This is a genomic window from Candidatus Poribacteria bacterium (assembly GCA_026702755.1).
GTDB lineage: Bacteria > Poribacteria > WGA-4E > WGA-4E > WGA-3G > WGA-3G.
This window is the reverse complement of record JAPPBX010000049.1, coordinates 1-57,671: the sequence shown is the minus strand read 5'-3', so window position 1 is coordinate 57,671 and position 57,671 is coordinate 1. Positions and strand designations below refer to the sequence as shown.

The 57,671-nt window shown below is 48.0% G+C and carries 50 protein-coding genes; 27 read left to right on the top strand and 23 right to left on the bottom strand.

The window, feature by feature from the left end; all coding sequences use genetic code 11:
• Nucleotides 1-15: 15 nt before the first annotated feature.
• Both OXH39_09350 and OXH39_09345 read right to left on the bottom strand, forming a co-directional pair.
• A complete protein-coding gene (locus OXH39_09350; protein ID MCY3550654.1) occupies nt 16-1,512 on the bottom strand; it encodes an Nramp family divalent metal transporter in 1,497 nt (498 codons plus the stop codon).
• A 65-nt stretch (nt 1,513-1,577) separates the two neighbouring features.
• Nucleotides 1,578-2,693, bottom strand: a complete 1,116-nt coding sequence (locus OXH39_09345; protein ID MCY3550653.1) for an Ldh family oxidoreductase — start codon at nt 2,691-2,693, stop codon at nt 1,578-1,580.
• A 69-nt stretch (nt 2,694-2,762) separates the two neighbouring features.
• On the opposite strand from OXH39_09345, the gene OXH39_09340 reads away from it, so the two are divergent.
• Nucleotides 2,763-3,302, top strand: a complete 540-nt coding sequence (locus OXH39_09340) for a hypothetical protein (GenBank protein MCY3550652.1) — start codon at nt 2,763-2,765, stop codon at nt 3,300-3,302.
• Between the two features lie 461 nt (nt 3,303-3,763).
• Here the strand turns inward: OXH39_09340 and OXH39_09335 are convergent, their stop codons facing one another.
• Both OXH39_09335 and OXH39_09330 read right to left on the bottom strand, forming a co-directional pair.
• Entirely contained in the window at nt 3,764-4,546 is a 783-nt protein-coding gene (locus OXH39_09335; GenBank protein ID MCY3550651.1) for a DUF1828 domain-containing protein, read from the bottom strand.
• 27 nt (nt 4,547-4,573) lie between these two features.
• Nucleotides 4,574-5,026 (bottom strand): hypothetical protein, encoded by a 453-nt coding sequence (locus OXH39_09330; GenBank protein MCY3550650.1) that lies wholly within the window; start codon nt 5,024-5,026, stop codon nt 4,574-4,576.
• 467 nt (nt 5,027-5,493) lie between these two features.
• On the opposite strand from OXH39_09330, the gene OXH39_09325 reads away from it, so the two are divergent.
• Entirely contained in the window at nt 5,494-5,880 is a 387-nt protein-coding gene (locus OXH39_09325) for a ComEA family DNA-binding protein (GenBank protein ID MCY3550649.1), read from the top strand.
• Here the strand turns inward: OXH39_09325 and OXH39_09320 are convergent, their stop codons facing one another.
• Entirely contained in the window at nt 5,881-6,456 is a 576-nt protein-coding gene (locus OXH39_09320) for a 5-formyltetrahydrofolate cyclo-ligase (GenBank protein MCY3550648.1), read from the bottom strand. It lies immediately after the preceding gene.
• Nucleotides 6,457-6,461: 5 nt separating this feature from the next.
• Nucleotides 6,462-6,749: a EutN/CcmL family microcompartment protein gene (locus OXH39_09315; GenBank protein MCY3550647.1), complete on the bottom strand. Its 288-nt coding sequence runs from the start codon at nt 6,747-6,749 to the stop codon at nt 6,462-6,464.
• A 270-nt stretch (nt 6,750-7,019) separates the two neighbouring features.
• Between OXH39_09315 and thiO the strand changes: the two genes are divergently transcribed.
• From thiO to OXH39_09235, 16 genes are all read left to right on the top strand, one after another.
• Nucleotides 7,020-8,135 (top strand): glycine oxidase ThiO, encoded by a 1,116-nt coding sequence (gene thiO / locus OXH39_09310; GenBank protein MCY3550646.1) that lies wholly within the window; start codon nt 7,020-7,022, stop codon nt 8,133-8,135.
• A 183-nt stretch (nt 8,136-8,318) separates the two neighbouring features.
• The gene (locus OXH39_09305; protein ID MCY3550645.1) at nt 8,319-8,543 is read left to right on the top strand and encodes a hypothetical protein; all 225 of its coding nucleotides are present in this window, start codon (nt 8,319-8,321) and stop codon (nt 8,541-8,543) included.
• 26 nt (nt 8,544-8,569) lie between these two features.
• Entirely contained in the window at nt 8,570-9,160 is a 591-nt protein-coding gene (locus tag OXH39_09300) for a sigma-70 family RNA polymerase sigma factor (GenBank protein MCY3550644.1), read from the top strand.
• 363 nt (nt 9,161-9,523) lie between these two features.
• Nucleotides 9,524-10,243 carry a haloacid dehalogenase type II gene (locus tag OXH39_09295; GenBank protein ID MCY3550643.1) on the top strand — a complete coding sequence of 240 codons (720 nt, stop codon included), beginning with the start codon at nt 9,524-9,526 and terminating at the stop codon, nt 10,241-10,243.
• A 20-nt stretch (nt 10,244-10,263) separates the two neighbouring features.
• Nucleotides 10,264-10,830: a Uma2 family endonuclease gene (locus OXH39_09290; GenBank protein ID MCY3550642.1), complete on the top strand. Its 567-nt coding sequence runs from the start codon at nt 10,264-10,266 to the stop codon at nt 10,828-10,830.
• A gap of 130 nt (nt 10,831-10,960) precedes the next feature.
• On the top strand, nt 10,961-11,980 hold the full coding sequence (locus OXH39_09285) for a Gfo/Idh/MocA family oxidoreductase (protein MCY3550641.1): 1,020 nt from the start codon (nt 10,961-10,963) through the stop codon (nt 11,978-11,980).
• A gap of 177 nt (nt 11,981-12,157) precedes the next feature.
• Nucleotides 12,158-12,364 carry a type II toxin-antitoxin system HicB family antitoxin gene (locus OXH39_09280; protein ID MCY3550640.1) on the top strand — a complete coding sequence of 69 codons (207 nt, stop codon included), beginning with the start codon at nt 12,158-12,160 and terminating at the stop codon, nt 12,362-12,364.
• Between the two features lie 11 nt (nt 12,365-12,375).
• A complete protein-coding gene (locus tag OXH39_09275) occupies nt 12,376-12,576 on the top strand; it encodes a DUF433 domain-containing protein (protein ID MCY3550639.1) in 201 nt (66 codons plus the stop codon).
• A 23-nt stretch (nt 12,577-12,599) separates the two neighbouring features.
• Complete coding sequence (locus tag OXH39_09270; protein ID MCY3550638.1) at nt 12,600-13,496, top strand: hypothetical protein; 897 nt, start codon at nt 12,600-12,602, stop codon at nt 13,494-13,496.
• Between the two features lie 14 nt (nt 13,497-13,510).
• Nucleotides 13,511-14,269: a LamG domain-containing protein gene (locus OXH39_09265; GenBank protein ID MCY3550637.1), complete on the top strand. Its 759-nt coding sequence runs from the start codon at nt 13,511-13,513 to the stop codon at nt 14,267-14,269.
• Nucleotides 14,270-14,327: 58 nt separating this feature from the next.
• Nucleotides 14,328-15,149, top strand: a complete 822-nt coding sequence (locus OXH39_09260) for a class I SAM-dependent methyltransferase (GenBank protein ID MCY3550636.1) — start codon at nt 14,328-14,330, stop codon at nt 15,147-15,149.
• A 207-nt stretch (nt 15,150-15,356) separates the two neighbouring features.
• Complete coding sequence (locus OXH39_09255; GenBank protein ID MCY3550635.1) at nt 15,357-15,566, top strand: hypothetical protein; 210 nt, start codon at nt 15,357-15,359, stop codon at nt 15,564-15,566.
• A 2-nt stretch (nt 15,567-15,568) separates the two neighbouring features.
• Nucleotides 15,569-16,393, top strand: coding sequence for an AAC(3) family N-acetyltransferase (locus OXH39_09250; GenBank protein MCY3550634.1), 825 nt, complete (start codon nt 15,569-15,571; stop codon nt 16,391-16,393).
• A 100-nt stretch (nt 16,394-16,493) separates the two neighbouring features.
• Nucleotides 16,494-16,925: a hypothetical protein gene (locus tag OXH39_09245; protein ID MCY3550633.1), complete on the top strand. Its 432-nt coding sequence runs from the start codon at nt 16,494-16,496 to the stop codon at nt 16,923-16,925.
• Nucleotides 16,926-16,942: 17 nt separating this feature from the next.
• Nucleotides 16,943-17,986 (top strand): phytanoyl-CoA dioxygenase family protein, encoded by a 1,044-nt coding sequence (locus tag OXH39_09240; GenBank protein MCY3550632.1) that lies wholly within the window; start codon nt 16,943-16,945, stop codon nt 17,984-17,986.
• A complete protein-coding gene (locus OXH39_09235) occupies nt 17,986-18,669 on the top strand; it encodes a methyltransferase domain-containing protein (GenBank protein ID MCY3550631.1) in 684 nt (227 codons plus the stop codon). Before OXH39_09240 ends, OXH39_09235 begins: the two co-directional genes overlap by 1 nt.
• On the opposite strand, the gene OXH39_09230 is transcribed toward OXH39_09235, so the two are convergent.
• The 6 genes from OXH39_09230 to OXH39_09205 all read right to left on the bottom strand — a co-directional run bounded on the left by OXH39_09230 (nt 18,666) and on the right by OXH39_09205 (nt 30,082).
• Nucleotides 18,666-19,580 (bottom strand): GNAT family N-acetyltransferase, encoded by a 915-nt coding sequence (locus OXH39_09230; protein MCY3550630.1) that lies wholly within the window; start codon nt 19,578-19,580, stop codon nt 18,666-18,668. The two genes, OXH39_09235 and OXH39_09230, sit on opposite strands and share 4 nt — an antisense overlap.
• Nucleotides 19,581-19,702: 122 nt before the next feature.
• The gene (locus tag OXH39_09225; GenBank protein ID MCY3550629.1) at nt 19,703-20,635 is read right to left on the bottom strand and encodes a GNAT family N-acetyltransferase; all 933 of its coding nucleotides are present in this window, start codon (nt 20,633-20,635) and stop codon (nt 19,703-19,705) included.
• Between the two features lie 416 nt (nt 20,636-21,051).
• The gene (locus tag OXH39_09220) at nt 21,052-23,667 is read right to left on the bottom strand and encodes a zinc-dependent metalloprotease (protein ID MCY3550628.1); all 2,616 of its coding nucleotides are present in this window, start codon (nt 23,665-23,667) and stop codon (nt 21,052-21,054) included.
• Between the two features lie 50 nt (nt 23,668-23,717).
• Nucleotides 23,718-26,336 (bottom strand): zinc-dependent metalloprotease, encoded by a 2,619-nt coding sequence (locus tag OXH39_09215; GenBank protein ID MCY3550627.1) that lies wholly within the window; start codon nt 26,334-26,336, stop codon nt 23,718-23,720.
• 226 nt (nt 26,337-26,562) lie between these two features.
• On the bottom strand, nt 26,563-29,178 hold the full coding sequence (locus tag OXH39_09210) for a zinc-dependent metalloprotease (protein ID MCY3550626.1): 2,616 nt from the start codon (nt 29,176-29,178) through the stop codon (nt 26,563-26,565).
• A gap of 148 nt (nt 29,179-29,326) precedes the next feature.
• A complete protein-coding gene (locus OXH39_09205) occupies nt 29,327-30,082 on the bottom strand; it encodes a phytanoyl-CoA dioxygenase family protein (GenBank protein ID MCY3550625.1) in 756 nt (251 codons plus the stop codon).
• A 380-nt stretch (nt 30,083-30,462) separates the two neighbouring features.
• On the opposite strand from OXH39_09205, the gene OXH39_09200 reads away from it, so the two are divergent.
• Together OXH39_09200 and OXH39_09195 are read left to right on the top strand one after the other, a co-directional pair.
• The gene (locus tag OXH39_09200; protein ID MCY3550624.1) at nt 30,463-31,212 is read left to right on the top strand and encodes a peptidase E; all 750 of its coding nucleotides are present in this window, start codon (nt 30,463-30,465) and stop codon (nt 31,210-31,212) included.
• 181 nt (nt 31,213-31,393) lie between these two features.
• Nucleotides 31,394-32,401: a zinc-binding dehydrogenase gene (locus tag OXH39_09195; protein MCY3550623.1), complete on the top strand. Its 1,008-nt coding sequence runs from the start codon at nt 31,394-31,396 to the stop codon at nt 32,399-32,401.
• 28 nt (nt 32,402-32,429) lie between these two features.
• On the opposite strand, the gene OXH39_09190 is transcribed toward OXH39_09195, so the two are convergent.
• From OXH39_09190 to OXH39_09175, 4 genes are all read right to left on the bottom strand, one after another.
• Nucleotides 32,430-33,779: an NAD(P)-dependent oxidoreductase gene (locus OXH39_09190; GenBank protein MCY3550622.1), complete on the bottom strand. Its 1,350-nt coding sequence runs from the start codon at nt 33,777-33,779 to the stop codon at nt 32,430-32,432.
• A gap of 40 nt (nt 33,780-33,819) precedes the next feature.
• Complete coding sequence (locus OXH39_09185) at nt 33,820-34,386, bottom strand: GNAT family N-acetyltransferase (GenBank protein ID MCY3550621.1); 567 nt, start codon at nt 34,384-34,386, stop codon at nt 33,820-33,822.
• A gap of 756 nt (nt 34,387-35,142) precedes the next feature.
• A complete protein-coding gene (locus OXH39_09180; GenBank protein MCY3550620.1) occupies nt 35,143-35,631 on the bottom strand; it encodes a hypothetical protein in 489 nt (162 codons plus the stop codon).
• 283 nt (nt 35,632-35,914) lie between these two features.
• A complete protein-coding gene (locus tag OXH39_09175; GenBank protein MCY3550619.1) occupies nt 35,915-38,068 on the bottom strand; it encodes a DUF5916 domain-containing protein in 2,154 nt (717 codons plus the stop codon).
• Between the two features lie 779 nt (nt 38,069-38,847).
• Here OXH39_09175 and OXH39_09170 point away from each other — a divergent pair.
• From OXH39_09170 to OXH39_09160, 3 genes are all read left to right on the top strand, one after another.
• The gene (locus tag OXH39_09170; GenBank protein ID MCY3550618.1) at nt 38,848-40,047 is read left to right on the top strand and encodes a lamin tail domain-containing protein; all 1,200 of its coding nucleotides are present in this window, start codon (nt 38,848-38,850) and stop codon (nt 40,045-40,047) included.
• 448 nt (nt 40,048-40,495) lie between these two features.
• A complete protein-coding gene (locus OXH39_09165) occupies nt 40,496-42,031 on the top strand; it encodes a tetratricopeptide repeat protein (GenBank protein MCY3550617.1) in 1,536 nt (511 codons plus the stop codon).
• Nucleotides 42,032-42,407: 376 nt separating this feature from the next.
• Nucleotides 42,408-43,772, top strand: coding sequence for a trypsin-like peptidase domain-containing protein (locus OXH39_09160; protein MCY3550616.1), 1,365 nt, complete (start codon nt 42,408-42,410; stop codon nt 43,770-43,772).
• Nucleotides 43,773-43,950: 178 nt separating this feature from the next.
• Here OXH39_09160 and OXH39_09155 read toward each other — a convergent pair whose 3' ends face one another.
• The 7 genes from OXH39_09155 to OXH39_09125 form a co-directional block, all read right to left on the bottom strand.
• A complete protein-coding gene (locus tag OXH39_09155; protein MCY3550615.1) occupies nt 43,951-45,090 on the bottom strand; it encodes a hypothetical protein in 1,140 nt (379 codons plus the stop codon).
• An 11-nt stretch (nt 45,091-45,101) separates the two neighbouring features.
• The gene (locus OXH39_09150; protein ID MCY3550614.1) at nt 45,102-45,515 is read right to left on the bottom strand and encodes an aspartyl protease family protein; all 414 of its coding nucleotides are present in this window, start codon (nt 45,513-45,515) and stop codon (nt 45,102-45,104) included.
• A gap of 14 nt (nt 45,516-45,529) precedes the next feature.
• The gene (locus OXH39_09145; GenBank protein MCY3550613.1) at nt 45,530-47,098 is read right to left on the bottom strand and encodes a hypothetical protein; all 1,569 of its coding nucleotides are present in this window, start codon (nt 47,096-47,098) and stop codon (nt 45,530-45,532) included.
• Nucleotides 47,099-47,310: 212 nt separating this feature from the next.
• Nucleotides 47,311-49,200: a hypothetical protein gene (locus OXH39_09140; GenBank protein ID MCY3550612.1), complete on the bottom strand. Its 1,890-nt coding sequence runs from the start codon at nt 49,198-49,200 to the stop codon at nt 47,311-47,313.
• A gap of 348 nt (nt 49,201-49,548) precedes the next feature.
• The gene (locus OXH39_09135; GenBank protein ID MCY3550611.1) at nt 49,549-51,300 is read right to left on the bottom strand and encodes an ABC transporter ATP-binding protein; all 1,752 of its coding nucleotides are present in this window, start codon (nt 51,298-51,300) and stop codon (nt 49,549-49,551) included.
• Nucleotides 51,297-53,042, bottom strand: coding sequence for an ABC transporter ATP-binding protein (locus OXH39_09130; GenBank protein MCY3550610.1), 1,746 nt, complete (start codon nt 53,040-53,042; stop codon nt 51,297-51,299). Before OXH39_09130 ends, OXH39_09135 begins: the two co-directional genes overlap by 4 nt.
• Before the next feature lie 338 nt (nt 53,043-53,380).
• A complete protein-coding gene (locus OXH39_09125) occupies nt 53,381-54,139 on the bottom strand; it encodes a LamG domain-containing protein (GenBank protein ID MCY3550609.1) in 759 nt (252 codons plus the stop codon).
• 272 nt (nt 54,140-54,411) lie between these two features.
• Here OXH39_09125 and OXH39_09120 point away from each other — a divergent pair, with 272 nt between their 5' ends.
• The 4 genes from OXH39_09120 to OXH39_09105 all read left to right on the top strand — a co-directional run bounded on the left by OXH39_09120 (nt 54,412) and on the right by OXH39_09105 (nt 57,562).
• On the top strand, nt 54,412-54,837 hold the full coding sequence (locus tag OXH39_09120; GenBank protein MCY3550608.1) for an NUDIX domain-containing protein: 426 nt from the start codon (nt 54,412-54,414) through the stop codon (nt 54,835-54,837).
• A 61-nt stretch (nt 54,838-54,898) separates the two neighbouring features.
• Nucleotides 54,899-55,822 carry a dihydrodipicolinate synthase family protein gene (locus OXH39_09115; protein ID MCY3550607.1) on the top strand — a complete coding sequence of 308 codons (924 nt, stop codon included), beginning with the start codon at nt 54,899-54,901 and terminating at the stop codon, nt 55,820-55,822.
• Between the two features lie 234 nt (nt 55,823-56,056).
• Complete coding sequence (locus OXH39_09110; protein ID MCY3550606.1) at nt 56,057-56,350, top strand: hypothetical protein; 294 nt, start codon at nt 56,057-56,059, stop codon at nt 56,348-56,350.
• 45 nt (nt 56,351-56,395) lie between these two features.
• Nucleotides 56,396-57,562: a hypothetical protein gene (locus tag OXH39_09105; protein MCY3550605.1), complete on the top strand. Its 1,167-nt coding sequence runs from the start codon at nt 56,396-56,398 to the stop codon at nt 57,560-57,562.
• Nucleotides 57,563-57,671 lie beyond the last annotated feature (109 nt).

The window sequence follows — 57,671 nt, the reverse complement described above, 5'->3', positions numbered from 1 at the left end:
GAACTGTGTAGCGTTTTACCCAAAAATCGGGAAAACATAAGGCACAAGTACTTTCTGATAGACGGTAATCGTTCCGAAGATCGAATAATATCCCGCGCACAATACCAACCCAATCTGTTTCCACAACGGTGCTTGTATCTCTGGGGGTAAGAATTTCCAGTTGACGTAAAGCGTATGTAACGCGGTAATTACAAGTAAGTAGCCACCAATCGTTGCCGATACCAGAATCATAAAGAACGGTTTGACGAGATATATCGCGATGATGCCCCAGATAATGTAGACACCGAGAATCGGGTAATAGATCCATTTTGCGTTGTGTTCACCGAGATTTCGCGCACGCTTCAATCCGGTCCATATAATATCCGTGTAAGTACGAGGCACGCCGTCCACACCACCAAGTTGCGTCGAGAACAGTACCCAGAACCCGCACAACAGTGTGAGATACCACATCACTCTACCGCCTTTTGCTGCGAGTCCTTCCGCTTGGAATCCTGCTGCAGACCACTGGTCCATCTCCTGCCCTGAAGGCACAAATTCCAGGGTCAGCATCGCGGGCAGGGCAATACCTATGAAACATCCGATCATCCAGATACCGTACTGCTCAAATCGGACATATTTCCACCACTCCTTGAACCGCTTGAGGTTTTCTGGTGAGATACGAAACACCTTGCCCCAGTGTGAAAGCGTTACATTTTGTCCACCGATCATTGATGGGATCGCACCGACGAGACTGCTCATGCCCCACCCTTTATCGCGGACATAATTGGTGATTGTGACATTGCCTAACCCACCACTTCCGGCGTAAGCAGCGAATGCCCCAAGCAACAGCCAATTGACTTGTCCATCTGGCCCTGGTGCGGGGAGTGCCCCGAAGCTAAAGAACCCTTTGATAGCAGTCCACCACACGCGTGGCGGCACCATAAACAGATCAATAACGACAAGGTAACTGATAATCCAGATGACCATGAATAGCTGCACCTTCTCAAGTGCGTTGTAAATCTTTCCACCAAACAACACGATCCCTAAACACGCGAAAAAGATGAGATATGCGAACAGACGTACCGTGCTACTATCCGCATCTTGCGGCATATAGCCGAGCCATGCCGCACCGAGTGCCGTCGCAGCGGTCATCGCCCAACCGGGCCAAATGCCAAAAAAGTTAACTCCCGAATAGAAAGATGCCCAGAAAGGCGCGCCCGGTTTGCAGCGCATATAACCACTCAACATCGGTTCGCCGGTATAAAGTGTGTAGCGGATTGCTTCCGTGTTAAGAATTGCTTGAAGCAAGATAGCGATTGTTGCAATCCACAGGAGACTGCCTCCATATTGGGCGGTTATCGCGGGACCGAGCAACCACTCACCACTACCGATTGAACCTCCTAAGGCGATGATGCCGGGACCTAAGATACTCCGAAACGCTTTTCCAAATTGGTACTTCGGTGGTGCAGGTAAATCTTCAACCTCCCAATCGGGGAGTGTGCCGCCTGATACAGTTTCTTTCGTTTCTGCCATAGTGTACCCCTTCCCCCTCTAATTTTGGTTATGGATTGAGGCGTTGACCTGTTATCGCCCCTTTCCTACCACTCCCAACAGATAGGAACATCTAACTTATCAGCGATGCCTGCGAGGCCTCGTAAATGGTCTACATGAATGGGAATGCCATTCTCAAGGTAATTGTCGTAGTTGTTCCACTCAATTTCGCCGGGGAGGTATGCCTGTTCCACGCCTTCTGCCGTTTTTGAAGCGTGAATCTTATCTATGCCCCGTTGGATTTCCGCAACATAGCCGTCGTAGTCTGTGAAACTCGCAACATCCATAGCGAAGAAGAAGTGCTCAGAGGGATCGCCTGATTTATTGCAAGCCATCAAACCACCACTGAGAGGACCCGCTAAAATGCCCATAATGAGTGCCAATCCATAACCCCTCGGTCCCGCTGCTGGTGCAAGGAAGCGTCCCTTATCTGGATCGCTGGTAGGTTGGCCTGTTTCATCTATAAGCCAACCGTCTGGAATCGGTTTACCGTACATCCGTAGTGTACCTATCTTTCCCCACGCCGATACCCCACACGCCATGTCTAATACGATCGGATGCCCGTCACCGATGGGCAAGGCGTAACTCATCGCGTTGTTGGCGACCACCGCTTCAGCACCACCCGGAGCGACAATAGATGCGCCACCTGTGTTTGTTGTCGAAAATCCGATCATCTGGTTCGATGCCGCCATAATTGCGTAGCATGCGGCTGCACCGAAATGTCCAGCGTTGCGAACCCCTACAGCAGCGATGCCTGTCGTTTTCGCCTTTGCTATCGCTGTCTCCATTGCCAGCGTGCTTGCCAGATGACCCATCCCATTATCTCCGTCAACGACAGCGAAGCTTGGACCCTCTGTCGCGATGCGAAGGGCGGGTTGTGCGTTCATCTTCCCATCAAGGATAAGGTTGAGGTAACCCGGCAAGGCACGTGTGCCGTGTGAATGCACACCGCGCAGATCGGTTAGCACCTGATGTATCGCGATCGTCTTCCCGTCTTCAGAGCGCAATCCTGCCTTGTCACAAAGCGTCCGGGCGAAATCGTGTAATCGCGCTGAATGTACAACAATCTCCTGCATAATATCCTCTCCAATCGTGAATTCACTGCCTATTTTAGCAGAGACGGGTTTCCATATCAAGTATAATCCAAATACTTCAATACGCACGATCCGTTTTCTTTGGATAAAACGATTCGATTAACGCTACAATGTACTTAAAAAATCGGAGGACAAAACATGCGTCACCATAAAACCTTCAATGCGAACACAAAAATACATCTTATGCCTTTCACGCTTGCGTTTATATGTCTAATGCTTTCTTCGTGTCTCAATCCGCTGCAGCCGGTAAGTATGCAAGAAGAAGAGGAAATAAAGGCAGCACTGAAAGGTCGTTCATTTCGGCAATTCGATCCATCTAAAGACGCAACGAAAAGAAAAGGCGTTATTCTTGATTTCTTTAGTGGTGTCAGTTTGTGGGCGCAGTATGCCGAAGGCAATACTGCCTTAAGCGAGTGGGAGATTTTAGCGGACGATTATCGCGTTGAAAAGGCGGGTTCGGAATACAGAATTTATTTTCAGGCACCGCGTTCGGTACAAATACTCCCGACCCAGTGTGACAACTGCATTGAAACTTCAGGAGTCTCCATTTCGGTCCGAAATCTTTTTGATAGCAAAAGGATTCGATTCAAGTTGAATATTGACAATGACAATTTTCCCCGACCTTTCCCCATATTTGAATCGTGGACAAAGTTTAGCGAAGACGAGTATTTTGATTAAGTTAATGTAGGAGTGATCTCCATATCGTGGTTTATCCTGTCCGTTTCACTCTACACTCGGTAGGCGAGTTTTCCAACCTCGCCCATCCTCTTCAACCCCGTAGGGGTGACATCTGTGTAGAAAAACAGTACACCCCAAACCTAAGCCCCGTAGGGGCGGCATCTATAAATGCATCAGAAGAAACATCTCAGAATAACCCTCCCGACTTCTTATTCCGCTGATAAGGGGGGTTAGGGGGTTGTCGGGGTAGGTCAGTTTTCACACTGCGGATAAGAACAAAAAAAATGGCAGCCTACGGTATGTTTAACCGTAAGCTGCCATACACACTCTAAAACGCTATAGTCACGAACCGCGGCACATTATTTACCTTTACCAGCTTTGCCAGACGTATTATTAAACGGGTACACTTTCAACGCCAATCGAAATTGCCCAGTTAGTGACGCATGCTACCGCGCGATAGTTTACGAAGGTAAAGAGATATTATTATCCAGATATTGTCTGATGTCTTTACCGCTTTTTTTTAGGTCAACAAAACACGCATCACACACATCTCGGAAACGGGCAAGCACTTTGCGACTCGTAGCCTTCTCATCCTTGACAATTCCTACGGACCTAAAAGATATACCCCACTCTTTGAATTGGTGAATCGAGATTGTAGCATCACGTGTTTTATTATCATTGGCAAGAGCATACACAAAAAGAGACTCCGGCATCCCATTAATTAGACAATCTACTTTATAATTTGCTTGCGGATCACGATCCTTATCATGCCATTCAAATGCCATGCGCGTCGTTTTCACCTTTTCATGTAAGAGTTCATGGAAATCTTCCATAAATGTGGATTGAACTCGGTCCCTTGACAAATATGACACATCCGTTATCTTGAGAAGAGCTTGAACGAAGTCGTATAGTGCTTCACCGTAACGCTCATCCGATACATCAAGTATTAATTCTCCACTGCGGTTTTCAACCTCAAACATAGAAAGGGCTTTAGAGATAAGTTTCCAGCGTGCACCGCTATAAAGAAGTTTCTCATCAATATCGTAGGCGAGGTGCCTGTAGGTATGCGATTCGTCGGAGAGCAGCCACCGTTCACTCTCCTTCTTTAGGACGATAACTAATTCATCACCATCCTCGAATTGGAAGGGCGTTAATACCCGGAAACGGTCTTTACCATCTGCTGAAAGACTTATCTGTGCGGAGACCTTATTAATAAAGTCTTGTTGTATGGTATTGGCAGACATTGCTTACTCCCCGAAAAAAAGTACCTGTTACAGCGGTTCCACAAAATTCGCATCTTTGATTAAGCAGCGAAGGGCACCCTCGTAGCTGTTATAGCGATCCGTTGGTAGCGCATAAGCTTCTTCCTTTAATCCTCTCCGTTGATACCGCTCTGTAGCGTAATGAATATGAAACCCTTCAATTCTTTCTTTCTCAATCCGGTTTCTGTGCCCACTGGTCCGCCCATTGTAGCGCCGGAGTTTAAAATTTGGGTTTGATTTAGTAACAACTACCAAAATAACTGAAAAATCTAAAGGCACAAGGTCGTCTGGTCTGACAATGATTCGGAACTCATTCCCTTTATCGCCTATGACAGTCAATTCTCCCTTCTCTTTATTTCGTCTAATCAGTCTACTATACCAATCATCTGGCAAAATCTTGCGTTCTTGTACAAATTCTTCTATTTCCTGATCTGAATATATGACTTTCTGAGCGTTTACCATAAATTATTCCGATACATACAATACCATACATAATGTGAAATGGCAAATAAAAATTGAGTATAAATCAGGAAAGCAGCGGATATAATTGACTCTCGCGTCACAAAATGTTCTGTGCAGTTTACCGGCAGCGGATCTCGTCGTTGTCATCGGTTCTCAAAGTTCATCGTGTACTCCATTTTAAGGTTTTCCAATCCACAGTCCGTTATCCACTTGCTACCTACGGTGGAAGGGTAGCAGAGAACGGTGTTGAGATACCATCTCGTAGCAATGCCACCCAAAACTGGTTTAAGTAGTACACCACATTTGGTAGAGGAATGCAAGGTTATTTGTCTACCAAAGGTTCGTCACTTGACAGCGCGTGAAAATGTAGTATACTGATAAATAATTTTCATTTTTTTCAAAATTGGAAGCAAAGATTTCAAGAGGTAGTTATCAAACTGCGTGAATTGAAGGAGGTGATGTGAGAGATGAATAGCGTATCGGATACTATTGAACGCCATTATTGGAAAGCTGTCGTTTTTCTCGTGGTACTGATTTTGGCTGGGACCGGTTTTTGGGGTGTGAGACGGTTCGCACCTGCGATCTTCCTCGGAAAACCAGATCTGATCGTTGGTCCAAATGAGGAACGTCCACAAAGCCGGGTAATACCCAGTAAACCCGCACTTCTTAATATCAACACCGCCTCTGCCGAAGAACTCCAAACGCTTCCAAATATCGGCGCGGAGATGGCACAAAAAATTATTGACTACCGCACACAGCACGGGAACTTCACCAGTGTAGATGCTCTCCAGAAAGTCAAGGGGATTGGTGCAAAGACGCTGGAGAAATTGAGACCTTTCGTTGATGTCAAATAGTTAAATCGCTATCCTACCGGTCTCTGTGAAGATGTGTTGAACAGGGACATCCCACGCTTGTGGAAACGTATCTTCTACAACCTGTATCTGATATGCTAATCCAATGGGAATGGCGTGTGGGCATTTCGTGAGGAATCGGTCGTAGAAACCCTTGCCATAGCCGAGACGATACCCCTTCCGATCGAAGGCGATACCGGGAACCACGATGAGTTGAAGGTGTTCAGTCGGGAAAATTGGACATGCGTCTTTAGGTTCCAACATGCCGTAGCGATGACGTACCAGTTCTGTTTTCGGATTCTGAACCCGCCTTGGTGTGAGTTTTACCTGTTCGGTATTTATCACTGGCGCGCAAACCTGCTTACCTGAATTAAGTAACCCTTCAAGCAGATCGGTAGTTTCAACCTCGCTTCTCATACTCAGGTAGAGCATCACGGAATCGAAACCCTCACGCTGTATCCAGCGTGAAACGGAATTAACGATACGCTGGCTGAGCCTTGCCCTCTCTTCTGAGATGAGTGCCTCGCGACGGTGGAGTGTTTCAGTGCGGACGCGTTTCCGTTCGGTCGCGATCTTCATTGTTTCTACTTTTGATACCTGACTTTTCCAGCGACTTCCACGGTATCAACAATCGCCATGATTACAGCGTCAACCGGTTTATTGCTCGTCACTGCGGTCTGTCGAGCGGAACTACCGGTGGCGATAAGGACGATTTCACCGATGCCAGCACCTACCGCATCTACAGCGACTGTATATTTCCGATCAACGTCTCCGTCCAGGTTTACATCTTGGACAACCATCAGCTTGCTTCCGATCAATTTTTCATCTTTCTGCGTCGCGACGATTGTCCCGGTCACTTTTCCAAGGATCATGTAATAAAAGACCTTTCATGTTGGGCGAGGTTTTTGTGCTAATCTACTTTTTCCTGCACCACCGAATTTGAGATAGTTTGCTTGATAATGTTTGTAGTAATTATACACCGAATCCGCCGAAATTTCAAGTTGCAATCTGCATTGTCAGAATAAGTGCATCCGAAAATGTATATAAGTAGTCAAATTGGCATTTGGCAACTGAGATTGACAGGCGACCCAACAATGTGCTAAACTAAATTGTTGCAATTTTAGGGTAAAGTGGAGGAAAACTTGAATCAAAATCACGCCGATGTCATCATTATTGGTGGAGGGATTATCGGGTGTGCCATCGCTTACGATCTTGCCAAGCGAGGCGTGAAACCCTTGGTGATTGACAAAGCGCACGCTGTGGGTACGGAGGCTTCATGGGCAGGCGCAGGCATCTTAACCTCACACGCGTCAACACATGAACCGTATCCAACGCTCTGCCGCGCAAGCCTTGAGTTGTATCCGTCGTTAGCGGAGGAACTCCGTACAGAGACCCAGATAGATATTGAGTTCATCCAATCTGGGACCCTATCGGTATTCTTCAATCAGGCTGAGGCAGCGGGATTAATTGGTCTCGCAGACCGGCGCGTGAAACGCGGTTTTTCAGCGGAAGTCTTGACAGCCGAACAAGCGTGGGAGTTGGAGCCAGCACTCTCGAAATCTATTGCTGGTGCCGTTCTGTTTCCTGAAGATGCACAAGTCCGCAACCCGAAGATGGTGACGGCACTCACAAAGGGAGCAGCAAAACTCGGTGCGGAATTCCAAGTAGGCAATCCTGTCACCGACTTTGTCCGAGACAGTGAAAACGGTGGAAACCGCGTTGTCGGGGTCGTCGTGAACGGCGAAACCTTATACGCGGACACGTTCGTGATTGCTGCCGGATGCTGGGCAGGTGCGTTGATTGCCCAACTTGACGTGCCGATACAGATTGGACCCGCGAAGGGGCAGATCGTCCTCGTTGAAGCGATGCCGCCGCCTTTTCAGCATATCGTTGATGGACTCGGCATCTACGTCGTACCGAGAGCCGATGGCAAAATTTTGCTCGGTGCTACAGTCGAATTTGTCGGTTATGACAAAACCGCAACAGTGGACGGTACCAAGCAGATGATTGATGCTGGTATTGCCATCGCCCCGCAACTCGCGAACAGCACTTTTGTGCAAACGTGGGCAGGTTTGCGTCCTTATGTGAAAAAAGGACCGCTTCTCGGTTACTTGCCGGGATATAATAACGTCGTTTTGGCATCTGGACATTTCAAAAACGGCATTCTGCTCGCACCGATCACGGGGCAACTCATCGGTGAACTGATCACGACAGGGAAACCCTCACTGTCACTGGAGCCGTTTCAGCCAGAAATGTAAGAAAAACGGAGCGTATACTCCGGAAAATTGGGGTTATAAGGTGAAAATATAATTTTTTTTGAATTTTAAATGAATTATTTCCGATGACATGGGTTAAACCATTAGCAAATCTTTTTTATTGACCGAAAAAGGGGCATCAAATGCTGCCCCTACCTGACGAATAAGTTAGAAAGGAGTTTCATAATGCGTCAGTACGTTTTGTGTTTAACGGAGGCAACGCCTCACGCTGGAGATGAACGAGACTGTACTTTGGGAGACGGGATCTCCCTGAAGACACAGGCATTCAAAATTGCCAATGTGTTTCGTTGTTGGACCAGAGCTCGATTATGGGGAAGGCACGGACAGAGGAGTGAACAAGCAGGCATCCTCCGTTATCGCATGGAAGGAGGGTTGCGCGCCTTCGCTTGAGAAGCTCCTCTTTAGAGGAGACAAGCATGTTACACACTGACGAACAGTTGATGCTTTCTGTGAAGGATGGAAACAGAGATGCATTCCGAATTTTAACGGAGCGACATTACGCAAATACTTTAAATTTTATCTATCGATTTGTCAAAAACCAAACACTCGCGGAGGACCTTTGTCAAGAGACGTTCCTGCGGCTGTGGCGTTGTGTACCAACGTACCGCCCGATTGCCAAATTCAGGACGTTCCTTTATCATATCGCCAAGAATGTCTGTTTAAAACAATTGGCGACAGAGCAAAGGACACCCCAGATTGAATCATTGGATGCCGCCTATAGTGATGAAGATGAAAACTCTCACCCTATCGCTGTCGCTATAGCGGATACACGTTATTCTCCGGAGGCACTGCTCATTGCTAAAGAGACCTATGAGGCGATTCAGTCCGCGATTGATAAGTTGTCGAAGGAACACCAAGTGGTGTTTCGGATGACAGAGGTTCAAGGATTGTCTTATCAAGAAGTCGCGACGATCCTCGAATGTCCGATTGGGACTGTTGCCTCGCGCAAGAACGCTGCGATTCGACAACTCCGGAAATTTTTGGCACCCTACAGGACAAGCTTATGAGATATAGGTCCTTAGGTTCTAAACATATAACCCTCTTTGCACTCTGGCGTCCGACTTCACGTCAGAGTGCTTTTTTTTACGGACGCTTCTATGATAGCGTCAATCTTCACATCTTACTAAAGTAACGCAAGTCGCCATTTTTGTAGCATAGACTGTTAGTCTGTGCCTAAGGGTGCGCAACCTAACAGGATACGCTACAAAACCGTGCGGATCCTCAACAATTTTCAGTGAATGGGTCCAAAGGAATAGAGAAAACAATTCAATGGACAATTGAGCTGAATTGGTGTATGATGTGACATGAACTGAAAAGGAAATGAACCTATTCTTCTTGGTAAATTTTGAACGACAGAAAGGGATAGGACGATGCAAAGCGAGCATTCCAAAATCAAAGCACTCACCTTTGATGTGTTTGGCACGGTTGTAGATTGGTACGGTTCAATTGTTGCCGAAGGTGAAGAATTTGGAAATATCCACGGTATTGATATTGATTGGGCGCAATTCGCCTTGAAATGGCGCTCTGGATACGGTCCCGCGATGGATAGGGTCCGACGTGGCGAATTGCCGTGGCAAAACATTGACGCACTACATCGACTTATTTTAGATAGTCTTCTTGACGAATTTGAAATCGTCGGCTTAAGCGAAACCGATAAAGATCATCTGAATCGGGTCTGGCATCGGCTCAAACCGTGGCCCGATGCAGTCAGCGGTTTGAGACGGCTCCGCAAGCAGTATATCGTCGCCACACTCTCTAACGGCAACGTTGCCTTGCTGACCAACATGGCGAAATTTGGGGGACTGCCGTGGGATTGTATCCTGTCTGCCGAATTAACAGGGCATTACAAACCGGATCCCGAAGTTTACCAAACCGCCGCTTCCCTGCTTGGTTTGTCCCCCGGTGAAGTTATGATGGTAGCCGCACACCCTGGTGATCTTCGAGCCTCACAGGCGGTCGGTTTTCAAACTGCCCTGGTGCCGCGTCCTTTAGAATATGGACCTGGTGGAGTTCAAGGCGTAAACGCGCACCCCTCTGACCTCGTCGCCAACGATTTTAACGAGCTGGCAGACTTGTTGGGGATAACATAGTCCGTAAGGAGGAACGGAAAATGGATTTACAGGAAGTTTCAGAAGTCGCGCAAGAAATATACCCGCCCGAACCTACTACGATGACAGTGGAGGAATTTCTGGCACGCGATATAGAGGGGTATGAATACGTTAAAGGAGAATTAGTGCCGATGTCGTCTCCGTCATTAGGACATGGTAAAATTAGTGCGAGAATCACCCACTATTTATTTACACACGTAAGTGAAAATCAGTTAGGGGATGTGTATGTAGAAGCAGGATTTAAAGTCGGAGAACGCGGAATGAAACCGGATGTCGCGTTTATTTCAACCGCGCGCCTACCTGAAGATGAGAGTAAAGGATCTCCAATGCCACCGGATTTTGCTGTTGAAGTCATCTCACCAACAGATGTTCAGTGGCGTGTCACTGAAAAGGTACAAGCTTATCTGGAGGCAGGAACTCAAATGGTATGGGTTGTTGAATCTGTCATGAAAACAGTAACAGTATATCGTTCTGAAACAGACATTAAGGTGTTTACGGGTGCGGACACACTTACTGGTGAGGATGTCGTGCCAGGATTTTCCTGTCCGGTTGCACAACTTTTTGAATAGGGACCTCACCTAAACACGAGTTACGCAGCCCCTTCGCTGGCGAGGTTTGTAACCTCGCCAGCTGCACGTAATATATAGGATTCATAGAAAATTGCGTAAGTCCTACTAAACACGAATTGGAGAATACCTTATGGATAAAATCCGAATTGCTTTTATTGGTTGTGGTGGTATGTCGTCGCAATTACAACAGTGTATACCGATGGTACCAGAATTTGAATTCGTAGCCACCTGTGATCTCGTTGAGGAGAAGGCAGCATCAAACGCCCGTAGGTTTGGCGCACTCCGTCATTACACCGATTACAATGAGATGTTCAAAAATGAAGACCTCTATGCTGTGGCTGTTGTCGGCAGACCAGAGGATAAATTACATCGCGACATCGGTATTGAGTGCCTCCGAGAGGGGTATCATATTTATACCGAGAAGCCGCCCGCGACCACCGCTGAAGGCGCGAAGATGTTGGTTGATGCCTCTATTGAGAGCGGTAAAACAGGTATGGTCGGCACCATGTGGCGACATGCCCCGGCGAATCGGATCGCTAAGCAGTTGATGGACGAAGATGAGTTCGGTATACCGTGCCAATATCATACCCGGTATCTCGCACCAGGTCCCCGTCTAAACGAAGCGGGATCCCCCTTTGCATGGCCCTTCATGCTTGATCAGGTGATCCATCCGACCGATTGTATGCGTTTCTTTATGGGACAGGTCAGCGAGGTTTTCGCAATGGGTACAGTTGAGGCCGCATCGAGTACTGTCTCCATGTCCGTGAATCTGCGTTACGCGAACGGTGGTATCGGCACGATGACGCTCGGCACCGGTCCGGTTTTAGAAGCAATGGTTTTTATCAAAGGTACCGGAAATCAGGCGATTCAGGTATTGGAGACACGCAAGTTGCGCCGTTACCGTATGCCGACATGGCTCGGCGAAGGTGGTGGTTATGCCGATACACCAACTGAAGAATGGACCCTCAATACCGCATATCACGGTATTGGCAGACCCGGTTATCTCGAAGAGATGCAACATTGGGCACAGTCGCTGCAAGCGGGAACGCAGCCACACTCAAGTCTCGAAGATTCCTACCAGAACATGCGCGTCTTAGAAGCGATTAGCCGTAGCATCGAAACCGGAGAAGTCGTTCAAATTTCCGCGTAACCTACAACCCCAAATCTGGCAGATGCGGTTTGCAACCACACCCCAAATCTGGTAGGTGCGGTTTGCAACCGCACTGGAGGTCAAACATCGACTGGCGGTGCATCGGTAATTCTAAAATCCACCATAGTTTTTCGCAACCTTGGTTCTTGAGCAAAGCCTTTGTATTGGAGGTAAAAAATGAGACAAGTAGTTATTTATCCGGGTGAAGATGGGTATTGGGTTGCTGAATGCCCCAGTTTACCCGGTTGTATCAGTCAAGCTGAAACAAAGCAAGAAGTTGTCAGTAATATCAGAGAAGCAATTGAAGGATATATTGTTGCCCTTAAAGAAGATGGGCTGTCGGTGCCTGAAGAACATCTTGAGGCGTTGTTAGCCGTAGTTTAGTGGAGATAGAAATGGAAAAACTGAATCGAATTCAAATTAATCCAAAGATTTGTCTTGGGCAACCTGTAATTCGAGGCACCCGAATCACGGTCAGCGTAATTCTCAAATTATTAGCCAACGGTCGGTCAGTTGAGGAGGTTATTGAGGATTATCCGGAATTGGAGGCTGCTGATGTCCAAGAGGCGATGAAGTACGCCACACTGATCTCGTAAGTCGAAATTCAAAGGAAACCCGTATGAATTGGTCACCCCGCGTAAAACCCATCAAAATCCGCCAACTTTACCGATATGCTCGGCTCGGTATCTATGATGATTTGCTACTACACGATGTCGGTTGGGAACTTTACGCACGGTGTACGGACATCGCTACAGTTGCTGATGTTTATCGAGGCGGGCGTGTGCCTTGTCCACAATGCAGCACGAAGATTACACGTCGGATTGATCCGCTCTTTAGTTCTGGCGAAGGTGGAACGCACGAACACTGGTTCCACTGCCCCCACTGCACCGGACGGCTCCTCTGGCGCGACTGCCGTCAAGCACTCCGAGACACCCCCCGATGTTTTGACTGTTGCGCTGTTCTATACAAAGAAGTTGGGTTGCGATGTGCCTGTGGTAAAACATGGTCCAAGGAAGCCTACAATCAATCGGTGAGAACCCGTGTCCTTTTACCCTGTCCGCACTGCCTTAACCTTGTCCGTAGACCAGATCCACCCGCAATGGAACGCACTGTCAGAATGCGGAAATCCAGTCCTGAGTTGCAATGTCCGAAGTGTCAAGCAGTTGCGCTTCATCAGCACGGCAATATCGAATGTACAGCCTGCGGCTACAAACGCCGGTGGCGAGATTATCGCAAGAGTTTAAAAAAGAAAGATGAGAAACTCGAATGTCCAAATTGTGAATATACCTTCAGATGGCAGACGTGGCGTAAAAGTGTCCGTTCACTGAGAACGGGTAACCCAAGACCGGCGCGTGAATTTGTTCAAAAGTGGCTCAGATGCCGCACGCCGCAACAGCGTATGATACAGATTGATACCTTACTTCAAACCTTACACGGTAGAGGTCCTTTAGCACCGCTATTTATTGATAGTGGTGAACACAACATCCGTCAGATGCTTGACGATCTGGCATCATAGAGGAGAAACAAATCATGAAAGTTCTATTTTTTCTGATCCTCATTATTGGGCTGGTAATGCCTGGCACACTTTGGGCAAAAAATCTGGCATTGGAATTAGATGGCAAAACGGCTATCGAAGTTCCAAACAGTGACAGTCTAAATCCCAAAAACGCGATAACCATAGAAGCGTGGATGAACATGAGCAAACCCGTTGGTGAGTGCCTCGCGAAGGATTGGGGCGGCAAAAGGGATTACATCTTTCCAGAGATCGTCCAAAATGGAAACGGATTGCGATTTGTCCTCTGGCCCGGCACGAAGATCCTTGATGTCCCTGGATTGAAGCCGAATGAATGGCAGCATGTCGCTGGTGTCTGGGACGGTAAAGAGATGCGCACATATATTGATGGAGAAGAAAAGGGTGCCTTACCTTTTGAGGCAAAGGAATTAGCAGCAACCGACGCTTCGCTCTATATCGGTGTCGGTGATAGTCAAAATTGGTTCTGTACAGGAGCCATTGATGAAATCCGTATCTGGGAAGTCGCTCGGACCGAAGAAGAGATTAATGAATTCATGATGAAGGTACTCAACGGCGATGAAAAGGGTCTGAACGCACACTACACTTTCGATGAAGGTGATGCCAGCGATAATACCAAAAACGGAAATGATGGCAAGGGTGGATTTGGAAAGCCGAATTACCTTGATGTCACCAACGCCCTTGACCTCGAACCACTTTCCGTTGACCCTGAAGATAAGTTGGCGATAACGTGGGCATGGGTGAAGCAGACCCGATAACCAGTTTCGGAATATATTGCAAGTCCCCCTGATAAGGGGGATTTAGGGGGTTTCTTGGTTGTATCAATTTTCAGATGAGATTCTTTCGTTCTATAGACAGACACAAGAATCGAAAAGACTTACAAGTAGCGTCCAAGGACAGATAGAATTTACGAGGACACAAGAAATTATCACCCGCTATTTATCCGATCCCCCCGCTGTTGTTTTAGACATCGGTGGCGGTTCTGGTCCATACGCCTGTTGGTTGGCACAGGCGGACTATGAGGTTCACCTCGTGGACCCTGTGGATTTACATATTGAGCAAGCGAAAGAAGCCTCCAATCAACAGTCAGAACACCCGATTGCCAGTGTGTCACTCGGTGACGCGCGTGAGTTACGTTTTTCATCAATGTCTGCGGACGCTGTTCTGTTGTTGGGACCCCTCTATCATCTAATTGATAAAAGTGAACGGCTGCTTGCACTGAGAGAAGCGTATCGTGTCTTAAGAGAGGGTGGGGTTATGCTTGCCGCCGGTATCTCACGGTTTGCGTCTATGCTCCACAGTTTTTTCGAGGATCGATTTGGAAATCCTGTTCACATGGATATTGTTCAAAACGACCTTGAAACGGGTTACCATCGCAACCTAACCGAGGACCTTAAGTACTTTACAGATGCATATCTTCACCGGCCAGAAGAACTCGGTTCTGAAGTGGTCGAAGCAGGTTTCCAGCATCAGACAACACTTGCTGTACAAGGACCAACGTGGCTTTTTAGGTCGGTTGAAAGTTATTGGGCAGACCCTGACCAGCGCGCTGTAGTTTTAGATTTAATTCGGAAAGTTGAAGCGGAGCCGTCAATACTCGGTATGAGTTCGCATATCCTTGCAATAGGCAAGAAATAAAATGCTTGAGAATGTTCTATTAGAGTAACCCAAGTTGCTACTAACGGATTTTGAGCGTTTCAACACAGTTTTTCAGACACTTTCCTCACCCCAGAGGGGTGGAATTGCTTCGCAGTGAGAATAGAAAAAGGTATATCAACGTCCTGCACTCCAGCGGAGTGCTATGTAAGTAAATAGGTGGCTTGTGTTAGAGTAGGAGTATATTCCATGGTAACAGATGAACAACTCAAAGTAGAAGGCTTAAAGGCTCTTACGGAAGCTTTGGGTGACATCCAGGCTGAAAAGTTCATTGCGTTGGTTATGCGTTCTCGGTTTGATTACACCAAATGGCAGAGGAAACTGTGGGTTGAAAAGAGCATGGAGGAGATCAGTGATGCAGCAATGAAACTGAGAAAATCAAAAGACGGAGATAGTTGACAATGCCTGAAGGTCAAGTGGTTCAAAAGACGGAAACACTCGCTACAGTAGAATCACTGCAGGCGGATTTTAAGGCACTCGGTATTGAAAAGGGGATGGTCTTACTCGTTCATTCGTCTTTGAGCGCAATGGGATGGGTCTGTGGTGGTGCTGTTGCTGTGATCATCGCGCTTCAGGAGGTTTTGGGAGAAACAGGAACGCTTGTAATGCCGACCCACTCGACCGACCTCAGCGACCCAAGCCAATGGGAAAATCCGCCTGTCCCCGAATCGTGGTGGCAGACAATACGCGAGACGATGCCTGCCTACGATCCTGATTTAACGCCAACCCGTTCAATGGGCAAAATTGCCGAAACGTTCCGAAAACAAAAAGACGTTCTCCGCAGCGCACATCCACAGAGTTCATTTTGTGCACGCGGTCCTCAAGCATCATCCATCGTAAATAACCACTCTTTAGCTTATGGCTTTGGTGAACACTCACCGCTTGCCAGAATCTATGACTTGCACGGTTTTGTCCTGCTCCTCGGTGTCGATCATTCGAGCAATACATCCATACATCTCGCGGAATACCGAGCGGACTTCCCAACCAAACGCGTCGTCCGGGAGGGTGCCCCGATCTCACAGGCGGGTTCAAGGACATGGACTACCTTTGAAGATATCGATGTAGATGATTCAGATTTCGATCGCCTCGGTAAGGATTTTATACGATCTGATGCAGGAAAAGTGGTTCAACACGGCAAAGTCAGCATCGCGGCGTGCCAACTCATGCCGCAACGCTCCGTCGTTGACTTCGCCGTCGATTGGCTTCAGAAAAATAGAGGCAAATAAATTGGAGAGCTTAAAAAATTGAATTTCTCGTTTCGTATATGCTATACTATAAATATCCAAAGTTACCACCTAACCAAGAAGAAAGACAAAGAACCGATCTATGGAAAAAAAACGGGGATCCTTATTTACCGTCCGAGACGCAGAAAGTGCAATCATTACTTACACGGTGTTAGGACTTCTCTATATCATCGGAATATGTCTCTACGAACTTGTCGTCGGATGGAACGGTGTCCTGCAGATGTTAAGAAAGTTAGACGCAACGTCGCCGGTTTTTAATCGAGTCGCAATTGCGTTCATTATTTTCAAAGAAGGAGTGGATATCATGCTAAGACGTTTTAACGAATGGCGTGCTGAACACGCACAAAGCCTTGAGAAAGCCAAAGAACAAGGCATCGAACAAGGTATAGAGCAGGGGCGGGCAGAGGTATATGAAGTTATCTCCGCCTGGAATAAACGCCGACTCGCAGCCGAGGCGAAAGGTATCCCTTTCAATGAACCGCCTCCGTCACAGAATGGACACCAACATGGGTAGATCCAAGGAGAAGTCAGATGGAAACCTTGAAAGAACTTCGCGTATCAAACGATGCGATGAATGATCCGGAAAAATTGCGTCACCGGATCTCGGAAGAAGGGTACCTCTTCTTCAAGAAGCTGCAAGATCCCGACAAACTCTGGGCGTTGCGGCGAGAGATGCTAACGACAATGCAGGAAGGCGGTTGGCTCGTCGCCGGGACCGACCCAATGGACGGCATCGCCGATATTTCCACCCAGTGTACCGAGGGCGATCCCGAATACACAGATGTATACCACGCGGTGTATAAATTACAAGCGTTTCACCGTTCCGGACACTGGCACGAAGTCGTTGATATGGTGGAGAAAATTATCGGTAGAGAGGTGCTGCCGCATCCGCAAAAAATTGCGCGCCTCTGGTTTCCTAAGTACACCGCACATACAACACCGATACACCAAGACTTCGTCCACTTCCAAGGGAATTTTCAGACCTATACCTGTTGGGCACCTGTCGGAGATTGCCCGATAGAGTTGGGAGGCTTGGCAGTCCTACCCGGTTCGCATAAAGTCAATAAGGTCATGGAGCACCACTTTTCACTCGGTGCTGGCAGTCTGTGCGTCAACGAGGACGAATTGTCAGGTGAATGGCATTCCACGAACTACGAAGTCGGCGACACGCTCATCTTCCCTGCTTTGACCATTCATAAGGCACTACCGAATTTGACCGAGGATCGGCTGCGTGTATCGCTCGACAACCGTTATCAGGCTGTCGATGATCCCATCGCTGAGCACATGCTTGAACCGCACCTGAACCTCTTCAACTCCCTTAAGTGGGAAGATGTCTACCGCAATTGGGAGTCCGATGAACTGAAGTATTATTGGAAAGACCGCGACCTGACGGTTCTGCCAAGAGATTTCAGTTACGGGAACAAAGGGTTTGAGGAAGCATTGGAGTTGGCAAAAGATGGAGATGAACGCGCCATCATACATTTAAACCGGGCAATCAAGCGTGACGCTACAACCGAATTGGCACAGCGGGCAGTGGCAGTGCTACAAGAAATCAATGCCGGGGCTGCGCAATAGTGGATTTCCATTACAAAGACATCGTGCCGTGGGGTAGGTCGTATGACGAATACCTTGATATGTTCAACCTCTCCGAAGATGACTTGGCGCGGGACATTGTTGGCATAGGCGACGGTCCCGCGTCGTTCAATTTTCGGATGTACCAGCGTAAGACACCGATAGTCTCGGTCGATCCAATTTATCGGTATTCTGAGGCGGAATTGCGTCAACGCATCCAGGAAACCTACGACGATGTCATCGCACAAGCCCGCCAAAATCGGGATAAATTCGTCTGGACAAAATTCTCGTCTGTTGATGAATTGGCAGAAGTCAGAATGCAGGCGATGGACGCGTTCTGCCAAGATTTCGAGAGCGGTAAGCGACAAGGACGCTATATAGACGCATCACTCCCCAATTTACCTTTCCCCGACGGTCATTTCGACCTCGTGCTTTCCGCGCATCTCCTCTTTTTCTACTCAGCAAACAGAGATTTGGCATTCCATCTTGATGCTGTACGCGAGTTACTTCGCATCGGAGCCGAGGTGAAAATTTTCCCCATCGTTGATGTGAACAGCAACCCCTCGCCTTTCTTATCACCCGTTATTGACGAGCTTGAAAAGGACGGAATTATTTGCACAGTGGAACGCGTCCCGTACCATTTCCAGAAAACAGGAAACGAAATGCTGCGGTTAAGGGCATGTTAATTGGGCGTTGGCGGTTCAGAGAGCACTTTTTCATAGGCGTAGGTCCAATCTGCAACCCGATAACCGCAGTTGCTGTAAAAGAGAAGTGCGCGATAATCATCCCAGCGCGTGCTGATTGTTGCGTGCTGGTATCCGATTTTCTTCATCTCTTGAAGTGCGTATTGGAGCAGGTAGCGTCCTAACCCCTGTCCTTGAAACTCACCTTCAATCTCAAGATAAACCGTATGGAACCAATCCTGTGCATCCGGGTGGTCCGAATACTCACCACCAGAGACAGATACACATAAGCCAATCTCTTCATCACCTTGATAGGCTTTTATGACGCTATCTGGACGTTGTCCGCGTTCGTCCTTCCACTCTACAGAAAGCGTTACCGGTATAGGTGCCGGTATTGGTGTAACATCGTAGTTTTCCCAGTCTAAAAAGACCCATCCGTTGGAACGGTGGTATCCGTTGAATCCAAGGAGTCCTTGAACCTGATCAAGTGCATCCGATAGACAGGCGTATTCAAAATGATAGAAACGATATCGACGCTCGGCAGCGAAAATTCGGGTTACATTAAATGATTTCAGATAGGTTTCCGCCTTTTCAAGGGCGGCTTGTCCAGCGCGCCGTGCCCCACGTTCGTAGCCCAAGAACCGAATAATACCTACATCCTCATCTCTCATCTGAGTGAGACCGACGTGAATAAACGCCTGCACTGCACCCTCCGTCATCGCGACGAAGGCAGTTTCGGAGTCGAGTCCACGTCCAAAGTCATCTTTGTCGGCTTTACCAGTCGTAACCCCGCGTAGTACAATAGCAAATTCTCCCTCCGTTACAGGGTAGCAATGCGGAACATCGGTGATCAAGCGATTATAAAATTGGGTGAGAGGTGCTTGCATGTCGGGTGTATATTGTAAAATTTCCATCTCTTTTTCTACTCTCCTTTTACGGAACATCTCACAGCAGAATTGCTCCGTCCCCACTTCCACCCAGAAAACGAGAAGTGAGATGCTGCCTTTAAGGTCGTGCTGATTGTCTGAATCTGAGGTTACCACTTTTCCGTTGGTGCTTTGGAGAGGTCTTTGACGAATTCATAAGTCCAATCTACGGTCCAATAACCGCAGTTGCTATAAAAGAGGAACGCGCGGTGGTTATCCCAAGCAGTGCTAATCGCTGCATGTTGGTATCCGATTTTCTTCATCTCTTGAAGCGCGTATTGAAGCAGATAGCGTCCCAAACCCTGTCCCTGAAAATCATCTTCAATACCGAGCCAGACAGTATGAAGCCAGTTTTGTGCATCGGCGTGGCTTGAGAACTCACCACCGCAGAGGGACTCACAGATGCCGACCTGTTCGCCGTCTTGGTGGGCGAGCACAGTACAATTCGGGAGTTGTCCACGCCCGTCCTTCCAGTCGATAGAAAGCGTTACCGGCAGATTTGAAGGTACTGGTGTAACGGAATAGTCTTCCCAATCCAGAAAGACCTCGCCATTGGAACGGTGGTATCCATTATATCCAAGGAGGCCTTGAACTTGATCAAGCGCGTCCGATAGATAGGCGTGTGCAAAATGATAGAAGCGGTATCGGCAGTCCTGTGAAAAGGCGAAAATCTGAGAAATATCATAAGTTTTCAGATAATCTTCCGCCTTTTCAAGCACGGCTTGCCCAACTTGCCGCGCCCCGCGTTCGTAACCAAGAAACCGAATAATGCCAGCGTTCTCTTTCCTTTCCTCGTGATTCCAGACCTGACCGATGCCGATATGAATAAACGCTTGCACAGCACCGTTCACCATTGCAACAAAGGCAGTTTCCGAGTCAAGACCTCCGTCCTTTACATCTGATTTATCGGTCGTAACCTCACGTACCGCAATAGCAAATTCTTCCTCCTTGACTGGATAACAGTGCGGAACATCGACGGTCAAGTGATTATAAAATTGGGTTAAGGATGCTTGCATATCGGGCGTATATTGAAGAATTTCCATCCGTTCCTCCTAAGTTTTTGTTTGTAGTAGCGCAATTCATTGCGCGTTTTGCTTTGCGATGGGCGGTGTTTTTGTACCACAAACTGTATGAAGTTTAATTATTTAAATCGGTAATCCCAATTCCCCGCAAGCCCGGTAGGTGCAGTTTCTAACCGCATCGGATTTTACACAGAACCCTTGAAGATTCCAAAACCCTCTTGAATCCCGTAGGGTTTATTTGCTTGGGTATTTCTTCAGTATCTTTGTAGAAAAACTGTAGAAAGGCTGTTACAAAATACCTCGAAAACCCCTAAATTGATACCTATAGTGCGGTTTGATGAAGTTTAAATAAATACTTCAGTAATGTTACCCGTAAAAAACATTGTAGGGGCAGGTCTTGTGCCTGCCCGCAATTACTGACCGAAACGTCCGAGCATTCACCGTTTCTGAACTTGGAAACTCGCATCCAGAGCCTTTGCGACTCGGACCTGCGATTCTTCGAGGTGTGCTAAACTATAATCGTCAAGTCTCCCTTGCGCATTCTGAAGTACGCCTTGTATCTGCGTGTTGATTTCTTCGAGATGTAGGCGTGCGAGCGACCTTGCATCCTCCGGGGTGCCACTATCAGCCTCCAACACCAGTTTGATAAGCTGCTTGAGGTGTTCCCGCTGCAAACCGCGCCGGAAACTGGAAATGAAAGCATCGGTATTCGACCACTGCTTTTCGCCGACATTCCGATCAAGTTCTACCCAGACAGCGTCCGTGATACCTGAAAAGAGTTCTGGCAGTGTGAACACATCTTCACCCTTAGGAAACTTCAACTCTGTGTCCTGAATCCGCGCCAGAACATTCGGATAAAGCAGTCGTCCCAAGATAAAGGTTTGATTGTTCAGAATGATCTGATGCACGGGATAATCCAAACGCGTAGAACTCCCACTACTTGATCCCCAATCACTCCAACGCGTGACAGCGAGACTGTTGAGTAGGTCAGCCGAGAAATCGAAGGCTTTGTCCGAGAGGGCGTGTTCTTTGAGGAATTGGAGTGCTTCGCGTTGTTTCGCTGCGAGAACCGGCACAAAAGGTAAACGTCCATTTTCATCACCGCGATGATCGCGATGGTGATACTGCCCACCGATATATCGGCTTGCAAAGTACATCGCATTCGCATGTTCACCAAGCAATCTCCCAAATGCCTGTCGGACCCGTTGATAGCCCATCCCCTCTTTTGTGACCTTATCCGCAATTTTGTCCCAAAGGTTAACGACAATTTCTCGCCGTTGTTTGGCAAACTCAAGCGGGTCGGCACCCAGATCCCAAACATTTACCAGCGGATCCAGATTACGGTATTGATAGCTGTAAACATCGCCATCTGTTCCGTAGGTAAGTTCCGGTGTTGCGACACGGGAGGCGATTTTACCCAATGCCTCCAATTCACCTTCAGGGTTACTTGCAGCAATCGGTTTATAGGCATACTCGACGACCCAATAATCCCAAGGACCAACCGTCGGCGTATAGTAATGTCCCTGTTCTTTACCTTCGGGAGCAACATTCACGCCCCAGTAATCCATGACGGAACCGACGGTTGCCTCGTCTGTTTTGTCGTTCAGATCGTCAAGAGAGTATATCGTACTCGATTTAAAATTGTGACGTAATCCCAATGTGTGACCGACCTCATGCATCGTCAGTGTTTTCAGTGCCTCGCCGATAAATTTTTCTGGTAATTCACCGTCTTCGCCCGTCAGACCGCGTGCCTGCAAGACGCTCGCCATGAACCCCATCTGACGTGTCAATCCAGATGCCAGTTGACACTGAAAGTGTGAGGTGTGATCCATCGGATGATCGCGCTCGTGTGCTAACTCATCAAAGTATGTTTTATACTGTCGCTGCCAACTTCTGATAAAAACGTCGCTGATAAGAATATCGGCATCCAATATCTGTCCTGTCAACGGGTTCACGCGGGACGGACCAATCGCGAAGCCTGCGTCAACAACCCAGCGGATCGTGTTATAGCGGGCATCTTCGGGGTCCCAATCCTCGTAATCTTGTTGAATACGTGCCTCAATTGCATCGACAAAGCCTGCCTTTTCAAATGCCTTGTTCCATTCCAGGATCCCTTGGCGAATGTACGGACGAAACCGGTGCGGCACCGTTTTCTCAATGTAGAAAATGATCGGATCCATCGGAGGTGAGAGTTTCGCCTTTTTGTCTGCTTTCTCCAGATGCCATCGATTGACGTAACGGATATACGGCGCATCGCTGGTTTGAAGCGAGTAATCTTTGATTGTTGTCATAAAGTGTCCAAGCCGGTCGTCAGCCAACCGAGGACGGTAGTTGTTCGATGGAAGTTTCGCGAGGCTATAGTGCAGCGTCAATTGAATCCCACGACTGTCGGGCACAGTTTCTATATAACTTGACGAGGTGTACGCCGCGTTAACTTTCAACTCCACATTCTTTGGGAATGTCTTGATTTTTCCCCAAGTGCTGCGCGTTCTGTCGAAGCGCGCATCTGGGGCGATCCTACGTGCCAAAGGCGGTAGATCGGATACAAAAACAGGTGAGATATTTACCAAAAGGCTTTTCCGTTGTGGATGGATACTTTCAATCTTAAGAGAGAACAGCACAGAGTCACTATAACCGTAGTCAACCGCCTGTGCGGTCGGTGTCCCTTTATCAGCGCGGAAACGCACATTTTTTCGCATGAGATGCACGTTGTCGCCAACGCGTCGCCAGACCAGCAGCCACTCATCCATCGTCATCCCAGAGATAAGGGATCCTCTCCCTAAGCCGCGCGCAAGACTAATCATGCATAGAAAGGGTTGGTTCAATTGTGCGGGTTGTATCTCACAATAAAGATTCTCTTTTTTCTGGTATAGTTTGAAAAAACCTTGGTAGCTTTTGCTATCCTCGATAACTTTCGAGAAGTCTGGGAACTCTTTTTTTGGTTTCGTGGGTGCTTCTTGTGTTGCGGGTTGTGCTGCTTGTTGTGCGAATATCGGCAGGTAACAACTGCTGATTAGAATTAAACAGAGCCAAAAAGTCAATTGGCGTTGCATTGAATTTTCTCCTTATTTTACATTATTTACTTTCACGTTGTAAATTCGGTCTAACGTTTCTGAACTTGAAAACTTGCATCCAACGCCTTCGCGACGCGAACTTGCGACTCTTTGAGGTGCGCCAGACTATAATCATCGAGTCTCCCTTGGGCATTCTGAAGCACACCTTGTATCTGCGTGTTGATTTCTTCGAGATGTAGGCGTGCGAGGGATCGCGCATCTTCGGGGGTGCCACTGTCGGCATCCAACACCAGTTTGATAAGCTGCTTGAGGTGTTCCCGCTGCAGCCCGCGCCGGAAACTGGAAATGAAAGCATCGGTATTCGACCACTGCTTTTCGCCGACATTCCGATCGAGTTCTACCCAGACCGCGTCCGTGATACCTGAAAAGAGTTCAGGCAGTGTGAACACATCTTCACCTTTGGGAAACTTCAATTCTGTGTCCTGAATCCGCGCGAGAACATTCGGATAAAGCAGCCGTTCCAAGATAAAGGTTTGATTCCATAGGATGACCTGATGCACGGGGTAGTCCAAACGTGTGGAACCACCGCTACTTGATCCCCAATCGCTCCAACGCGTGACAGCGAGGCTGTTAAGTAGATCGGGTGGAAAATCGAAGGCACTGTCGGAAAGGGCGTATTCTTTCAGGAATTGGAGTGCTTCGCGTTGTTTCGCCGCCGGAACTGGCACGAAGGGTAAACGTCCATTTTCATCGCCGCGGTGATCGCGATGGTGATACTGCCCGCCGATATAGCGACTTGCGAGATACATCGCACTCTCATGTTCATAGAGTAGGGTCTCGAAGGCTCGCCGGACACGTTGATAGCCCATCCCCTCTTTTATAACCTTGTCCGCAATTTTCTCCCAAAGTTTAACGATGATCTCGCGCCGTTGTTTGGCGAACTCAAATGGGTCGGCACCCAGATCCCAAAGATTTACCAGCGGATCCAGATTACGGTATTGATAGCCGTAAACATCTTCATCTGTGCCGTAAGTGAGTTCCGGTGCTGCGACACGGGAAGCGATTTTACCCAACGCTTCCAATTCATCTTCAGGTTTGCTTGCGTCGATCGGTTTATAGGCATACTCGATCACCCAGTCATCCCAAGGACCGACTGTCGGTGAAAAGAAATGTCCTTGCTTTTCGCCTTCGGGAGCGATATTCACGGCTTCGTATTCCATGACGGAACCGTAGAGGGGTTCGTCTTTTTTCGTGTTCAGTTCTTCAAGGGAGAGTATTGTACTCGCTTTAAAGTTGTGACGTAACCCTAACGTATGTCCTACTTCATGCATCACCAATAATTTCATTGCTTCCCCGACATAAACTTCTGATGGTTCACCGCCTTCATCTGTCAAACCACGCGCCTGCAACACACTCGCCATGAGGTTCATCTGATGTGCCAAGCCGGATGACATCTGACACCGAAAGTGTGAAGTGTGATCCATCGGATGATCGCGTTCATACGCCAGTTTATCAAAGAAGGTTCTGTGATCTTGCTGCCAGTATCTGATCCAACCGTCACCCAAAAGGATATCGGCATCCAAGATCTCGCCTGTGAGTGGATTCACGCGGGATGGACCATACCCAAAAGTTGCACCGACAATCCAACGGATCGTATTATAGCGTGCGTCTTCGGGATCCCAATCTTCATAATCTTGTTGAATGCGTGCCTCAATTGCATCGACAAAGCCTGCCTTTTCAAACGCCTTGTTCCATTCGAGAATCCCTTGTCGGATGTAGGGACGGTAGCGGTGTGGCACCGTTTTCTCGATGTAAAAGATAATCGGTTTTTTCGGCGGTGAAAGTTTCGCTTTTTTGTCTGCCTTCTCCAGATGCCATCGCTGGACATAGCGGGTGAAGGGGGCATCACTGGTTTGAAGTGAATAGTCTTTGATCGCTGTCATAAAGTGCCCAAGCCGGTCGTCAGCCAACCGAGGACGATAGTTGTTTTCTGGGAGTTTCGCGAGGCTGTAATGCAGCGTCAACTGAATCCCACGACTATCGGGGACAGCCTCTATGTAGCGTGTTGATGTGTAGACGGCTTTGACTTTCAACTCGACATTCTTTGGGAACGCCTTGATTTTTCCCCAAGTGCTACGCGTTTTGTCGAAAGCACCACCAATATAGCGTGCCAAGGGGGGTAGATCGGAGATGAAAACGGGTGAAATGTTTACCAAAAGGCTTTTCCGTTGTGCATGGATACTTTCAATCTTGAGAGAAAATAGCACAGAGTCACTATAACCATACGCAACGGCTTGTGCGGTCGGTGTCCCTTTATCAGCGCGGAAACGGGTGTTTTTTCGCACGAGATGCACATTGTCGCCGACACGTCGCCAAGCAAGCAGCCACTGATCCCAGATCTCCCCTGCGGCGAGGAAGTTGTTCCCCATACCGCCTGAAATCGTAATCAAAAATAAAAAAGGCTGGTTCAGTTGTGCGGGTTGTATCTCGCAATAGAGGTTCTCTTTCTTCTGGTAGAGTTTGAAAAAGCCTTGGTAGCTTTTGCTGTCTTCAGTTACCTTTGCGAAATCTTGGAACTCTTTTTTTGTTTTTTTAGGTGTTTCCTGTGTTGCGGGTTTTGCGGGTTGTGCTGCTTCCTGAGCAGCTACCGAAAGGCAATAACTACATATTAGCGTTAAACAGATCCAAAAAGTGAATAGAGGTCGCACTATTTTTTCTCCTGATTTTGGGTGCAGCTGACAAGCGAAAACTTACTGAGGTTGGCGGGGTTTGATGAAGTTTAAATAAATATTTCGGTAATATCCTTGAGGAAAATGATTGTAGGGGCAGGTCTTGTGCCTGCCCCTACATTACCAAATTAAATTCTTAATCTTCATCAACCCCGCCAGAAAGTAGTTGGGTTTTATGAAAATCCTGACCGAAACGTACAAGCACTTAACGCTTCTGGACTTGGAAACTGGCATCCAACGCCTTCGCGACTCGGACTTGCGATTCTTGGAGGTGTGCCAAGCTATAGTCGTCAAGTCTCCCTTGGGCATTCTGAAGCACGCCTTGTATCCGAGTATTGATTTGTCCGAGATGATGTCGAGCAAGCGACCTTGCATCCTCAGGCGTTCCACTATCCGCATCCAGTATCAATTTGATGAGTTGCTTCAAGTGTTCACGTTGCAACGCGCGCCGGAAACTGGAGATGAATGCATCCGTATTCGACCACTGCTTTTCTCCGACATTCCGATCCAGTTCTGTCCAAACCGCATCCGTAATACCTGAGAAGAGTTCTGGTAGTGTAAACGCGTCTTCACCCTCAGGAAACTTCAACTCTGTGTCCTGAACGCGGGCAAGCACATTCGGATAGAGCAAGCGTCCCAAAATGCGGGTCTGATTGCGTAGGATGACAGTATGCACCGGATAATCCAAACGTGTAGACCCCCCGGTCCCGGAGCCCCAGTCGCTCCAACGTGTGACAGCGAGACTGTTGAGTAAATCAGGAGGAAAATCGAAGGCTTTGTCCGAGAGCGCATGTTCTTTGAGGAACTCAAGTGCCTCGCGTTGTTTCGCCGCCGGAACAGGCACGAAGGGTAAACGTCCATTCTCATCGCCACGATGATCGCGATGGTGATACTGCCCGCCGATATAACGGCTTGCAAGGTACATGGAATAACCGTGTTCACCAAGCAGGGACCCGAAGGCACGCCTGACACGCTGATAACCCATCCCTTCTTTTGCAACTTTGTCAGCAATCTTGTCCCAGAGTTCAACGACAATCTCGCGACGTTGTTTGGCAAAATCGAGCGGATCCGAACCGAGGTCCCACCGATTAACCAGCGGGTCCAAATCCCTATATTGATATGAGGACGCATCGCCGTCTGTGCCGTACGTCAGTCCTGGTGTTGCGACACGGGAAGCGATCTTGCCCAACTCCTTTAGTTCACCTTCAGGGTTACTCGCATTGATCGATTTATAGGCATACTCGATCACCCAGTAGTCCCAGGGCCCAATTGTTGTTGTATAGTAATCGCCCTGTTTTTTACCTTCAGGGGCAATGTTCACAGCGTCGTATTCCATTACGGAGCCGAGGAGTGCTTCATCGCTTTTCTTGTTCAAGTCATCAAGCGAATGTATCGTACTCGCTTTAAAGTTGTGACGCAACCCCAACGTATGTCCAACTTCGTGCATCGTCAGTGCTTTAAGTGCCTGACCGATAAACGCTTCCGGCAATTCGCCGTCTTCACCGACCACACCCCGCGCCTGCAGAACGCTCGCCATGAACCCCATCTGGCGTGCCAATCCGGATGCCATCTGACAATGGAACCGTGAGGAGTGATCCATCGGGTGGTCCCGTTCATGATCGAGTTCATCAAAGTACGTCGAATACTCCCGCTGCCAGGATCTGATGAAGCCGTCGCTGATAAGGATATCGGCATCCAATATCTGACCCGTCAATGGATTCACGCGGGACGGACCAATAGCGAAACCCGCATCAACAACCCAACGAATCGTGTTATACCGTGCGTCTTCCGGGTCCCAATCCTCATAATCTTGTTGGATCCGTGCTTCTATTGCGTCAACAAATCCTGCTTTTTCAAACGCCTTGTTCCATTCCAGGATCCCTTGACGAATGTACGGACGGAAACGATGTGGTACTGTTTTCTCAATATAGAAAATGATTGGATCCATTGGTGGCGAAAGTTTCGCCTTTTTGTCCGCTTTCTCTAAATGCCATCTATTGACGTAACGAATATACGGCGCATCGCTGGTTTGAAGCGAGTAGTCCTTGACGGTTGTCATGAAATGTCCGACCCGGTCATCAGCAAGCCGCGGGCGGTAGTTGTTTGATGGAAGTTCAGCGAGACTATAGTGCAACGTCAACTGGATACCGCGACTGTCAGGAACCGTTGTTATATAGCTGTTCGATGCGTATACCGCTTCAACTCTCAATTCAACGTTCTTCGGGAATGCTTTGATTTTTCCCCAAGTGCTACGCGTTTTGTCAAAACGGGCACCTCCGCCAATACTACCTGCTAACGGTGGTAGGTCAGACATAAAGACAGGCGAAATATTCACCAATAGACTGCCTCGTTGTGGGTGTATACTTTCAATCTTGAGAGAGAAGAGCACAGAATCGCTGTAGCTGTAGTCAACGGATTGTGCGGTCGGTGTCCCTTTATCAGCGCGGAAACGTACGTTTTTTCGCACGAGGTGCACCTTGTCGCCGACACGCCGCCAGACGAGCAGCCACTCTTCCATCGTCATTCCAGAAATAAGGCGACCTCGCGCTAAACCGCGTGAAAGACTAATCATGCACAGAAAAGGTTTGTCTAATTGTGAGGGTTGTATTTCACAATAGAGATTCTCTTTTTTTTCGTATAGTTTGAAAAAACCTTGGTAGCTTTTGCTGTCTTCAGTAATTTTTGAAAAATCTTCAAACTCTTTTTTCTTTTTTGCGGGTGCTGCTTGTGCCGCGGGTTGTGCTGCTTCCTGCGCAGAAACTGATAGGCAATAACCACTTATTAGGGTTAAACAGATCCAAAATGTCAGTAGATATCGCATTATCTCTTCTCCTTATTTCATTTCGTTGTCTTTTTCCGTTTGGAGACATTCAAGCGTTGCCAATTGCCAAGGCGTTAGTCATTAAAGATAGCACACAAGTTGTGGAATGTCAATTCTCAATTTCTTTTTTTAAATTGCGACTCCGACTTTACTGATAATGAATCCGCCGACTGCCGTCAAATGAAATGCGAGGCCAATCCCGTTCCCAGTTTTCCGAGGCATAAGGGATATAGTGGCATGCCAATGCGTGCCTACGCGTGCCGGGTTTTAAAACTTTCGCACCACCATGAATCAGTTTCCCGTCAAACAGAACCACATCTCCCGGATTTACCATGACCTCGACTGCGTCTTTACCATTTTCGCGAAAGACTTGTTTGACCGCGGGAAAATAACGATTATGCTGCTGCAGCTCGTACGTCTCTCCCGGTTGCAATGTCATAGGCACATCGCTCTTTGTAATCAACCTGCCTCTGTGTGAACCGGGCTGGACTATCAGCGGTCCGTTGTCTTCATCGACACGAACCATCGCAATCCATGCTGACATACAATCCGGTAGATAGTACTGATCTTGATGCAACGGATGCTCGGACCCTTCAAAAAAATGCATCGATTGAACCCCTTCCGGTTCGCCGCCAAAACAGTCCGATAGCGGTTTATGCAAGCGGGAGTCAATAAGTAAATCCAATACGCGCGGGTCGTAGAGATGCTGATTGAAGGTCCTTGCGCCGTATTTATCCTGTTGAAAAAAACCTTCAAGGTGCTTACGTCCCGCGTGAAGGTCTTCTATATGTTCAACGAAGGTCTCGCACTCTTCGGGCGCAAGGACACTTTCAAGGATGAGATACCCGTTTTCCTCGTAGGACGTTTTTTGCGCAGGTGTCAAACCTGTCTGTTCAGATGCCATCACGTTCCTCCTTAAGACGTTAGGGACACTTTTATGCGTTTCCCTTTTCATTTTACCACAATTATTTGGTGAAAATGTAGTTAAATTTCTAAATGTACTTGATAGTTTTTCTCGAAGTTGTTAGTGTTAACGTGAGGTCAACTTAAAGTTTTAGGAACCCGACGCGATGTATCATGCTACTGCAGATTTGATCGTGGATGAATTCTCCCACTCCAGCGGAGTGCTTTTAATCAATGTGAGTTTGATAAATGTAGCACAAACTTTCCAGTTTGCGCCAAATATACCATACACTCAAAGTTTGTGCTACGATTCTTGCCTTTGGCGTGCGCAAATCGAGTTTGCAACACAACCGAAATGTTAATGAAATAAAAGGACGATTTATGAAAGCAGTACCGAAAATTGTTGCAATTGGTGGCGGAGAAATTAGAGAATTGGAAACCGCTGCGATTGACAAACGCATTGTTGAATTGACCGGTAAGACACGACCGAAGGCACTCTTCATTCCAACCGCCAGCAGCGACGCGCCTGGATACATTGATACTTTTGAAAAGGTTTACGGTGAACATCTTGGATGCCAGACGCGCACGCTCAAACTCATTCAAAATCCACCTTCGTTTGATGAAATGTCCACGTTGGTCTTGGATTCGGACCTCGTCTATGTTGGGGGTGGGAACACCTACAAGATGATGAAGTTATGGCGAAGATTGGGATTAGATACCGTATTGGCGGAGGCTGCGTCCCGCGGCACCGTTCTATCGGGTCTCAGTGCCGGCGCGATCTGCTGGTTTAGATACGGACATAGCGATTCCAGTTCTTTCTACAGCAACGCCGACTGGGACTATATCCGTGTCAGGGGACTCGGATTCATCAACGCAGTCTACTGTCCGCATTATCACGTCGAGAAACGAGAAGCCTCCTTCTCACAGATGATCGCAAAACGGGGTGGTATCGGAATCGCTTGTGATAATAACGCAGCGATTGAGATCGTTGGGGAAAACTACCGTATCCTCACCTCTGCACCTGATGGAAGGGCATACAAGTTCTTCAAGCGTAGCGGAAACGCTGTTATTACGGAATTATCTCAAAACAGCGAGTATACGCCTTTAGCCGATCTTTTAAGGCGAGGATAACGCTATAATTTTGTCTTCAATGCTCCCATCAATTTACCTTGATAGATTTCATCACGTATGCTATGGTATTAACACATTTTAGGAAGGAGGAGAACCTTTTCTCTTCGCGATGCAAGCCTCGTAAACCTTTGTCGAGGATGCGGAGAGTCTCGGTTTTATACGCTTTATGCAGGTTGCAGCAATGTTCGGTGATCAAAAAGGGGGCGTCGTTGAAAAACCGGATCCCCGCGCTGGTGGAGATATCGCCGTCGTCAAAATCCATGCCGTCCCGATGTGTACGGAATATAAAGGGTTCATACATGGGGGCACCGGTGAAGGTTTTGGTCACGAAGCCGCTGGCGAAGTTGTGGAAGTCGCACAACCCGGCCGCGTCAAAGTAGGGGACCGCGTCGTTGTTCAACCACAGAACACCTGTGGTAAATGTCAGATGTGTGTCATTGGTGAGCACATCCACTGTATGGGAGGCAGTCGTCCAAGTATCCGGGATCTCGTCGGAGAAGACGTGGCTTCGGCAACTTATGCACAGTATATGCACAAAATGGAGGATATGTTATGTCCGATTCCAGAGGGTGTCAGTTATGAACACGCTGGGATGGCATGCTGTGGACTCGGACCGACGTTCGGTGCCATGGAGCAGATGCAGGTCAATTCATTGGATACAGTCATGGTAACTGGGTTAGGTCCCGTCGGACTTGGCGGTATTATCAATGCTCACTATCGCGGTGCGCGTGTCATTGGTGTAGAGAGTCATCCGTATCGTGCTGAACTCGCGAGAAAGTTGGGCGCAGAGGTCGTCTTGGACCCGACTAACGAAGATATTCTCGATCAAATTCGGGATTTAACGGACGGTGTCGGGATTGACAAGGCAGTGGACTGCTCAGGAGCATCAGCAGCGCACCGGTTGATGGTAGACGCAGCCCGCAGAAAGGGACAAGTCACATTCGTTGGGGAAGGCGGCGAATTTCCGCTCGCAGCAAGCCGAGACATGATTCGGAAGGGCTTAGTCCTACGTGGGAATTGGCACTACAACCTTGGTGTCTATCCAAAATTAATGAAGGTAATCCAAGATTCACCTGAAACTTTGGACACATTTATCACACACACCTTCCCGATGCGTGACGTACAGGAGGCGTGGGAATTGCAGGCGACCGGTGAGTGCGGTAAAGTCGTGCTGCATCCGTGGGCATAACCTATCGGAACGTTTCACGGACCGCTTGTCAAACAGTTGCGTCTTGGAGGCGGCGAAGTTTAAGCACGAAAGAGTCCTCATCTAACGTTACCATATCATAAGAGATCGCTTCCCCTTGAGAAGCATCGCATTTTAATTTCGCGTTGTCCGCTAAACCGAGGGGAAGTAGATTTTCAGCACGTGAAATTTCCGCTTTTTCAATCAGTCCGTTAACGGTATACCCTCCGCTTCCGTCGAGGACCTCTCCCGCTTTCAGGTCGCGTTTAGCAACGGTGATAACGTCAGCCACGGGTGTCGAGAGTGGTGTGCCTGTCGGTTGCCCATAGAGTGCGGCTTTCGCGATTGAAATCGGTGCTTCAACAGCCACGAGGTGATAGGGACGGTAGAGAAGATAGTTATTGTCATTACCCCCCGGATGCAGGTTGTAACTGGCGAGGTCTTCTTGGGTGAATGGGTGATCCGTCCGAATAACGACGAATACCCCCATCCGAAGTGGATTGTCCAGCATCGTCTTGCCATCCGTGGTAATACTATTTGCGAGTTCAACAACACCGTGGCGACTCAGAATACCGCCTTCTTCTTTTAAGCTGAAGACCTCCGCGATGTCCGCAATGTCTACGGAGGGTTCGTGCATGCCGCGCACATCCGGCGGTAGTCCTGCCATGTTCGCCAAGGAGGTCATCTCGATCTGTGCCTTCGATCCATCTCGGAACGAATTGAACATCTTGAAGTTAATCGTGCGTCGCTCAATCAATTCTTCACTAAATCCGAACCGTTGTGGAACGGTATCTGGTATTCCGGCACGGTCATCATCATAGAACACCGTACCGCGTCCCGCAGCAACGATCTCAAAACCGAGCGTTTTTGCCCACTCAACCATATTCATCGTCACACCGGGTTGGTCGCCATCGACGAGCGTATACACGACACCAGCATTGTCCGCTAAGCGTCTGAGGAAAGGACCGACGGTGACATCCGTTTCAACGTTAACCATCACCAGATGCTTCCGATGCATGAGCGTATGGTAAGCCATTCGCGCACCGACTTCTGGAATGCCAGTCGCTTCCACAACTACATCAATCAGGTCAGACTGAATAACGTGCATCCCGTCTTCGGTAACTGCGCGTTTACCGCTACGGATGGCATCGTTCATCGCGTTCACATTTCGTGCCTGCAGGATTGCATCGGATGGGACATTGCTGGCAGTATAAGCGTTTGTAGCGTGTTCCAGATTGATGTCTGCAATCGCACTTGCTACCATCCCTTGCATCTGTGAAAGCTGCGCGACCAGCCCTGCACCAAATTTTCCCGCACCGATGATCCCGACACGGATCGGGTTGTTCTCTGCCGCACGCTGCGCGAGTTGTGTGCTGAACATCGGAAACTCCTTTGATTTAGGATTCTATTCGAGCACCACTTCAGTTAATTTTCTCATATTCTGCGCGTGTGATCTCATAGTCCAACATCTTCCCGCCGTCCGCTTCTCGTGAAACACTTAGTCCAAGCGACCGCCACAACGCTTGTGAACGGACATTGTCCACCGGAACGTCCACCGGACAGAACCGATCTATTTCCAGTTTTTCAAACGCATGCGCCATCAAGCATCGCACGACCTCTTTCCCGTAGCCTTTGCCCCACAAGCTCTTGTCCCAAATCGCGATGGGTAGACGCATTATTTTTTCTCCAGCAATTTTCGCCCGTTCCAAGTTCATCCATTGCAGACATACCTCGCCAATAGCTCGTCCACTCGACTTTTCTACAATTGCAAACAGAAATCCGCTATCCCTCATGAATTTACCTGCTTTTTTGAGATACTCCTTTGTCACAGGTTCGTCAGGCGGAGATTCCTCAATCGCGTTTAGAAATTCGGGATCTCTGTAGAAAGGAACAGCAATATCAAAATCGGCATCCTTAAAAGGGCGGAGTTTCAGACGTTCAGTCTCCAAGTGAACATTGTGGCATGCAAAGTTATCTGGTTCTATCATCTTTACCAATTTCCTTTTGAATTTTGAAAGTGTGTTTTGTTTCATACCCACAATTAGAGTCGAATTAAATGCGAAATATCAAAACTGATATGCCCCCATGTAAATTTAAAAAAAGGTGAAATCCACTTGCATAATACGACATAAATGGGGTATTCGGTTTCATTGAGTGTTCTTTATAGTAAAATCCGAAAATATGTTACAGTTCGTCAGGGAACAAACTCCTCGCCGCCGCTCGCGAGGATTGTATCCTCGCCCTTGTGTTGGTGTATAAATAATTACGCGCAATAAGTCGTTTTGGACTTAAGAATTGTCGTTATATGATTTCTCTGTTTTTATATATTTCCCAAACATCTGCTTTAACTCACTGGGGTCCGATATAAATGCCTCATAGGTACGCTGTGTAAACGCACCATAACTGTCAATTTTAGAGCAAATGACCGTTGTAGTCTCAGATCCGGTAGGCACTGTTTTGCGGCGTACACGCCCAAATGCGACCTGCATTCTAACTGCGCCGGGTTTTAGCCATGAACTTTGTACACGCCAGAAACCCTCTTCAGTCCCGTAGGGACGAAATGTTTATAGCAGCGTGTGGACCAAAAAATCTAAGCCCTGTAGGGGCGGCATTTGTAAAGACGGGCCTATAAAATACAGCGAAAAATCCCTAAATAGACACCTATGGTACGCTGTATAAACGCACTTACCGAGCAAAAAACGAGCAATGGCACCGCCACTGCATTAGCTGCCTCAGCCTCAGCCTCAGCCGCCGCCCGATGTCTGCACCGGTTCGGTGGTATCTGGTTCTGGCGGTGGCACAGTGCTATCCGGGTCTCCGTAGCAGAGCGCAAAACCGCCCTTACCGAACCAGGAACCCAGCGTTAGGTGGTAATTATCAATGTCGTTGTGGGACAAAAAACCTGCCCGCTTGGTGTGGTCGTGCCGCGTAAAGAAATAGTGGCGATCTCCCTCCCATCGCAGCTCGCCGTTCATCGAAACGCGATAGTAGGTATTCGGTAGCGGATCCGTATCTTCAGGCGTAACATACTCAAGCGGTATCTCAAGAGCCTCGATGAAATCCTCCAGTGAACCGCCTTCTCGATAATAGGCGAGGATGTCATTCCAGTCAGCAAGCCGAACGCCTTCACCCAATTGTGCCTTACATTCAGCTTTAAGGTCACCTGTCTCGTCCAAATTGTGGGCAATGACGTGGAAGTTTTGGTAACTCGCTGCAATTTGTTGTTTTCGCATGGGTCGAACTCCTTTTTCTTGATTGTTGTTTGATGAAATCCTTACCAAAAACGAAACACTCTATTTTATACTTATTTAGGACTTACGCATTTCCTCTTAAAGTCCCTGCCCCCCTGATAAGGGGGGATATGGGGGGTTGGGGGATTTAGGGGGTTTAAATACGTTACCGATTTTTTGCGTCTGAATGTCCGATATTTTCTCAATTTACGTAGGTCTTGTTATTATTATACCCGATCCGCGTAAAAAATGAACAGAGAATCTGTGTTTAACGTAATGCGCTCACTTATAGACTAAACAGGTAAGTAAACTTACTCAACACTGTCCATTCGTGTGCGTGGAAACCGTCCGATGTATCCCATCCCTGATCGTACACGAGGTAAAAATCGCTTCCGGGACGGTAGATGTAATTGAGCAAAAAATTCGCGCTTGCCCGTTCCGCGCTGTCGTTCCACTGTGTGTACAGTTTCGTAAAGAACCGTGTGTTTAACGCATAACTAATCCTCGCGCCAACAACGTTTGTTGTCAACAAATCAATTTCGGGCAATTGAATCCAGTTACGTTGATAACGGGTTTCGATGGCGAGTTGATAAGTTATGCGCCACTGACTATCAATACTGAACCCCACGCGGTTACCGTGAAAGTAGTCCCCATACTCTACACGGCCGAATACAGCAAACGGTCTGCTGCTCTCGGTGAACCCTCTTAGCGAAACCTGATTCATCTCGTAATCGCCAGCGGGAATCTCAGCATCATTGATACTAAAAGATTCATCGACACGGTCAAAAAACCGTCGGAAATCAAGATTCAGCCCGTCGTCTGAATACCGAATCATATCCGCGCTGATCCCGAAGTCCCAACCGATAGGAGTGTTATCGTGATCCAGTAGGTAACCACCGGAGAGACCTGCACCGACATCCCGTATACCATACCGACTGACTTGGACTTCGTAATTCGTATTCAACATGAGCGACCGAATGTCCCGCCGATGCATGAATCCCATTTCACTCGTAAATTGGGGACCGATGTCGAGGTAAGAAGCGTTGACGCGGAAATGCTTGTTGCGCCAGTCATTTGAGAGATACCAAGCGAGATCGCGTTCTTCTGGATCTGGCGACCAACTCCCGACGCTCATTGCACGCATCCGCCACTGATCGTGTGGTCTGAAAAACAGGTCTATCCCACCGTTGCGATGATAGTCGCTACCCAAATCGCTCTGTCGGTTCGTGAGGATAAAGCCGACGGTTGAATCGCTGAGAATATCACGCTGCATTCTTAGCACAGAGAAGTTCGTCATCGGTGATTCCTCTGAGGCAGCAGTCGTCATATTGAGCGCGCCTACACTGTATGCTCCGACCTTTCCTGTTAGTTTACCACCACCGAGAAGTCGAACCTGTTTGTCGTCTTCGATACCGATGCGGCGGCTATAAAAAACCGATAAAGGTGGCGGACCGAAATCTCCGATCCCTGCGCCAAAGGCGAACAGTCCGCTACCCTCAAGAAAAAAATCACGCCGCTCTGGAAAATAAAGACTAAACCGTGTAAGGTTAACCTCCTCTTGGTCCGCCTCTACCTGTGCAAAATCGGTATTCAGTGTCAAATCCAGTGTCAGGTTCGAGGTAACACCGTATTTCATGTCCAATCCAATGTCGCCTTCGGTAGTACGCTGCCAATTTTCATCATCAGGATTCCGTCCCAAACCGCCGAGAAGATACGGTTTTACATTAAAATACGATGGCGACGCAATACCGTGAAGCCCGGTTAGTTTGCCTTGATATATTGGATGGTATGTCCCGGGCCAACTCTGACTTCGCGGCACCTGAATCCACTGCGTCGTTTGATTAAGCCTCGCAATATTGCGTCCGAAATTTACACCCCAAACCATCGAATCGTCTTTTTTGAACCGTAACTGATTAAAGGGAATCGCGATTTCAACTGTCCATCCTTTTTCATGTTGCCGTCCAGCGGCTTCCCAGATACAGTCCCAACTCCCATTCAGGTTTTCACCACCATCAGTGACGGCGGTGTCTGACAGCGCGCCGAGCGCATTCGTCCGAAAAAAGAAGCATTGTCGTTTATCGCCGTAGGTGTCAAGCATAATATAAACGTTATCATTTTGCCAGAGTCTCCCATCGCGGCGCATTTCGTTCGCAACGATTTTTTCAGGTTCCGAGTCGTAGCACTCAAACCCGATGTAAAGTTTTTCAGCGTCATACAGCATGCGAACTTCTGTGCGTTCAGTAGTTGGTTGCCCTTCATCGGGAGATTGTTGTGTAAAGTCGTCGATGACTTGTGTCTCTATCCAAGGTTCCTCGTTGAGGTGTCCATTGATTTCGATTGTTTCTTGGGTGAACAGTGGTTTGATTTCTTTGATGGCTTCGGCATTTAGATTCATCGCAGCGATCACCGCGAATATCAAAAGGACGGCTCTGTAACGCATCTTTTCTCCTCTTTTAAGGATTTTAAATAATTGGTCCGCATGCATCATTTCACTACGTTGTTGTTTAAAAAAGAAAACACCCTCACCGAAATCTCGTTTTGTGCCGTTCAGTGATGGGCGTTATATTGTGTAATTCGGAAACGTTTATCTATAACTCATAAGCCCACCCCTGCGCGACACATGGAAGTGCCAATCAGCACGACACCAAGACCGATGAACGTGCAGAGACAATTTTCATATATCAATGTGGTAAGCAATTGATAAAACATCTGATAAACCTGTTTAGAATCTATATATGTTAAGTATTTTAACATATTTTAGGGATGGATGTCAAATTTTTATCATCCGTATTGACACTTAATTTTCCCATTTTTAGTCGAATAAGCACTACTAAAAATCCTTTCTAAACTCTCTGAGAACATTTAACCTTCTGTTCTCTGAAAAATTCATATTTCTTTCAAGTTAAGTTTGTTCTATACTCCCACGCTTTTGTAGGAGGGGTTTTCAACCCCGATGGATAAGTGATGATTTCTTATGCGGATGTCTTATCCGCGAAATCCGCGTCATCCGCGATTTGCGGCGTACACGCCCAAATGCGACGTGCATTCAGAAAAAAAATAACGTATCCCTCAACTACTACCCCGCATCTTTATTTTTTCACAAAATATTTACACACATTTGTAACTTCAAGAAACTTGACGACACAACAGATGTAGGTTATAATAGATAACAAGACACGTGCTGAATTCCAACTTGCAAATATAGAGAGGTATGCTTTCATGAAGGACTTGATGACGCAAAGGCTTGTCTTTAGTATATTTATGACACTCATATTGACATTTGGCATCCAAGGCATTACGGATGTTCTAATCCCAGAGGCTATCGCTCTACAAACACCAAAACCGCCAAAGTTGAAATTGTCCTACGAAGATAATACCGTCCCAGTAGCTGCACAGTACAACAGTATCGCCATCAGTGAAATTATGTACGCCACCAACTCCGGCAAGCTTCCGCAGTGGATTGAACTCCACAACAGAAGTAGACGGAAAGTCAACCTTGAAGGGTGGAAAATTATAATTAAGAACCACCCGGAAGATACGTCTGTACTTGCCACCAAGCTTACCTTCACTTTAGGCGCAAAGATACTCGATGCCGACCAAGTCTTGCTGCTTGTGACGGAGCAAGTACCTAACTCTGGCGTTGGAACCGCAAAGGGGGACCTCCCAGTGGATCGTGTCGTCATCCTAAAAGACCTTATCGGCGGTGCACGGGGTTATCGCCTCTTGAGCCAAACCGCCTTCAAAGTCACCCTCAAGGCACCTTCTGGAAGGAAAACCTCTCGCAAGTTGATAAGCGACATCGCGGGTAACCTCGGGGAAATACCCGAATGGAAACTTCCGCTGATTGAAGGAAACCAACGAAGTTCTATTATCCGAGAATATGAAGGTAACACCGCAACAGGGCATCCGTATGATGGCACAAGGGCAGACGGATGGGAACTTACCGCCAAAAAGGATTCTCAGTATGTGGTACGGCACAATACCTACTATGGGCACCGCAACGATCACGGCACACCGGGTTATCGCGCACGTACGACTTTGCCCGTGAAACTCTCCGATTTGCCTGTGAAACTCTCTCGCTTCTTTCCTAAGCGTGACATCACCGGACACCCCCTTATTAGTTGGACAACCGAAACTGAGATGAACAACATAGGCTTTAACATCAAACGAAGCACAACCAGGAATGGTAAGTTCAAGATCATCAATCCTGTCGTTATCCGTGGCGCAGGCACAACCGGTGAAAGGCAAACCTACACCTACACCGATACGATTGCAAAACCGCGTGTCGTCTACTACTATCAACTCGAATGTATCTCTGTAGACGGGATCCGTCGGACACTCACCCTTCCCACGCGCCTAAGAGGGCACATCGGTTATATAAGACCTACGCGTTTCCTCTTAAAGTCGCCTACCCCCTGATAAGGGGGATATGGGGGGTTGGAGGATTTAGGGGGTTAAAAATAGCAAATTCCCAACCTATACTTATAGTAAAACCCGAAAATAAGAGGGCACTTTGGAAAACACAAAACGCCTCTCCTTCGCTGGCGAGGATTGTATCCTCGCCTTCTTGTAATCGTCAAATACTGCTGCACTTTACCATAAGTTTGTTTGAGATGCAATTTTTGAACCTATTGATATTTTTCTATGAATTTTCAGGCGAGCCTAACTCGTAGAAAAAGCATCTCATCGGTTTCCAAGAGCTGCAGCCCCGTAGGGGCGGTATCTGTATAGAAGTCGTTCCTCCCAGGGTCCAAAGCCCCGTAGGGGCGGCATCTGTATGGAATCTATCATACGAAAACCTGTGAAAAATTGTCCAAAGTTTAGTTTCTATATTGTCCAAAGTTTAGTTTCTATAAGGTATCCATTTATGAAAGCAAACAGAATATCTTTACTGGGTTTGCTCTTTTTGAGTTTCCTGTTCTCCTGCGCGCGGGCTCCCCAACAGATTATTGAATTTCCTGAAAAAGAAATCGATTTTACGGTCGTCCGTGTAGAGGGCAGATTTGGGGCTGCCAGCGGCTTCTTCGTGGCACCGGACAAGATTGCGACAAACATTCACGTTATTGCGCACCCCGGTTCCGTTTTCATAAAATCTCCTGACAAACAGAAGGTCTGGCGTGTTGAGGGCGTAACGGCGTTCGATGTTAAAAACGATCTCGCTGTCTTAAAAGTTATAGGTGAAGGCATACCGTTTCTACTTGGCAACAGCGATGCTGTTAAAGTGGGGGACGCAGTGATTGCCACAGGCTACCCGGGTGGAAAGTACAGAGGCACGCAAGGCATCGTCCATCGTGTCCGAAATAACGACAAGTGGCTCCAGATGAAAATCAGTCTTTCTGGTGGCAGCAGCGGTAGTCCGGTGCGAAACAGTAAGGGACGGGTCATCGCGGTCGTTTCTGCCGTAGAAGATCCTTACAGCTACGCCATTCCCTCAAACGCGCTGAGGACTTTGATTGATCGCTCAAGGCTTGCGGAGCCTTTGACGCGGTGGCGTAAGCGAAAGCATATTCGTGCCTATATCTACTCCGTTCAAGGACAACGTAAATACAATGCGAATCACTATAACGAAGCAGTCGCCGATTTTGATAAAGCCATCAAACTTAATCCTGAAAAGGTAGATGCTTACTACAATCGAGGACTCGCAAAATTCACGCTTGGAGATCTCGAATTCGCCCAAGGAAATCTGGAGGAAGCTCGAAAGTTATATGAAGCCGGAATTGAAGACAGCACGCAAGCCATCAAGCTTAACCCTGAAGATGCTTATGCCTACCACAATCGCGCCGGTGGTAAGTTCCGCCTCGCTCAATTTGAAGCAAATCAAGGGGCTGTGGCGAAAGGACAAACGTACTATCAAGGCGCGATCCACGATTGGACACAAGTTATCGAATTAGATTCAGAACTTGCCGATCCGTATAACAATCGCGGGATCGCAAAGGCTACCCTTGGTGAATCTAAAGCGAATCAGGGCAACATAGCAGGCGCGCAGGCATTATATGCGTCAGCGATTGAGGACTGTACACAGGCAATACGATTATACCCAGAGTATGCTGAGCCGTACATCAATCGCGGATATGCGCGGTTCCGTCTCGGTAAAACGAGAGCAAATCAAGGAGATATGGCAGCGGCAGGGGCGTTATATCTGTCGGCGGTTGAAGACTGCACACGGGCGATACAATTGGACCCAGAGAATGCTTATGCCTACGGCAATCGGGGTGTTACCAAAGCTGCCCTCGGTAACGCTGAAGGCGCGATAGAGGACTTTGATGCGGCGCTCCGGATTAACCCTAATTATGCTGAAGTCTACTACGATCGCGGACGTGCGAAAGAAACACTTGGGCAAGAGGAAGCAGCACAAGCAGATTTTCAAAAGGCTAAAGCACTAAAACCAGATACGGAACAGTGATTGTGCGTCATCAGTTTAGAGGCTGGACTATTTAGTTTTCCGTTTTTTTACCCAATTTTGGCCCTCCAGGCCCGGTAGGTTCGGTTTCCCAACCGAATCGAGCTTTACACAGAGACTTTGAAGCCTTCAAAACCTCTTCAATCCCGTAGGGATGGTATCTGTGTAGAAATGGGAATTAAAAAAAGATAAAGCTCCGTAGGGGGTTTTTGCTTGGGTGTTTCTGCAGCATTTGTAGAGACGTTCCTACAAAATACCGTGAAAAATCCTTAAATTGACACCTGTAGTGCGGTTTCCTAACCGCACCGGATTTAAAAAAAAACAGCCAACCAGATAATTTATTAAAACTAAATGCCCCTGAGTTTAGAGGTATCTGTTTATGAAAGTTGACCGAAAGTCTATATTCGTTTTACTAACACTGGGTTTTCTTTTCTCGTGTGCACCAACACCGCAACAGATAGTTCCCAAGAAACTGGTCATACCACCAGTGGACTCAGTCTCTGAAAAAGTAAAGGATTCAACTGTTCGCTTGGTGGGTTTGCGCGGCATTGGGAGCGGTTTCTTCGTGGCACGCGACAAGATTGCCACGAACATTCATGTAGTTGCCCTTCCCGGGCCTATTTTCGCGAAGCTTGTTGACAAGAAGGCAGTTTGGGCGGTGGAAGGCGTGACAGCGTATGATGTAGAAAACGACCTTGTCATCTTAAAAATCTCCGGTGAAGGCACGCCGCTACAGCTTGGTGATAGCGATGCAGTTAGACATGGTGAACCTGTTTCTGCTGTGGGATTTCCAGACGGTGTATACAAGGTTATGCCTGGGCGTGTAATCAACGCTCAGAATAGCAATAAACGAATTCGCACAACAGCTAATACACGTGGGGGGAGTAGTGGGGGACCTTTGCTAAATAGTAAGAAACAGGTTATCGGAGTTCACGTGGGTCGAGATGAGGCTGTCCCTTCAAACGTTCTCAAGGCATTACTCTCGCAGCCTACACGAATAGAACCTATAGCACAGTGGCACAATCGGGAGCTTATCCGTGCCTATGCCTATTTTGTTTTGGGAAAAACGAAAGTTGCAAAGAAAAGCTATGATGAAGGAATGGTTGACTTGGATAAAGCCCTGCAGCTGAACCCTAATTTTATTTATGCCTATTACGCACGTGGAATTGCGAAGTTTAACCTTAGCGACTATAACGGCGCGATAGCCGATTACGATAAATACATTCAGGTGAATTTTGAAGATGCCGATGCCTACAGAGATCGAGCGTTGGCGAAGTTCAAATTCGGTGATTCTAAAGCCGAACAAGGGAATACGGAGGCAGCACGCAGTTTATATAAAGCAGCAATTGAAGATTATGCGAACGCCATAAAACTAAATCCTGATAGGCACCATGTGTACAACTATTTGATGCGGAGGAGGTATCTCTTTGCGCAATTTGAAGCCGCTGCAGGAAATATGGCAGAAGCCAGAAAGTTATATCATGAGGCGATATTTGATAGTGAGAAAGCGATCCAACGAGACCCGGATAACATCCATGCTTATCATACACGAGCAACAGCAAAGGTAGCCCTTGGTGATGCTAAAGATGCCATACGTGATTTTGATAAACTTGTCTGGATGGTTCCCAAGTATGCAAAATACTACTATGAACGCGGGCGTGCGAAAGAAGCACTTGGACAGAAGGAAGCCGCACAAGCGGATTTTCAAAAGGCTAAGGAACTGGATCCAGATGTCGGACAGTAACTCTGAACAATAAAATTAGAGATCTCCATTATGGCTTTGTATCCAAACGCCCAATGGTCCAAGGAAAATGGGCTTTTGGAGTAAAGGCGGGTAAAATGGAACGTCTTGTATACGGAAACACCGGACTCGAAATTTCCCGGTTTCTACCTTGAGGGTGGGACCTCCCAATAAGGTAATCTTATTCCTTACGACTCTGTGAGTGCATATCGAGCGGATTATCTGCCTCAAATAGACGCTGTGCCGCAGCGGGTAGTTTTCCTCGGGCCGCGGCCTGTTCCACCCAATGGGTCGGAATGCCATTTGTCCATTTGGCTGGATCTGCTTCTGGGTCGGGTGTTCGATACGCCATAAGCAGTCCCCACCGGGTCGGCATCCCTGGCTTCCGATAGCCAACATAATGCGGCATGTGATGGACAAACGAAACCATGCTTCCGGGCGGTAGTGAGAGGTGTACGATTTCCAACGGTTTCCCTGTGAAGGCGTGGATTTTGCCTTTCAACCAGCCCGCTTTCATGGCAGCGTCATCATCCGGTCGTTCCGTGCTCCATTTGTACGGAATCCGATAGAGATGGGCACCGGGGATAATCGCAAGTTCGCCGCCATCCTCGATAGTTGCACCTTCTGGATAGCACAACGTCCGAATACACTGCCGTTGTAGAAAATCAGTGGTAAGGGCGTGTCCAGTCCCAATCGGGTCCTCAATTTCGTACTGCCCCTCCCGATACTGGTGTGCATGCCACCGGCGCCCTTTTGAACCCGGTGCTCGATTGAGCATGAAGCAGTGATCGAGTATAAATCGGTCTCCGAAAAGTTTCCTAAAGAGTGCCATCATCTGCGGATGAGCAGATGTCACATCCATTATAAAGTCGTCGTATCCTGCAGGAAAGTACTCCGGCATGACACCTTGTGACTTGAATCCGTATGTGACCAACGCGTTGCCCGGTCCGAACAGCCCCTGAGTATGCATATATTGACGCAACTCAGCGGTTCTGAGGAAACCGGGCATTTGCTCTGAACCACCGCAGCACCCCGCCAAAAACGCCGGCGCAATTTGTTCTGGCACAGGCTGCGGAAACCCCCGCGCCTCAAAGTCGATAGCACTCCACGCCGTATCCATGAGGATCGCATCGTTCATCTGTTGTAACTTCTGTAAGCTGGCTGTCCACTGCTTGCGGGCAGCATCCGTGAGTATCCCTTCCCACACCCAATATCCATCGCGCTCAAACGCAGTCCGGTCAAACGCTTCAACGACTTCCAGCTTCAACAGGTTGTCCACACGATTTTCTGGGGAGTCGTCGTGTGTTGATAAGGTATCCATTCACTTCTCCTTTAGAGGATCTCTGTAATCCATTCACCATCGTGTGCTGGATTATAGATTAACCCCTCTTTTATATCAACACAGAGATCTAAATGCTCCAAAACCATGTGTCCCACGAGGACAGGCGAACCCTCAGGTAGATCGGTAATTTGCATCGTCCCTGTTCGTTCCAATATCGTAAATTGGACTTCCGAATAAAGGACGCGGTCAACGATGCCAGTAGCGGTACGTGCCCGCCTCGTTTCAATAGGTGTGAGCCCGAGTTGCTCAATGAGTGGTGTCGGTAGGCAAAGACCCGTTGCACCAGTATCAACAAGGGCATCCACGACAATAAGGCTTCGCACATCTTCAGGATTCATAACACCAAGCTTTACAGCAACCAGATCGTATAAATTTTCAAGTTCAATTTGCGTAGTATGTCTCATTTTTTCAACTCCTGTTATGTTTCTAATGTAGAGGCGAGATCCCCTCGTCTCTGCTGAGTACGAAAGGCATAGAGCCTTGCACGGTTCAGCACAAAGCGAAATCTCAGCGGTTGCTCTGCCTCCGCCAATCTCGCCGACTTCCATTGCACCGAGTGCCGTATAGCATCGCCTGTCAACGGAACGCAATCATCAATCGAAAATCCTTGTTGAACCTGTCCATCAGCCGTTAGCACTTCAACACCGACCTGACCGCTACTTGCATCCGCATTAATTTCAAGCCCACCGTTCGGAAGCTGCAATGGGACAGTTTCAACGATACCCTCCTCCGCCTCAGCATCAAGCGAGACGAAGCCATCTAATCGCCACTTCGCGAGCCCGATTGCCTTGTGCCTATCCTTCATCTGGGCACCGTGGGTATGTTCTGTCCCTGTATAATACCAGTGAATTTCATCGTCGGTGATAATCGGCTCTATAGCCGTTCCCATAATCATGCCGGTGTCGAAAGTGCCGCTCTCACCGCGTGGGATAATCGGCGTTCGATTTGAATCAGGATAATCCCAATTGAATCCGTCTCGACTATAAACGAATTGGGCATCAATAGGTCCATCGACAGGAATCTCATGCTCCGCCGCGCCCGGTCCCGTCACATATAACACACCGGGGATACCAATATAAATATTATGATAGAGGAAACCAGACATGTTGTGGATTTCGGCACGATCAGCACCGTATCTCTGTACACCAACTGCGTCGTCCTCATCCGTTGCACCGAACATCGGTTCGAGAGGTTTCCAGGGGCCCTCAAGACTTGGGCTTTCGGTGTATGCGATCATACGTCTTGCGTCTTTATCGTCACCACGTATGAGGGCATAAGCTCGAAACAGATCTGTTTTTTTATCGTAGATGACGTTGAACGCGCCTTCGTTATCTCGATCCGCAATCGGTTCGAGGAAATCTGAATCGTCCCATCGGATGCCATCAGGTGACATGAGCAGGAAAATGTTCCGATACCGCCTACAGAAACCGATCATCTTATACCGTCTCTGCGGATCCGATTCATCGTCATCACGAAAGACACACGCGCCGTGGAGGTCCCACACAATGTTGTTATTCGGGTTTCCATTGAATTCAAAGAGACCGAGGTTCGGTTTCGTCCATGTCAATCCATCATCGCTCTCTGCATAGCAGGTAAGGTCGCCGCGGTCGTTTTCGACGAATTTGCGTCCGTAAGCGTCGTGTGTCTTTCCTCTATAGGTCGAAGGGTTTCGATCTGTACGTGGAACATAAAGTCCCGGAATCTCATTCGCTTCAAACCGCCAATGCGGTCCCATACGACACATGTACCACATACGATATTTTCCGTACGCCGCATCGTACATCGTGGTGCCGTAGAGATGTACGCGTCTGGACTGGTCGGGTCCGCCGTGTTCCCACGGATTGTCGGGATCTGGTTCAAGGACGGGAACATCGTGCTTCACGCACTGATGTAGTGTGCGTGTCACGCCGTGTTTGGAAGCGATCAGCGCGTCATCAACAAACAGTTCTGTGCCAGTATCAAGTATATGAACGGTATTTGAATTCATGTTGTTTTCCTCAATTAATCGGCAGATTCTTCCGGAGAAATGTGTTTAAACGGATCAAAAGTGAAACATACTTTAAGCCTTGCTGTTTGTCTTCTTCCAATTGTACTTTCAAGGATTCTGAGCTTCATACCATCCTTCCGAATCCTTTACTTTCGTATCAGCATCTTTCGCGTGGCGGTGAATTCACCTGCAGTCAGCGTAAGGTATAGCGGTTAGTCTGCCCGTGCGAGTGTCCACAAGAGTATCGTGCCGTCGTGACTCCCACTCGAGAGGGTACCACTATCCGGACTAAACGCCACGCTCCGGACCGCATCTGTATGCCCTATGAGTGTGCGTATGGGCTTGCCAGTGCTGACATCCCATAAACGGATGGTCTTGTCCCCGCTCCCACTTGCGAGTGTATTTCCATCCGAACTAAACGACACGCTCCAGACCACATCCCCATGCCCTATGAGTGTGCGTATGGGCTTGCCAGTGCTGACATCCCATAAATGGATTTCCTGATAGGTCCCACTTGCGAGTGTATTTCCATCCGAACTAAACGACACACTCTGGATCCCTGTGGACGAAAGGCTATGCAGAAGATTGCCAGTGCTGACATCCCGTAAACGGATACCATTATTGCCAAAACCTCCGCTTGCGAGCGTCTGTCCATCTGGGCTAAACGCCACACTTTTGACCGCACCCCTCTGCCTTGTGAGCGTGCGTATGAGTTTGCCAGTGCTGACATCCCGTAAACGGGTTTGCTGATAAATCCCGCTTGCGAGTGTATTTCCATCTGGACTGAACGATACGCTCCAGACCACACCCCCGTGCCTTGTGAGTGTGCGTATAGGATTGCCTGTATTCACATTCCATAAACGGATAGTCTTGTCCCAGCTCCCACTTGCGAGTGTATTTCCATCTGGGCTAAACGCCACGCTATAGACTGCATCCGTATGCCCTGTGAGTGTGCGTATGGGTTTGCCAGTGCTGACATCCCATAAACGGATAGTATGGTCAAGATCTTCGCTTGCGAGTGTATTTCCATCTGGGCTAAACGATACGCTATAAATATGGGGACGACTCGTACGCCCTATGAGGAGTGTGCGTATGGGTTTGCCAGTGTTTACATCCCATAAACGGATAGTCTTGTCCCTACTCCCGCTTGCGAGTGTATTTCCATCTGGACTAAACGACATGCTCCAAACCACATCCCCATGCCCTGTGAGTGTGCGTATGGGTTTGCCAGTGCTGACATCCCATAAACGGATAGTATGGTCAAGATCTTCGCTTGCGAGTGTATTTCCATCTGGGCTAAACGATACGCTATAAATATGGGGACGACTCGTACGCCCTATGAGGAGTGTGCGTATGGGTTTGCCAGTGTTTACATCCCATAAACGGATAGTCTTGTCCCTACTCCCGCTTGCGAGTGTATTTCCATCTGGACTAAACGACATGCTCCAAACCACATCCCCATGCCCTGTGAGTGTGCGTATGGGTTTGCCAGTGCTGACATCCCATAAACGGATAGTCTTGTCATCACTCCCGCTTGCGAGTGTATTTCCATCTGGACTAAACGACACGCTATAGATATAGACACGACTCGTCGTATGCCCTGTGAGTGTGTGCATGGGCTTGCCAGTACTGACATCCCATAGACGGACGGTTTTATCCTTACTCCCACTTGCGAGTGTATTTCCATCCGGGCTAAACGCCACACTATTGACCGGCCCCAGATGCCCTATAAGTGTGTGCATAGGCTTGCCAGTGCTGACATCCCATAGACGGACAATCTCGTCTCTACTCCCACTTGCGAGTGTATTTCCATCCGGGCTAAACGCCACACTACTGATCGGTCCCAGATGCCCCGTGAGCAAATTGCGTTCTTCACCGGTTTGTGCATCATAGATCCAAATACCGATGCTGCTGGCTACCGCAAGAAGCGTGCTGTCCGGGGAATACGCAATTTCACGTACCCATCCCTTACTGAGGCGCGTTTTAGCACCTTCGGGTAAACTGAGTTGCATATAAGGTTCATATTCAGCAGTCGTGTCGGGCACATACAGAAACATTGAAAAAATTAGGAACATCAGCCCCAAAAACACCTTGATTTTCATAAGAACCTCTTTTTTATTTTATAATCCAACTTGCCACCCGTACATAACTTTTGGGGTGGAAGCAAACCGATCTACACACTGGCTATTGAAAGTCTGTTATGTAGATTCAGCAAGTTCTGTGCCAATCTGAACAATACTATATTGGCGGAGTTTCCTACAAAACTCAGAGGAGGTGCTGCACACAATGGTGCATTCCTTAGACTCGACTGCACGAAATAGGGCGTACTTACATAACTCTGGTTGCCTATAACCTTTTAAGTAGCAACTTGGGTTATTTTATAGTAGATTTTGGAATTACTTGGACACTACTTAAGACAAACCTCCCAAGGTTTTATGCTCGACTCAACTTCAGTCGCTTGCCCATAACTTCCGCATCTCCTCGGAGGAAACGAGCAGTTCATCCAACGTCCCAACTGCCTCAACGCGGCCCTCTTTTAGAACAACAATCTGATCCGCCCGACGCAGCGCAGGTCGCCGATGAGAAACAACAAGGCACGTCGCCCGCGTCGTTTCAAAAAGACGTTCCCATAAGGTCTGTTCTGTCTCTACGTCCAGCCCAGATGAGAGATCGTCAAAGACGAGAAGTTCCGAGTCTCGGATAAACATCCGTGCCGCTGCTGTACGCTGCATCTGTCCGCCGGATAGTTTCACACCGCGCGGTCCAACAACGGTTTCGAGACCGTCTTCAAGCGTCGGCAGATCCTGCTCCATGACACCGAGCCGAATCGCTTGATTGAGGGTATCCCAATCCCACGGCAAACCCATGAGAATGTTAGCACTCAGTTTTTCGCTGAAAAGTTTCGGCGTTTGCGGTGTGTACGCACAACGGGGCGGAACGAAAAACGACTTCGGATCCCCAACGATTTCGCCGTTCCAGCGAATTTCCCCGGACTGTTTCGGCAGGACACCCAAGAGGGCTTGCACCAGCGTCGTTTTACCTGAACCGATCTGTCCGGTAACAACAGTGAACGAGCCTGCCGGGATTTTCAGATCAACCTCAGCAATTCCAGATGCATCGCCGTCATAGAGGTATGTAAGCCCGTCAACGGCAAGTTCATCTAACCGATCCGCTTCAGTCTTTTGAGGAATAGAAAGTGGCGGTTGATTCTCTCGCAGATATACCGGAGTGTGTGCTACTAAATCATCTCTTGGCATTTCCTCAACGGTCTGTTCCATACGGGAGAATGAAACCTCTGCGCGTTGGTGTTGTGCCATTGTACTGCCGATGAGTGATCCACTTCTCGCGACTTCACCGATATACGCATAGAACAACACAAAGTCTCCAACTGAAAACGTCCCTGCAGCCACCTGTTCCACAATCAGAATCAAAACCACCCCAGCGGCAAAGTCGTTCATATTGAAACTGATGGATCGTAGGAGTTGATTGAACAGGTTATCCACCAGTGTCGCCTTGCGGCGCGCATCGTTCAATTTCCGGAAGTGTGCAATTATATTTGACTCTGTCCCAGCGACCTTCACTGCCAAGATAGATTGGAACATTTCGTTGATGAAGTTCGTTGAATGTTCCGTAGCAACGCGCTGTGCTGCGCGATACCGCTGAATATACCGCCTTGACATGTTGACAATTGTAATAATGAGAATAGCAGGGATAACCGTGATAGCCGTTATGGCTGCATCTATCCGAGCCATCCAGATAATTGCTAACGTCGCGAAGATGAGATTGCCCCACAAATGGATGTACTGTTCCAGATAGCTTATAATCGCTTCTACATCATCTCGCAGCCGGTTTGTCACTTCGCCAGAGGCTGTTGAGACACTGTGTGGCGCGGACATGTTCATGATAGATGTCATCAGATTTTTTCGGAGCAGTGTTGAAATAGCGTATCGCCAACGCGCCCACACGAACGCTGAGGAGATGAGGACACCTCGGTCACCAAATTCGGCAACAACGAAGAGCGCAACAAAGGTCCAAGGGTTGGCACCAGCTGCCGATTCGCCGGACAGCGCATCAAAAAATGCCTTCATAATGATGCCGACAATGAAAGGCATTAGATCGTCTAATCCACGGAACAGAATGGTACCGAGAAAGAGGAGCGGACGGTAGCGCATGAGGCGAATTGAGGCTTGCCCGGTTGTCATTGAATCATCTCCTCCAGACCAGTTTTTAGCAGCCCTGAGAAGATGGAGTCAGGATTTTGGACGAGCCGCTTGCGTTCGTCATATTCTTCAATCTCTCCATCTGCAAGAATCATAATTTCGTCTACCTGTTGGACCGTTCCAAGCCGATGCGCAATAATGATGCTGGTCCGCCCCTTCAACAATCGCTGCACTGCGTTGTCAATGCGTTGTTCCGTTGCTGGGTCAAGTCGTGAGGACGGTTCATCAAGAATGACAATCTTCGGATCTTTAAGGAAGACCCTTGCAAATGCCAGCAGCTGCGCTTCCCCTGCGGAAAGCCCGGTCCCTTCAAGAAGTGTATCAAGTCCGTCTGGCAGGGATTGATACCATTCGGATAATCCAAGTTCTTCAATCACTGACAAAATCCGATCATCAGAGATTTCTGTGTCAAAGAGCGTCAAGTTCTGGCGCACTGTTGCATTGAAAAGTTGCACATCCTGTGTAACCAGACCGATCCGGTCGCGCAAGTCGTCCAACTGAATATCCTCAATTGGTTTGTTGCCAATCTGAATCTGTCCTTTGTTAATCTCATACAACCGAAATAGGAGACGGGTGATCGTTGTCTTACCACTACCTGTGCGTCCCAATAAGCCGAGTGATTTTCCGGGTTGTAATTGGAAGGAAACATCTTTCAGAACAGATTCATCTTCGGTGTACCCGAATGTGACCGCATCAAATTCAATACCAAGTGCTTCTGAGGTCGGCAGTGCCTCCGTTCCATCTACAATGTTTGAGGTGACCCGATAAAATTCTTCAATCCGTTTCAAACCAGCGGTTGCCCGTTGGAGATCGTTAATCTGACGGTTCATCATGACCAGCGGACCTCGCAGCATCACTACGTATTGGATAACAAGAAGGACGGTCCCGATTGTGAATACACCTTCCCTGAACAGATAGATACTCATCGCCATCGTCAATACCTGCCCGAAGGCAAGTAGAACGCCGCTAATCATCCGTAAAACCTCGCCCATCACGTGTGCTTTTACGGCTCGACCGTATACATCACGGTTGACATCGTAAAACCGATCCATTGTATAGTTGATGCCACCGTTTGTACGAAGGTCCTCAACACCTGTTAGACGTTCTTCGAGAAATCCGAAGAGTCTGGCGTAACCCTCTCGTTCAGAGGTGTAAATCGGAACAGCAACGTTTCGGGTGAGATTATAAACTAAGATAGCGACTGCCACAAAGCCGGTCAGTGCGATTCCAATCCGCCAATCTTCACGAATCACCAAGACCAGAGCACCACCGAGCAGCAAAAAACTACCTATTACCTGAAGTATGAATTCAGAAAAGAAATTTGAGAGAGCCGTCGTATCTCCGTCAACACGTTCTACCATTTCACCAGGCGTGTGTTCATGATGGAACGGCATGTCGAGTTGGAGGCAGTGGTGTGCGAGATCACCACGCATCTGATTTGTCGCTCGCCAGCCGACATCTTGCCCAAGGTAAGAGCTGACTAACGTTACGACTTGCCTGAAGAAACTTACGGCAATGAACAGAAGACCGGCAGCGATCAGTAAGTTCCGCGTCTCTCCACCTGCTTCTGCTGTGTCAAAGAAGTAGCGCAGAATCTGTGGTTTAACAAGGTTTAAACCGACCCCACCCAACATAAACACAGCGAGTAGGGTCACACGCATCCACTGCGGTTTCAGGTACTGTGAAAGGAGTGCGGCATATTGCCTAAAAGGGATTTTTTCCAAATTGCAGGTTATCCTTTAGGGGGTCAGTTTTGACCAACAACTTGTGCTTTAGCAAAAGTATCGGAGGCGAGTTATTGGTCAAAGTCTTCGGCATTCGGTTAGGAGGTTTTCTGGTAATAATTCACTTCACATCGGCTTGCTCCAAAGTGGCGATGATTGTTACAAAAACTCTTCTTCACTGACAACTGATAACTGATAACTAATCTTGTAAGTGGACAGGTGTTCAGTGAACAGGGTCTCCACCGCCGCTGGCGAGGTTTGAAACCTCGCCTCCACAATATCTCAGTAATTGTAGATTTTACTATAGAATGTGACTTACCTAACCCTTACGATTTACTTTAATCTCTCTTAAGTTCTGCCCAAGTAATTGCGAGTTTCCCTTTACTCTCGACAGGCAGCCCAACAGTTGCCAGCCTTTTGAGGTCATCGGCGTTCAACGTCCGGTCATAGATCATCACTTCGTCAATTAACCCTTTGAAGTATCTGGCACCACAACATTCATCCCATCCGAACTTCAAATTTTTAACTGTCTGTTCGATGTGCGGAATATCATTTACTTCAGAATCAAGCTTGTCACTATCTCTGTGATAAATGTAACTCGTTGCTTTGTCAGGTTCAATTGCTATCGCGACCAACGCCCATTTATTTTCTGGGATTTCTGGCGCGCCTTGCCAGTTCCACGTCAGTGCGGAATTATTGTTCCATACGTAGGTTAGAGTATTGTTCGCAGCAACACCCATCCACCACGATGCCGGATCACTTCGACCTACGACAATTCCCGACCAATCTATCGTTTTCCAACCGTTGATCCGTGCAATCACTGTGATTGCGGTCGTTGTCAATTCAAACGTATCATCGACAACGACGTGTCCACCACCACCATCAAAATCAACCGCACCGTTCACCCAACCGTCGTCAGACCATTTCGCGCCCTTTTCTAATTTGGCATCCTTTCCATTACCTGATTCGTCGTTGCCATTGCCATCGAGGGGCCAATAGCCGACAAGTCCCTCCGTAAGATCCGCTGCAAACGCGCCTATAGACCAAAGACTCACAGCAACGGCTAAAACCATAATAACGTTCAATCTATATTTCACTTCTTACCTCCTTATATGCTGTTATTCATCGCATCTCACCCTTCCAATAGCAGAGAGTGCAGACACGGTTTTTGATAGAGAAAAACAGCAAAAGATGCTATACTTTCAACAAGCGTAAACGAAAAGATAAACCACATCTTCATAAGTCTTTATGATATAATAACCCAAGGTACGGCTTATAAGATTTTAGACAGATATACACCATTTTTGATTAAAAAAATATAAGGAATTTCCTCTCATTTTCGATAGGACACCAGATTCAGGGGTTGTGAATGTCGCGTGCACAATGCATCGTTCATAGGCAAAAAAGAATTCTAATGGTCAAGCACCGTCACGAAGGAGAAGAGTGGTGGTGTCTTCCCGGTGGACGCATCGAACCAGATGAAACGCCGGAACAAGCCGCGCTGAGAGAACTTCGGGAAGAGTGCCGTGTCGAAGGCACTGTAATCCGTCCAACATCTGTCGTTACCTTTGCACCTAACGATCAATATTACACCTATTTGATAGAAATAGGTACGCAGGCAGTCTCCTTGGGAAACGATCCGGAACTAAAAGAGAAACAGATTCTTGTGGAGGTTGCGTGGATTTGCCTAAACGACCTCCCAGAACGAGATAGAGTATTTCTGTGGACTGCAGGTTTGTTGACAATTCCTGAATTTTCTGAGGAAATCTGGCACTTACCAAACGTACCGCCGTAATTAGCAAGTTGCCCATCTCTATACTTTCAGAAGTGCTAACAACATACCAAAGGAAATTTTTATGGAGCGAGCAATTCGCGTAGTGGAACGTCTAAAAGGTCCCATCGTACCCGTGAACACCTGTTTCGGCGATGACGACTCGCTGGATGTTGGTGCGATGCGGAAATACGTCAACTGGTTGTGTGAGCAAAGTGTCCCAGTGATTCTCCTCACGTATGGCAGTAGCGAATTCTGTAGCCTGACAGATGAAGAAATCTGGCAGTTGACTGCGGAATTAGCAGAAGAAATATCAGGTCGTTCGCTGTTCATTGCTTCAACCGGGTGGTGGTACCCCGGACAGTGCCGAGAGTTTTTAAAACACTGCGACGCTAAGGGCGTAGACGCTGTTAAGGTCCAGATTCATCCCGGATTAGGAGTGAAGAGCGAGGTTATTGTTGGCTACTTTGATAGCGTTCAGGATGCCGCGCCGATGCCTTTGCTGGTTTGGGGGGCGTGGCAAGACCCGTATCCTGTGGACATCGTTGCTGAGTTAGCAAAACGTCCAGAGATAGTTGGTATCAAGAACGACGGTCATCCGTTCTATGCTTACTACGACATCATTCGCGCAACCACTGACGAGAATTTTGCGGTGGTCAGTGGTGGACAGATGCGGAATTTCATGTTCGGCTATCCGATCGGTTCAACGGCGTATCTCTGCACGATTGCTCCGTTCTGCCCAGACATTGCATTGGAATTCTATAATGCCCTGACCACAGGGCACAACGATGATGCCAAGGAGATCGTGTTCCGTTATGAGGAACCCTGGCTCAAGACTGCAACGAAGTTGGAGTGGCTACCAAGCATCAAATCGGCACTCCATCTTCACGGACTCTATCCGAACCACCGACTCCGAACACCCGCTGTCTCGCACACAGACGAAAGACATCAAGAAGTCCAAGCCGTGTTAGAGCGAGTCTTTGGGAACATCAAGTTTGCTGAACTCTAATTGATGGACGGAAATGGTTAAACTTCGTAAGGTTCACCTTTATTCAAACGCGAGCGCAGCTATCGTTCTTGCTTGTTCGATGTAGAGATGCTCTATTGTATCTTTTCCCCGCTCGTGCTATACTCTATGAACCCAGTTTTGGGTGGTAACGCCACGGAAACCCTACACACTCTTCTACCGCCCTCCCACCGTATTATAAGCAGGGGGATAAAAGGACTGGAGCTTGAAGACCAAATGGATATATTGGAAGAACTAAAAGCGCGGGACGAGCGCATCGAAAAATTGGAAAGAGCACTTCTGTTAGTGCTGAGTTTAAACATTGGGAATCATCTTGACAAGTCTACTAAGAATTGTTTTAGCCATGTTCAAACTTTCGCAGTAGAGCAAATGGAAACCCTCGTTGCGGAGGGTGGAAGCACGGAGAAAGTCATTGAAGATTTACTCGCCGCCAGTGAAAAACGTTTTCGTGATGAACTCGCTATATTGGGGCGGACCCCCTCCATCGTCAGGGACAACGAAACGTCTTAGTGATTATTTTGATAATTCATCAGATTGATTACAAAAGGGAAGTCTATGAAAATTAAAGAGATCCGCGTCGTAGAAATCGAACTCAACCCGAAACCGACAACAACGCCGCGCACACCGAGTCGGTCAAGAACATATCAATTGAACCGCCCCATTACGCGTTATCCGTCATTCAACAGAAAAGAGGGACACGTTTCCTATTCGGAATGGAAACGTCCGGCATGCATTATAACGGCAGAAGATGGGGCCTGGGGTTTCGGTATCTCGCTGTACGGGGGTCCCGTAACCCGAATCATTTCAGACCATTTTGCCCCCTTCCTCGTTGGCGAAAATTGCATGGCGACTGAAAAAATATGGGACATGATGGTACGATTGTCAGCCGCCTTTGGCGCAACCGGCTTGACGAGTTACGCCATCAGTGCCGTTGATTGTGCCCTCTGGGACCTCAAAGGCAAAATTTTGGGGCGACCGGTTTACGAACTACTCGGCGGTCCGCAAAAAGAAAAGATTTTCTGTTACGCGTCTGGCTTCGATCAGGAATGGTATATGGAGCTTGGATTCAAAGCCACAAAACTTTTCACTCCGTGGGGGCCAGAGCAAGGGAAAGAAGGCTTAGGTAAACTTGAAGAATTGGTAGCAACGACGCGGGAAGCCATCGGCGATGAGGTTGACCTAATGTTGGACGCTTGGACCGGTTTTGACATAGAGCATACCGTGCGTGTCTGTGAAACCATGAAGCCTTACGGGTTGAAGTGGATGGAGGACTACATCCGTGCCGATGATTTTGTCGGCTACGAGACAGTGCGTCAACGCCTCCCTTGGCAAACGCTCGCGACGGGAGAACACTGGTATCTACCAACCGTCTTTGCAGAGGCGGCAGGACGACGGTTGGTTGACATCTTCCAGCCGGACGTTTTGTGGTGCGGTGGTATTACATCAGCGGCGAAGATTTGCCACATCGCAGAGGCAAGTGGGATTAACGTAATCACACACGGCGGTATGAACTATCCCTACGGTCAGCACCTCGCATTTGCTATGCCTGCCATTACGTGGGGTGAACGCTCTGAAGGCGTTTCTGCTCCCGGTGTCCCTCTCGAGGAGATGGTCAAGTTGCCCGGCACTTCCGTCATCAAAGACGGCTATGTCGCCCCGTCGGATGCCCCCGGTTTCGGTCTCGAAATTGACGAGGCGTGGATAGAGAGTGTAATGGTTTAAGTCATACCTGTCAGTCAGCTTAAATTATTCCATTACGTCTTGATAACATCGCTGTTGATGGTGTAATACTACTGGATAAGAGTATCGTAAACCTTTTAAACTCGTTTGG

What these genes read in the sequence shown, in the direction of transcription:
- OXH39_09350 (MCY3550654.1), bottom strand. Translation starts at nt 1,512, where the DNA reads ATGGCAGAAACGAAAGAAACTGTATCAGGCGGCACACTCCCCGATTGG.
- OXH39_09340 (MCY3550652.1), top strand. Translation starts at nt 2,763, where the DNA reads ATGCGTCACCATAAAACCTTCAATGCGAACACAAAAATACATCTTATG.
- OXH39_09335 (MCY3550651.1), bottom strand. Translation starts at nt 4,546, where the DNA reads ATGTCTGCCAATACCATACAACAAGACTTTATTAATAAGGTCTCCGCA.
- OXH39_09330 (MCY3550650.1), bottom strand. Translation starts at nt 5,026, where the DNA reads ATGGTAAACGCTCAGAAAGTCATATATTCAGATCAGGAAATAGAAGAA.
- OXH39_09325 (MCY3550649.1), top strand. Translation starts at nt 5,494, where the DNA reads ATGAATAGCGTATCGGATACTATTGAACGCCATTATTGGAAAGCTGTC.
- OXH39_09320 (MCY3550648.1), bottom strand. Translation starts at nt 6,456, where the DNA reads ATGAAGATCGCGACCGAACGGAAACGCGTCCGCACTGAAACACTCCAC.
- OXH39_09315 (MCY3550647.1), bottom strand. Translation starts at nt 6,749, where the DNA reads ATGATCCTTGGAAAAGTGACCGGGACAATCGTCGCGACGCAGAAAGAT.
- OXH39_09305 (MCY3550645.1), top strand. Translation starts at nt 8,319, where the DNA reads ATGCGTCAGTACGTTTTGTGTTTAACGGAGGCAACGCCTCACGCTGGA.
- OXH39_09300 (MCY3550644.1), top strand. Translation starts at nt 8,570, where the DNA reads ATGTTACACACTGACGAACAGTTGATGCTTTCTGTGAAGGATGGAAAC.
- OXH39_09295 (MCY3550643.1), top strand. Translation starts at nt 9,524, where the DNA reads ATGCAAAGCGAGCATTCCAAAATCAAAGCACTCACCTTTGATGTGTTT.
- OXH39_09290 (MCY3550642.1), top strand. Translation starts at nt 10,264, where the DNA reads ATGGATTTACAGGAAGTTTCAGAAGTCGCGCAAGAAATATACCCGCCC.
- OXH39_09285 (MCY3550641.1), top strand. Translation starts at nt 10,961, where the DNA reads ATGGATAAAATCCGAATTGCTTTTATTGGTTGTGGTGGTATGTCGTCG.
- OXH39_09280 (MCY3550640.1), top strand. Translation starts at nt 12,158, where the DNA reads ATGAGACAAGTAGTTATTTATCCGGGTGAAGATGGGTATTGGGTTGCT.
- OXH39_09275 (MCY3550639.1), top strand. Translation starts at nt 12,376, where the DNA reads ATGGAAAAACTGAATCGAATTCAAATTAATCCAAAGATTTGTCTTGGG.
- OXH39_09270 (MCY3550638.1), top strand. Translation starts at nt 12,600, where the DNA reads ATGAATTGGTCACCCCGCGTAAAACCCATCAAAATCCGCCAACTTTAC.
- OXH39_09265 (MCY3550637.1), top strand. Translation starts at nt 13,511, where the DNA reads ATGAAAGTTCTATTTTTTCTGATCCTCATTATTGGGCTGGTAATGCCT.
- OXH39_09255 (MCY3550635.1), top strand. Translation starts at nt 15,357, where the DNA reads ATGGTAACAGATGAACAACTCAAAGTAGAAGGCTTAAAGGCTCTTACG.
- OXH39_09250 (MCY3550634.1), top strand. Translation starts at nt 15,569, where the DNA reads ATGCCTGAAGGTCAAGTGGTTCAAAAGACGGAAACACTCGCTACAGTA.
- OXH39_09245 (MCY3550633.1), top strand. Translation starts at nt 16,494, where the DNA reads ATGGAAAAAAAACGGGGATCCTTATTTACCGTCCGAGACGCAGAAAGT.
- OXH39_09240 (MCY3550632.1), top strand. Translation starts at nt 16,943, where the DNA reads ATGGAAACCTTGAAAGAACTTCGCGTATCAAACGATGCGATGAATGAT.
- OXH39_09230 (MCY3550630.1), bottom strand. Translation starts at nt 19,580, where the DNA reads ATGGAAATTTTACAATATACACCCGACATGCAAGCACCTCTCACCCAA.
- OXH39_09225 (MCY3550629.1), bottom strand. Translation starts at nt 20,635, where the DNA reads ATGGAAATTCTTCAATATACGCCCGATATGCAAGCATCCTTAACCCAA.
- OXH39_09220 (MCY3550628.1), bottom strand. Translation starts at nt 23,667, where the DNA reads ATGCAACGCCAATTGACTTTTTGGCTCTGTTTAATTCTAATCAGCAGT.
- OXH39_09210 (MCY3550626.1), bottom strand. Translation starts at nt 29,178, where the DNA reads ATGCGATATCTACTGACATTTTGGATCTGTTTAACCCTAATAAGTGGT.
- OXH39_09205 (MCY3550625.1), bottom strand. Translation starts at nt 30,082, where the DNA reads ATGGCATCTGAACAGACAGGTTTGACACCTGCGCAAAAAACGTCCTAC.
- OXH39_09200 (MCY3550624.1), top strand. Translation starts at nt 30,463, where the DNA reads ATGAAAGCAGTACCGAAAATTGTTGCAATTGGTGGCGGAGAAATTAGA.
- OXH39_09195 (MCY3550623.1), top strand. Translation starts at nt 31,394, where the DNA reads ATGTTCGGTGATCAAAAAGGGGGCGTCGTTGAAAAACCGGATCCCCGC.
- OXH39_09190 (MCY3550622.1), bottom strand. Translation starts at nt 33,779, where the DNA reads ATGTTCAGCACACAACTCGCGCAGCGTGCGGCAGAGAACAACCCGATC.
- OXH39_09185 (MCY3550621.1), bottom strand. Translation starts at nt 34,386, where the DNA reads ATGATAGAACCAGATAACTTTGCATGCCACAATGTTCACTTGGAGACT.
- OXH39_09180 (MCY3550620.1), bottom strand. Translation starts at nt 35,631, where the DNA reads ATGCGAAAACAACAAATTGCAGCGAGTTACCAAAACTTCCACGTCATT.
- OXH39_09175 (MCY3550619.1), bottom strand. Translation starts at nt 38,068, where the DNA reads ATGCGTTACAGAGCCGTCCTTTTGATATTCGCGGTGATCGCTGCGATG.
- OXH39_09170 (MCY3550618.1), top strand. Translation starts at nt 38,848, where the DNA reads ATGAAGGACTTGATGACGCAAAGGCTTGTCTTTAGTATATTTATGACA.
- OXH39_09165 (MCY3550617.1), top strand. Translation starts at nt 40,496, where the DNA reads ATGAAAGCAAACAGAATATCTTTACTGGGTTTGCTCTTTTTGAGTTTC.
- OXH39_09160 (MCY3550616.1), top strand. Translation starts at nt 42,408, where the DNA reads ATGAAAGTTGACCGAAAGTCTATATTCGTTTTACTAACACTGGGTTTT.
- OXH39_09155 (MCY3550615.1), bottom strand. Translation starts at nt 45,090, where the DNA reads ATGGATACCTTATCAACACACGACGACTCCCCAGAAAATCGTGTGGAC.
- OXH39_09150 (MCY3550614.1), bottom strand. Translation starts at nt 45,515, where the DNA reads ATGAGACATACTACGCAAATTGAACTTGAAAATTTATACGATCTGGTT.
- OXH39_09145 (MCY3550613.1), bottom strand. Translation starts at nt 47,098, where the DNA reads ATGAATTCAAATACCGTTCATATACTTGATACTGGCACAGAACTGTTT.
- OXH39_09140 (MCY3550612.1), bottom strand. Translation starts at nt 49,200, where the DNA reads ATGAAAATCAAGGTGTTTTTGGGGCTGATGTTCCTAATTTTTTCAATG.
- OXH39_09135 (MCY3550611.1), bottom strand. Translation starts at nt 51,300, where the DNA reads ATGACAACCGGGCAAGCCTCAATTCGCCTCATGCGCTACCGTCCGCTC.
- OXH39_09120 (MCY3550608.1), top strand. Translation starts at nt 54,412, where the DNA reads ATGTCGCGTGCACAATGCATCGTTCATAGGCAAAAAAGAATTCTAATG.
- OXH39_09115 (MCY3550607.1), top strand. Translation starts at nt 54,899, where the DNA reads ATGGAGCGAGCAATTCGCGTAGTGGAACGTCTAAAAGGTCCCATCGTA.
- OXH39_09110 (MCY3550606.1), top strand. Translation starts at nt 56,057, where the DNA reads ATGGATATATTGGAAGAACTAAAAGCGCGGGACGAGCGCATCGAAAAA.
- OXH39_09105 (MCY3550605.1), top strand. Translation starts at nt 56,396, where the DNA reads ATGAAAATTAAAGAGATCCGCGTCGTAGAAATCGAACTCAACCCGAAA.